Origin of the sequence: uncultured Ralstonia sp. (assembly GCA_913056305.1) — a bacterium.
In the GTDB taxonomy this organism is placed as follows: Bacteria; Pseudomonadota; Gammaproteobacteria; order Burkholderiales; family Burkholderiaceae; genus Ralstonia.
Genome location: CAJXMR010000006.1, coordinates 1 through 57671, shown reverse-complemented (window position 1 = coordinate 57671; position 57671 = coordinate 1). Strand labels below are relative to the sequence as shown.

The following is a 57671-nucleotide window of genomic DNA, read 5'->3' as shown; positions in this document are numbered from 1 at the left end:
CGCCATGTTCTCTCGGCATGGTGACGCCGAACCAACCGCCGCGGGCGATGGCTTCGCAGAATTCAGTGGGCCAGCGCCCGTCGCGGTCGCGCTCGAGCCAGTAGTCTGCGGCGAAGTCGGCGCAGATGGCCTCGATGGCGTTCCTGATTGCGAGCTGGTCGTCGGAAAATTCGAAGTTCACGAGGAGGCGTTCCTGCAGCAGGTTTTCGGGGAGCTCGGCCGGCCTGTCGGTCACCATCTGGGCCATGCCTTTGGCGGCCGGGGCACCAAGTGCCGGGCGTGGCGAACTCGCGGTTGGTCATCTCCAGCGCGCGCCGCTCGGTATGCGTCACGGTCAGGCGCAGCGCGACTTCGCGCGTCGGCAACGGCGGGCGCGCGGCCCATGCCATGACGACTTGAGCGAAGCCGACGATGCGCAGACCCGCGAGCGGTCCGCCCTGATTGGTCCTGTCCGTGCTGCGCTTTCGGGTCAGGAACCGGCTACATCGGCGCCATTGCCGCGGACGTAGGGCACCGGTCCGATCCCGCGTGCCGCCGCGAGGGCCTCGATCGCGTACCGGATCGAGACCGCGTCATTGAGCGAGTGGAACGTGCCGTCGTCGTTGAAGCTGACTTGTGCGCCTTCGATCCAGGCGATGGTGATGGTGTCCTCGGTGTTGTCCTCGGGGGTGTAGAAGGTGTGCACCGAGCCGCCGGGCTCGTACAGGTAGGAGCCCGCCGTCTGCGGCTGGTCCGGGTACTCGCGATACTTCCAGCAGCCCTGGATCGTCCACACCTGCGCCGTACCGGTGTGGTAGTGAATCGGCAGGGAGCGACCGGGTTCCACGATGGCCATGAAGACCCACTCGCCGCGCTCCAGGTCCAGGCGCAGCGGCTTGATATGGATGCCCGGAAAGACATCCTTGATCAGCGGGATCTGCTCGATGTTGACGGTCAGGAGCTTGTCCTGGGGCAGGGCGGGCAGCGGCAGCGGGGCGCCGGTGGACGTGGTGAGCAGCACGGGGGACAGCGGTGTGCTGATTTGTCTTGCGGTCATGCTTGTCTCCTTTCAGGGTGGGAAAAATCGATGTCCTACCGGTGCGGATCGTCCAGCATGGACTCGAAGGTGTGCGCCGCGAGCATCGGATGCCGAGCGGCTGCAGCCGCTCGCGTCAGGCCTGCGTGCTCTCGGTTCTCAGCTTGTCGACGAGGATCTCGCCGCATGAAACGCCAGCGGTTTGCGATACTTGATTGCGGCGGGGGTGATAGCAATGGCCATGAGGCCAAAAGCCGCGGGGACAAAGATCATGGCTCGAGGTTCGAAATGGGTCAGAAATCCCATCAGAATCGGAAGCGTTCCTCCGGCAATTGCGGTAGCGACGTTGTGCGCAACCGAGATTCCGGTAATGCGAACCTGTGCTGAAAACACACGCACAAGGTGATTGTTCAGCATGATCGTGATGGCGCAGGGCAGGCCAAGGAGCGTCAGGTTGAAACCGATGTTCTGCGGCGTTGGCGAAGCGTAGGCATTCACTAGTGCGGCGAACAAGGCCATCGCCGTGAATGTGATGCACACCGTCCAACCGATCCGATCCATCAGCCAGCCCCCCAATGCTGTCGAGACGAGGCTCGCAACGATCAGCCCAGTTTGCGCGCTGTGCGCAATCGTCGGGGGAATGTGCAATCCTGTTTGCAGAAAAGTGGCCGGGAAGAGCGCTACCGTCTGGACAATCGAATTGCTGGCGAGACTTGCTAGCAGTGCTATCAGGAGTTCGGGCCGAGCCGTGGTCAGCAGTTCCCGTATCGGCATGGATCGGTTCAGGCTTTTTCGAGCCGCCATTTCGGTAAAGACTGGCGTTTCGGCGGCGAATTTCCGAAGTCCCGAGGACAGCAAGCCAAACAGACCACCCAGCACGAACGGGATGCGCCAGGCGTATGCCAACATCTGCTCCCCGGAGAATCCGCGGCCAATCGCGGCAAGCGTTGCAAGTCCGACGAGTGTCCCGATTCCCAACCCGGTCCCCATCAGGCCGATTGCGAGCCCGGCGCGACGTTCAGGTACGTGTTCAGCGACGAAGGTCAGCGCCGTAGGGATCTCCGCTCCCATCGCCAGCCCTTGACACAGGCGGCATGCGAGCAAGAGCAGCGGGGAAAGTATGCCGACTTGTGCGTAGGTGGGTAGCACGCCAATCAGCATCGTGGGCGTCGCCATCAAGGCCACGGTAACGATGAACATGCGCTTGCGGCCCAATCTGTCGCCCATCGCTGAAAGGAATATCCCTCCGATAGGCCTGGCGATGTAGCCGGCCGCGAAAATTGCAAGCGTCTGCAGCGTGCTCAACCAGGGCTCGGCATCGGATGGAAAGAACACCCGGCTAAGCGTTGGCACCATGACCCCGAAGACGATGAACTCGTAGTACTCGAGTCCGCCGCCCAACATCGCGATGCCGAGCATCTTGACTTGCGTTCGGGTCAGCGGGGATGCGGCGGTGGACGCGTCATGCAGGCGTTCTGCCGACGCGTGCTCCGTTATCGACGCTCGCTCCATCAATGTCTCCTCGTTTCCTGTGGCTGCTTTGACAACGGGCGCTGTTGGCAGCTTTCGGAAAGCGCCGCACCATTAGTCTTGCCGAAATAGTTATATAGCTCTATTTATAGAACTACTGTATTCCACGCCGACCCTCCGCACACTCAGTGTTACTACTGAGTGCTCATGTGCACGTGCTTTCGTTCACCTTCCGCAAGCCGGCCCATGTTTTGGGAAGCTATCGAGCGATATCCGATGTGCCCATCGTGACCTCCTCCGATCAAAGGGTGCTCACTTTGACCTCGGAAGTCACAGGGCCTTCTCGGCGATGGAGCTGGTGCGGCAATGCCTAGGCCAGTCGCCGAGCGCGCGGGTCAAGGCATGGGGTGCCGGCTCAATCGAGTTTTTCGATCCGTTGATTCCGGGAGGGCGCGCTGAATCTGCGCCCTCGATTAGCCGGCCTCAGCCCTGCGCCTCATGCGCACGGATGAGGAACAGTTCGCTAGGCATATCACTGGTCTTGAATTGAAGTTCCGCTCCATCGGGAACGAAAACCCAGTCGTGTGCGTGTGCCGAGAATGGCTGCCCCTCGATCAGCCCCTCGATCGCACCGGTTCGAATGAACAGAACCTGCTCCGTTGCGCTCAGCCCATGTGCTGCAGCACCACCATCGGCTTCAAGTGCGATCGCGTAGATTCCGAGAAACCGGGCGTCGACGGTCTGAGGCGTAATGATGGGCTGGACATGCGCCCCCCAGTAGTGAGGAAAGTCGATCGCTTTCGTATGCGCGGGAACGTCACGGACATTGCCCGTATCGGAATGCAGTCGTGGATCGTCCACGCCGGCCGCAACCACCGCAGCATTTGGATTCTCGCTGTACGGCGGCGCGTAGACGACCATCACTTGCACGGGGTCGTCGCTCACCACCTCAAACCGGTGAAAGACTCCCGCCGGATTGAAGGACCACTGCCCTGCCTCAAATGTCCGACGCTGGCCCGCCATTTCGCCAACGCCGGTGCCGGAAAGCAGGTAAGAGGCTTGCTCCAGATTGGGATGGGCATGCGGCAACGCGCCGTGCCCACGCGAGATGGTGCCAAGCAGCACCTCCAGCCGCCGCGCGCCGACCGTTTCCTTGCCGATGACGCGGCGGTTCACGGTGCCTGTGTGGTTGGCAGGGGAGTAGCCGGGTACGTCAGCGACCCGTCGCACAAACGGTGAGGGTGAATTCATTTTGTCTCCTGTGTTCTTTTTTTGAGGGGGCTTGCCGAAAATTAGCGACGGCTTTCTGGCATCGCCAGGGCAGGGTACTGCTCCGTGAGCTTGGCAGGCATCTCCACGTCGAGGACGAAGCGATCGCCCCTATACCAGAACAGGCCTGCGACAAGCACATTGCCATCGATGTCGAGCGCCGTTCGAACGACCTTGGCGACAGGCGACCCAAAGGCATAGTCCAGATCGCGCGCCAAAGCGAAGTCGGCCGGTTCCACCGTCATCGTCTGATGCATCATGCCAAGGCGCTCGCCTTCGACCTGCCGCAGCAGATGGATGAGCTTGTATTTCCGCGGGCCGCCCGGCGGGAAGCGGGCGAACACCGACGCGGCCACATACGACTCGATCAGGCAGAACGGCGTGCCGTCGTGGAGATGCAGTTTCCGGATCATCACGTACTGATCCAGCGGCGTGCCTCGCTTGCTCAGTTCCGGCGGCAAGCTCACATTCTTGCGCTGCTCCAAGATGCGGATTTCCAGGTCGGTGGTGTGGACCGACTCGTCGTTGATTGCCGCGCGCAGGCGATCTCCCGGTGCGGACGGTCCGTTGATCACATATGTGCCTCGCCCGCGCTGGCTGCTCACCAGCCCTTCCTCGGTCAGCAATGCAAAAGCCTGGCGCACCGTCACCTTAGCGATCCCATAGGTCTGGGCCAGGATTTCCACCGTGGGTAGCTGTTCGCCGACCGGATACTCGCCTGAGGCGATCTTGTGGCGCAGCACGCTCGCGAGTTGCCGGTAGCGGGTCACGCCGCCGGCGGCATCCTGATACAAGGTTGAGCTGCTGTCGGCCGCTGCGTTTGTCATTGCATGTTTCATGGCAACATTTCCTTCGGTAGGCGTACCGGCATTGTCAACAGGATCTGCGCCATACCCTTGCCGAGCGGATCATTACGCAGCGAAGCCATACCACCGCCATCCAGCGCCGACTCGCAGACGAAGTTCATCGCATCAAAGCCCGGCAATTCGTAGCGCGTGACCGCCCCCTCAACCAGATGACCCAGCCAGTCTGCCACACGCGCCGCGGTGACCTCGGCACGCAGCACGGGCAAATAATCCGGACGGCGTGCGATCAGCCCGATGTTGGCCGTATCGCCTTTGTCGCCACTGCGCCCGTAGGCGAGCCGAATCAGTGGAACCACGACCGTATCGCACGCGAATTGACTGGTGCCTTCATTCTCCATCGATACCGACGGTGCTCGCACATTCGACTCTGCCGGGCCGGGCGCCGGGATCGGCGCCTCCGCTTTCGAGGCTGCCGAGGCGGCCGTAGGAATCGATACCGCGGTGCGCTTGCCGTCCATTACCACGGCAGGGGACAAAGCAGCTTTGTCGAGCAGGAATGCATATTGCCGGATCGACGGCGACGGACTGGCGCGCCCACCGCCCCCCGTTGTGCCGGGCGCCCAGCTGGTCCCCGCAGCAGCGATTTCCCGGCCGAACAACTCCAGCGCCGCTTTCTCCGGATGCATCACGGACACGCGCATCACGGCTTCCCGCGTGTGCCGCGCGGCTGCGTGCGGGCCAAAACACGATTCGGCGCCGAGCACCTCAATCCGCGTGCGGGTGTAATCGCCCCAGCCATGCTCCTCGAAGAGCTTGCGCGTTCGGGCGAGGATCGCCTCCGCCGTACGCTCCGCCTTGGCCACGGCGTCGACGCCGACAATGGTCAGCTGGGCATTGGCGCGGAATCCATCGACATACGTTGCGCAGACCTTGTAGACACTGTCGGGTGCCCGTCCTCGCGCACCGCTCACCTCCACTTGATTCGGGCCGACCTCACGCAGCCGGACCTGGGTGAAATCGCAAATCACATCGGGCAGCAAGTAGGCGGCGGGATCGCCGATCTCATAGAGAACCTGCTCCCCGACCGTGGCGGCGTTGACGAGCCCACCGGTGGCAGGCGGCTTGCTCACCAGGAAGGTCCCGTCGGCCCGGCACTCGATCACCGGATAGCCGATGCCGGGCCAGTCCGGCACACTTTCCCAATCGGTATGCAGTCCGCCCGTGGCTTGACAGCCGCACTCGATGATGTGGCCCGCGAGGCTCCCCTGTGCCAGCCGGTCATAGTCGCCTGCGTCCCATTTGAACTCGTGCATCAGCACGCCCAGCGTGACGGCGCTGTCCACACAGCGCCCCGTGATGACGACCTGCGCCCCCTGATCGAGTGCCTCCTTGATCGGCAATGCCCCAAGATAGGCGTTCGCGCTCACCACGTTGTCCGGCAGTGGACGCCCCTTCTGCATGTCACGCACGCCGGCTTCGCGCAATGAGGGAAGCAGTGGCATCACGTCATCGCCCTCGACCACCGCGATACGCAGCGTCACGCCCTGCTCGGCAGCGACTGCCGCGAGCGCCTGCGCGCAACCATGAGGGTTGATGCCGCCTGCATTGGTGACCACGCGGATGCCGCGCGCGACGATTTCCTTGAGCAGGCTTTTCATCGTCACCGCCACGAAATCCGTCGCATAGCCCAATTCGGGCTTGCGCAGGCGGGCCGAGGCCAGGATCGACATCGTCAGTTCGGCCAGATAGTCGAACACCAGGTAGTCGATCTCACCGTGGCGCACCAGTTGAGGTGCGCCAATGCTGCTGTCACCCCAGAAGCCCGAGGCGCCGCCAATGCGTACTGTCTTTGCATTCATCCTTGTCTTCCTATTTGCCGGTCCAGATGGGCTGGCGCTTTTCGCGGAAAGCCAGTTGACCTTCTCGTGCATCGTCCGTCATTGCAAGCAACCCGATCTGGCTCTCGGTGAAGGCCATGGATTGCTCAAAGGGCATGCTCTGCGCGTGCTTGAGTGTGTAGAGCCCTCGCCGAATTGCGGTGGGCGACTTGGTCAACAGGCGGCCCAGCAGCCAGTCGAGCTTCGCGTCGAGGTCGTCGCTGACGTGATTGACGAGCCCGGCCGCTTGCGCCTCCCTGGCGGAGAACGGTTCACCGCACAGGCACAGCTCGGTGAGCACGCGGCGCGGTATCAGGTCCTGCAAGACGCTCAATACCTGGGCGGGAAACACGCCCACCTTGACTTCAGGCAAACCGAAGATCGCATGCTCGCTCGCCACCGCCAGGTCGCACATCGCCATCAGCCCCAGACCGCCCGCCATGCAAGCACCGTTGACACGGGCGATCAGCGGCACCGTCGACTGGCGGGCACAGCGGAAGAGATTGGCAAGGTCTTGAACAGGCCGGGCGTAATCAAAGGCAAACGACTTGCCGCTTTGCAGATCGGCGCCGGCGCAAAAAGCCTGGTCGCCCGCACCGGTGATGACGACGGCACGAATGTCGGTGTCGCAATTGGCGCGTGTTATACCGTCAGTCAAACCGGCCAGCACCGTAGGATTCAAGGCGTTGCGACGCTCCGGCCGATTGATGGTCAGGTACAGAATCGCGTCGCGAACCTCGCTCAATAGTTCTTCGTTCATATGACTTTCCATGTCAGTGCGCGGGTGCGGGGGGCGCTTCTTCTCAGTCTAGAGTTGCTATTTGGCGTGTGTTTCCATGGATACGCCTGCCGACATCAACGCTTCGATGGCGGCATCGTCATAGCCCGCTTCGCGCAGCACTTCCCGACTGTGCTCGCCGAGACTAGGCGCGTGACTGCGATGCATCGGCGGCGTGCCGTGCCATTCGCTCGGTACCGCCATTTCACGGATACGCCCTACAGCCGGGTGTTCAGACTCGGTGAAAAAGCCGATGTCGCTCAAATGCGGATCCTCGAGCAATGACTCGAACGTATGCATCGGGAAGACTGGGATGTCGACATCCTTGAGCAACGTGCGCCATTCATCCGTGGTCCGCTTGGCCATTTCGTCGCTGACCATGGCGTAAAGCTCGGTGATATGCGCGGTACGGGTGGTTATGTTGGCAAAGCGCGGATCGGTGTCGTACAGCTCCGGCTTGCCGATCACCTTGAGGAAAGCACGCCAATGGTGATCGTGATAGATGAGGCAGCAGACGCTTCCATCCCGCGTCGTGTACGGGCGACGCTCCGGCGACAGCAGGCGCGGATACCCGAAGCCTCCCTTCGCCGGGATAAAGGTTTTGCCGTAGAGGTGGTCGCCCATCACATAGGGCACCATGGTCTCGAACATTGGGACATCGACGCGCTGCCCCTTGCCGGTGTGGGCTTGCGCGTAGAGCGCGGCGCTGATTACCCCAAATGCATAGAGGCCAACCGAGCGATCGGCAATAGTGATGGGCAGATAGCGCGGGATGTCACCGCTACCCATTGCGACGGCCTGCGGCAGGCCAGTCGCGGCCTGGATCATGTCGTCGAATGCCGGCTCTGGCGCATAGCGGCCGCGCTGCGAGAAGCCGAACATGCCGACGTAGACAAGGCGCGGATTGATCTTCGCCAGCGATTCATAATCGAGCCCGAGGCGTTGCATTGCCTGGGGGCGTACGTTGTACGCCAGCACGTCTGCGCTCTTGACCAGGCGCAGCAAAGCCTCGAGCCCCGCCGGAGATTTCAGGTCCAGGACGACGCTGCGCTTGTTGCGGTTCAGCCCCAGGAATAGCGGGCCCATCTTCTTGTCGCCGCACGGGCCGATGCCACGCGTGCTGTCTCCCGTCGGTGATTCCACTTTGACCACGTCGGCACCGAGGTCGGCAAGCATCTGCGTAGCCGATGGCCCCATGAACACCGTGGTGATGTCCACCACCTTCACGCCGGCCAGCGGGCCGGTTGTCTCCTTTGTCTTCATATTCTCAGTCATGTCAAAGTACTGCCGGCGGTCACGCCGGACGTCGGCGGGCTCGCAATCTCAGGGATCGTCGAGCAACCCTGATCGTGATGCTATAGTTCTATTTATAGATCTATTTGATTTTCCGCGCAACCCCGGATTAGTACCGATACGCCAATGCAAAGCCCGCCTGGACGTTCAAGGTGCCTTGCCGGCCGACGTCTATGGAAAGGCAGGGCAGCCCCAAGCCGGACTGGACCGCCTAGCCGAAGCGCTGGCGCTGGTCGAAGAAACGAGAGAGCTGGTAGACGAAGCGCAACTGCATCGGCTCAAGGGCGAACTGCTGCTGTGGCAGTCAAGCGAGGGGTCCGCCCTCCACACCGGTCACGAAGAGGCGGAAGCCTGTTTTCACACGGCGATCGCGGTGGCCCGCGCGCAGGGTGCGCGGTCGCTGGAACTGCAAGCCGCGTTCAGCCTGGCAAGGCGATGGCGGGCGCAAGGGAAGACGGACGCCGCCCGCCACGCGCTGGCCGAGATCCACGGCAGCTTCAGCGAGGGCTTCGACCTCCCCGACTGGAAGCAGGCCAAGGCCTTGTTGGATGATCTGAATTGACGCTGTGGAACTTGTGCTGTGGTGTCACGATGTCATTTACGTAGCCGGTGCCGATGACAATGAGTAACGCAGCGTCGAGTGGTTCTGGTATTGGTCTGGAGACCGGATTGCCGCAACGGAACGTATCGTAGGCTTGATCCTCGACCCCCCCATGCCCATGCCCATGCCCATGCCCATGCCCATGTCCATGTCCATGTCCATGTCCATGTCCATGTCCATGTCCCGGCGGATGCGCCATCAGTAGTTCAGGCGTAGCCCGACAAATTTTCTTCCTGGATCATGGATTCCAGCAGCAAATCGAATGGGGCACTAGACACTTTGAATATGCCTTGGTACGGATGGGTCAATTCCAGTATCAGAAAATTTGCGCTCGCGATGGCGATGGCGCCCAATAGAAGAAAGAATATTGCGATTATATTTCCATCGCTAAGACTGCCATAAAGAAAAAACAACAAACAAGCCCAGCCAAACACAATGACAAGAAGCAATGCTGGCACCTGGTTAGAAAGGCTCCGGACAATATTGGATTGAATGGAAATGAAGTTGCTGGAGAATTGCCGAATTGAGTTGAGATCGTCGCGAGTAATATTTCTGAAAGCCTCGGAGAGCTTGTTGATCTCCAGCACCATCTCGACATCTTCGGAAAGATGGCCGTAGCTGACCTCCCCGCCATTCTTCTTGCCCTCACTGGGCCAATATCGTCGCAGCAAGCGAACAACCATCCGCCGCAGCATAAGCCTTGGCCTATCAGACGCATCAGGAAATTGCTTCAGTAAGAGGTCGATATTGGCTACTGCGTTTATCAGTGAATTAAAGTCGGCCTGATGACTGTTGAAGGTGGTATAGGAGGAGGATACAAGGAGGCCCAAGACAATGGCAAAAAGAGTGCCAATCAAACCCGAAACCGATCTGATTACATCCACTGATAGATTGATTTCGGAGGGGAGTAGCTTGTGCACATAGACCCCGGCAATTGCACAGGCAAAAGTGGAAATGGCAATTGCAATGCAGCGACCAAGGATGCTCATTCAGTCCGTCCGCTTAGGTTCGTTTCGTTAATTTCGCGTCCGCCATCGCTGGCGGCGCGTTGTTCCTTGTCACGGCAACACGTACCGCTGCAGCTCCGCGATCTTGTGGGCATGGCAGCTTTGCAAATTGTGCATCACATTGTCATAGTTGACAAGTATATCAGATATGACTATTGTGGCGACGTTTCGCCTGGCGAATGCTGCCAACTTGGCCGCCGCTAAGCGCGTCGCAATGATTGGGGGCGAGGCCTCCTGCTTACGCATCGCTCCAGTCAAGGGCGGCGCGCCATTGATTTCCTTACACATGGAGCGCGGCCAGGTGCTGTCAGCAGTCGAAGAGGCGGCGACAAGCGCGTGCTGCAGCCACTTAGTCAAATCCGAAGCTCGCGACCCTCCCGTGCGAGCTTTGGTCGAGGTACCTATGGACCATTTCGAGAGTTTGCGGCTCTTTCGGACGATCGTCGAAGTCAAGAACTTCAAGCGGGCGGGGCTGATGCTCGGGCTATCGCCATCTGTCGTGTCCCGCGCGATGTCCTCGTTGGAGGAGCGCCTTGGTGCGCGCCTCTTTCACCGTTCCACAAGGCAGTTCTCCTTGACGGACGCCGCGCAGCGCTTCTATGACGGATGCTGCCGCGTGTTGGATGATCTCGACTGCTTGGAATCTGACGCACGCAGCCATGGTCGTTTGCCCGTTGGTGTGCTGCGCCTCGTCGCGCACACGACCGCCACTTCGTTTTGGCTAGCCCCTCTCGTATCGTCATTCAAGCGAAAGTACCCAAAGGTCATCGTGGATGTGACTCTGACTGAAGGTGCCACCGACCTAGCGACCGAGGGCTATGACATTGGTCTCGTATTGCCTTTCATGTTGGCGACGGAACTGGCTGTGACCCGCCTGCTCCATCGTCTACCGATGGTAGTTGTTGCAACGGCAGGGTATCTTCAATCGCGGCCCCGGCCACGCTATCCGGCTGACCTCGCAGACCACATTTTCGTTACCGTGCCGCCCTCCGTGCACAAGCCGACCGTGACGCTCCGAGCAGAGGAAGGCCCACTGACTGTTCCGATCAAGTACGAGATCACTTCTAACAACGTGGCATTCAACCGCGAAGTCGTGCTGGAAGGGCTGGGAGTGGGGCTCTTGCCGATGGCCCTTGTCGGGCAAGACCTCCAGGCGGGGCGGCTCGTTCGCCTGCTCGAAGAATACGAGATCGTCGATGGGGCTGCTGAGGTCCGTCTGGCTTATATGAGTCGCACGCTGGTTCCCGCAAGAGTCAGGGCGTTCATCGACCATACCGTTGAATTCATCGAGGAATGCGCAGTCAAGTGAAGGTGCCCCGAGGCGCCATTGCATTCCATGCTTCTGGGTACAGGCCGGCTGGCCGAATGTCCATCCACTTCCGTTCCATGTTCGACCCCGATCTGCACCAGTCCGCTGCGCTCCCACGTATGTTCCGCCGCCAAGCCGTGTTCTGGGGAGTGTTCGCGATTGCAATAGTCGCGCTCATGTGGGCTCTGCGCCCCGTCCTCACGCCGTTCCTACTCGGCGCGCTCATTGCCTACATGTTGCAGCCGGGCGTTGAGTGGCTTGTGAGGCATCGCGTGCCGCGCGGTCTTGCCGCACTCTCGATGATCCTCTGCTTCGCAGCGATGGCGGCGCTGTTGGTGACGCTCGTGTTCGCCGTGATTCAAACGGAAGGGCCGGAGCTTCAGACGAAGTTGCCTTTGCTGATTGCAAAGGTCAACGCGTGGCTGCAACCGAAGCTGGCAGTCCTTGGTCTGAGCGGCTCGCTGGACCTGACGCATCTCCGCGACATGCTGACGGGTCGCGTCACTGGAAACGAACAGTCTGTCGCGCTCGCTGCCTGGCGCTACTTGCGCACGAGCGGCGATGTGATGATCACCATCGTGGGCAACGTCGTGCTGGTCCCGCTGGTGCTGTTCTATCTGCTCTACGACCGGCACCAGATGTTCCTGCGCATGGAAAATCTAGTGCCGCGGCGCTGGCTGGGCAAGACACGGGAGTTCGTCATCGAAATCGACCGGATGCTGTCGCAGTACCTGCGTGGCCAGCTGCTGGTGATGGGCGTGCTCGCCGCGTTCTATCCGATCGCGCTGACTGTTGCCGGCTTCGAGATCGCATTTCCGCTTGGCCTATTCACCGGTCTGGCGGTGTTCATCCCATACGTCGGCTTCGCGGTCGGGCTTGCGCTCGCACTGCTCGCCGCGCTCCTGCAGTTTGGCAGCTGGTACGGTATCGGCGCGGTAGCGGTCGTGTACGGCGTCGGGCAGGTGTTGGAGAATGCCGTTCTCACGCCACGCTTCATCGGTGAACGTATCGGATTGCATCCGCTCGCGGTGATCTTCGCCTTGCTGGCCTTCGGCCACCTCTTTGGCTTTTTCGGCGTCTTGCTTGCCTTGCCGATCAGCGCGATTCTGGCGACGGCGCTGCGCGAACTGCGTCGCCGCTACCTGACAAGCGAGCTCTACAACGCTTGAACAGCTCCATCTCTTGGCGTCGGCGTCGCCCTATGTCGATCTAGAGTCAACGTTGCTTTCAGGCGTGACCAACGGCAACGGACGCTGCGCGATCTTCTCCGCCTCCGCGCGCTTGAGACCGAGTGCTTGCAGCACGACAACTGCTGCGCGCTCAGCCAAACCTTCTTCGCACACGCCGAGACTCATTCGCTCGCGAGAGCGGTTCTCTACCGACGTTGCGAAATGCAGCTCGGCTGTGATCCCAGCCAGGACGCTCCCAATGGCGGAAAGGACGCTCGCCAGCGGGTCCGCGACGATGAATCGCTTCGTGGCGATGCCCCTCCTACTATCCCGCAGCAGCCGCTGCCCCAGCCCGCGCGTCAGTACGCGGGCTGAGCTTCCTTCGCGTATGAGCAGGCGCGCCCACACGGGCTCGCGCCGGGCACGCAACAAGATGTGACGTACCGCTACGGCAATCACTTCCGCCGGGTCGGAGAGTCCGCATGACACGTGGTCCAGCGTATTGGCGAAATCTTCGAACGCCCAATCGATGAGTGCGGCAAAGATCTCTTCCTTCGATTCGAAGTGGTTGTAGAAGGAACCGAAGCCGACGTCGGCCGCTTCGGTGATTTCGTTGATGGCCACGCGATCGATGCTCTTCTCGGACATCAGCAGCAGTGCGGCTTCAAGCAGGCGTGCTCGCGTCTCCAGCTTGCGGCGGGCGCCACGCGGTTGCGGCAGGTGGCTCGCTTGGTTTGGGTTGGCGGTCGCCTTGACATGGCGTCGCCGGATCGCACGGCCGGTCGGAAGGTCTCGCATAGCGGTACAAGGCTGTCTGTTCATCCCAATAATAATGCTAGTCGTCATACTTGACAATTCGATCAACGATGAGTTTAATGTCACATGTTGGGGTTGCTGGGGTCAGGTGCCCTGGCGTCTGGAGTGGTGGCAGTACGGAAGAAGCCAACAGCAACGGCCTATGGAAGGGCTTCTTGTTGCTGTGGCAGTGACTACCGGGGTGGGCAGCGAGGCTGGAACGTGAAGCGCTCGGTAAGCCCGCCGGCGAGGAGAGGGTGGGGCGGGAGTCGCCGAATCCTCTTGAGTGGTCTCTGAACAGCCGTCGCTCTCGACGACTTAAGTCCCCGAGATACGAGTTTCGTTACGTGCGTCAGGAAGGCAAATCGCGCGCAGGAGCGCGACGCACCTTCCGAGGCGCCGTGCCCTTCTTCGTTGGACCATCACTTGTCTTGGAAACATCGTGAATCATCCCGGTCGTAACGCGCGAACGCCTGCGCGCCCCATTCCGTCTATCGTCGGGCGTTGGAAACCAGTTCCTTTTTTTGTCGCGGCTTGCTGCGCGACGCTGCTCGCGGGTTGCCACCATACCGAAGCGATCGCGCCGGAGCCCAAACCAGTGGTCGCGCTCGTCCTGCATCCGGACGGCAGCCCCACCGCAAACTCATTGCCAGGCCAGGTGCAGGCGCGATATTCCACGCCGCTCTCGTTCCGGGTGCCCGGCAAGCTCGTGGAACGGCGCGTGCGTTTGGGCGATACCGTCAAGGCAGGGCAGATCCTCGCCATGCTCGATCAAGCCGATCTGCGCAATGACCTGGCTACTGCGCGAGCCCAGCTCGAAGCGGCTGAACACCGGCTCGCATTTGCAAAGCAGCAGCTCGATCGCGACCGCGCACAGGCTCAGGCCAACCTGATCGCTGCGGCACAACTCGAGCAGACCCAGGACGCTTATGCATCAGCGGTCGCGCAGCGCGACTCAGCGCACGCCCAAGCTGCGCTCGTCGGCGACCGGTTGCGCTACGCGACGCTCGTGGCGGATCACGACGGCGTCATCACCCTGGAAGATGCCGATACGGGCCAGAACGTCCAGGCAGGGCAGGCCGTCTACCACCTCGACTGGACCGGCGACGTGGATATCGTTTGCGACGCGCCCGAGGCGGCGCTGGGCTCGCTGACCGTTGGCAGTACAGCGAGCGTGAGTCTGCCCGCCGTGCCTGGGCAAACGTTTGAAGCACGCGTACGCGAGGTTTCGCCCGCAGCCGACCCGCAAAGCCGTACCTGGCGAGTCAAGCTCACGCTGGCCGCACCGAGCCCTAAGGTGCGCATGGGCATGACGGCCAGCATCACGTTCGATGCGGCCGGCGATCCGCCTGCTGGACATCCTTTCAAGCTGCCTGTGACCGCGCTCTTTCATAACGGCGAGGCCCCCGCCGTCTGGGTCGTGCGCAAGGGCAGCGACACGCTGGAGTTGCGCTCCGTTACCGTCGATCGCTATGACGAGCGCACCATTTCGGTCGCCTCGGGCTTGCATGACGGCGATCGTGTAGTGGTGCAAGGGGTGCATGCGGTGAGCGCCGGCCAACACGTGCAGGTGGTTCCGCCCCTGCATCCCGAGGACTTCGCATCATGAGCACTGGCGACCGTGAAACCGCGCGCGATAGCGCGCCTGCCGCCCCATCTGAGGCCGAAGGTGGCTTCAACCTCTCCGCATGGGCGTTGCGCCATCAGCAGCTGGTCATCTTCCTGATCGGGCTCGCCACGCTCTTTGGCGTGATTGGGTACACGCATCTTGCGCAGTCCGAAGACCCGCCGTTCACGTTCCGGACGATGGTGATCCAGACGTATTGGCCGGGCGCGACCGCCCGCGAGGTCCAGGACCAGATCACCGACCGCATCGGCCGCCAGCTTCAGGCCGCACCATACGTCGACAACATCAAGAGCTACTCGCGGCCCGGCGAGTCGATGATCTTCTTCGCGATGAAGGACGCGGCACCCGTCAAGGACGTACCCGAAACCTGGTACCAGGTGCGCAAGAAGGTGGGCGACATCCGGGCGACGTTGCCGATGGGAACGGTCGGACCGTTCTTCAACGACGAGTTCGGTGATGTCTACACCAACGTATACGCACTGGAAGGCGATGGCTTTTCACCGGCGCAGCTGCACGACTACGCTGACAAGCTGCGCACGGTCCTGCTGCGCGTGCCGGGGGTCGCGAAGGTTGACTACTTTGGCGACCCGGCGCAGCACGTCTTTGTCGAAATCTCCAATACGGAGCTGACGCGGCTCTCGATCACGCCACAGCAACTGGCCCAGGCTATCAACGCGCAAAACAGCGTGGCGCCGGTCGGCACCATTACGACAACGGACGATCGCGTGTTTGTGCGCCCGAGCGGCGCGTTCAAGGACGTGCAGGCCCTTGCCGACATGCTGATCACCGTGAACAAGCGCACGTTCCGGCTGGGCGACATCGCAAAGGTCACACGCGGTTATGACGATCCGCCCGTCACCCAGATGCGCGCGAATGGCCATGACGTGCTCGGCATCGGGGTCACCATGCAGAAGGGCGGCGACGTGATCGACCTTGGCAAGGCGCTCGACGCGAAGGCCGGCGAACTGCAGGCGAACCTGCCGGCCGGGCTGAAGCTGACTGCTGTCTCGAGCATGCCGCATGCGGTCAAGCACTCGGTGGACGAGTTTGTCAGGTCGGTTGGCGAAGCGGTCGCGATCGTTCTGGTTGTGAGCCTGGTCTCGCTCGGCCTGCGGACCGGCATGGTCGTCGTGATCTCGATCCCGATCGTGCTGGCCGTGACCGCACTGTGCATGCATCTGTTCGGGATCGGGCTGGACAAGGTCTCGCTCGGCACGCTCGTGCTCGCACTCGGGCTGCTCGTTGACGATGCGATCATCGCCGTCGAAATGATGGCCGTGAAGCTCGAACAGGGCTGGAGCCGCATGCGCGCGGCGGCCTTCGCCTATACGAGCACGGCATTCCCAATGCTGACCGGTACGCTGGTCACGGTGTCGGGCTTCCTGCCGATCGCGCTGGCCAAGTCGAGCACGGGTGAATACACGCGCTCGATCTTCGAAGTGTCGGCCATCTCCCTGATCGTTTCGTGGTTTGCTGCCGTCGTGCTGGTTCCGATGCTCGGCTATCACATGCTGCCCGAGCACAAGCGCGAGGCGGGCGGCGCGCACGATCACGATCACGACATCTACAACACCGGCTTCTATCAGCGCCTGTCGGGCTGGATCGAATACTGCATCAAGGGTCGCTGGGTTGTCCTGGGTGTCACGGCGGTGCTCTTCGCGCTTGCGATGGCAGCCTTCACCCGCGTGCCGCAACAGTTCTTCCCGAACTCGGAGCGCCCGGAACTGCTTGTCGATCTTCGGCTGCCGGAAGGCGCCTCGTTCGAGGCGACGCTGCGTGAAGCGAAGCGGCTTGAAAAAACGCTGGATGGTCGTGCGGAGATCGATCACTTCGTCGACTTTGTCGGCACGGGCGCGCCGCGCTTTTATCTGCCGCTCGATCAGCAGCTTCAGCAGCCCAACTTCGCACAGTTCGTGATCACGGCCAAGGACGTGGAAACTCGCGACGAGCTTTCGCACTGGCTTGACGCCATGCTCGCGAAGAATTTCTCCGGCGTACGTACGCGTGTGGCGCGGCTTGAGAATGGTCCGCCGGTGGGCTTCCCGATCAAGTTCCGGGTGAGCGGCGACGATATCGCCACCGTGCGCAACATTGCAGACCATGTTGCTGAAAAGGTACGCGCCGATTCGCGCACGCAGGACGTGCAATTCGACTGGGACGAGCCGGCGGAACGTTCGATCTCGTTCGAGATTGACCAGATCAAGGCGCGTCAGCTTGGCGTGACGTCGGAGGACGTATCGAACTTCCTGGCCATGACGCTCTCCGGCTACACGATCACGCAGTACCGCGAGCGCGACAAGCTGATCAATGTGGATCTGCGTGCGCCGAAGCGCGAGCGTGTCGATCCGGCAAAGCTCACGGGTCTCGCAGTGCCCACGCCCAACGGGCCGGTACCCCTTGGCGCGCTCGGGCATGTCCGGAACTCGCTCGAGTACGGCGTGATCTGGGAGCGCGACCGTCAGCCGACGATCACCGTGCAAGCAGACGTTCGGGGCAACGCCCAGGGCATCGGTGTGACCCGCGACATCGACCAGGCACTCACCGCAGAACGCGCCAAGCTGCCTGTCGGCTACCGCATTGAAGTCGGCGGTGCGGTTGAAGAAAGCGTGAAGGGCCAGACCTCGATCAACGCGGAGATGCCGATCATGATCATCGCGGTGCTGACGCTGCTCATGATCCAGCTCAAGAGCTTCTCGCGGACGTTCATCGTCGTGCTGACGGCGCCCCTCGGGCTGATCGGCGTCGTGACCGCGCTGCTGCTGTTCGGCAAGCCCTTCGGCTTCGTTGCCCTGCTCGGCGTGATTGCGATGTTCGGCATCATCATGCGCAACTCCGTGATTCTGGTCGACCAGATCGACCAGGACATCGCGGCGGGCCAACGGCGCTTCGACGCAATTGTGGGCGCAACCGTGCGGCGCTTCAGGCCGATCATGCTCACGGCCGCCGCCGCCGTGCTTGCGCTGATTCCGCTGCTGCGCTCGGGCTTCTTCGGCCCGATGGCGACCGCGCTGATGGGGGGCATCACGATTGCCACGGTGCTGACCATCTTCTTCCTGCCGGCCTTGTATGCAGCGTGCTTCAGGGTACGCCTCGACGAGCGCGATCCGTCCTCGGCCGGCACCGCGCCCTCGGAGAATTGATCATGAAACTTGCCCGTATGACTTCTGCGCTCGCCGCGACGACGGCGTTCGCACTGACTGCCTGTTCGCTCGCGCCCCAGAGCACGCCGCCAGCGGTGCCGTCGCCCGAGCACTATGGCGCCGCATCCCAGCCGTTGAAGACGGCCGAGGCTGCCGGTGTCGCCCAGCAGTTTGATGTGGGAGCTGCGCCCGTGCCGCAGTGGTGGCGGCTCTATCACTCTGACGCCCTCAATGCGCTGGTTGAAGAAGGCTTGCGCAATAACCCGACGCTCGCGGGCGCGGAGAAGACGCTGGCAGCCGCGCAAGAGGATCTGCGCGCGCAGATCGGCTCCTCGACGCTGCCATCGCTAGACGCGGGGGCGCAGGCCTCGCGTCAGCGTACGCCCAACGTCACCGGCGTAGGCCCGGAGACGCTGCGCTATAACGTCTTCGTTGGACAACTGCAGGCACATTACACGTTCGATCTGTTTGGCGCGACGCGCTATGCGAACGAGGCCGGCGCCGCCCGTGTGGACGTACAGGGCTGCGAGCTGGAAGCCGCGCGCCGTGCGCTGGCCGCCAACATTGTCGGCACGGCCATCACAGCGTCGGCGCTTGATCAGCAGATCGCCTTGACCGAGCTGCTTGTGGTCGTGGCGGATGCCACCGCACGTGACAACGAGCAGCGGTATGCGCTGGGTGCGTTGTCGCATGCGCAGGCGCTTGCGTCGACGCAGAGCGCCGCGTCGCTGGCTGCCAGCCTGCCGCCGCTGCGCCAGCAGCGCGCCATCGCGGGTCACGCGCTGGCGGTCTTGATGGGCCGCACGCCGGACGCAGCGCCGCCTGTTCCCGAATTTGCCAGCCTGTCGCTGCCGGAGCAGGTGCCCGTCGCCGTACCTTCAGACCTGCTACGCGCGCGGCCGGACGTTCGCGCCGCCGCCGCCGCCGTGAAGGCTGCGTCAGCCGACGTCGGCGAGGCGACGGCACAGCTCTTCCCGAGCCTGTCGCTGACCGCCGCCCTGGGGCGCGGTGGCCTGAGTTGGCCCGCGCTGCTGTCGGGCGCCGGCGGGCTGTGGGCCGTGGGCGCGGGACTTTCGCAGCCGATCTTCCACGGTGGCGCGCTGCTGGCCCATCGACGGGCGACGATCGACCTCTACGACGCAGCGGTCCTCCAGTACAAGTCGGCTGTTCTCTCGGCATTCGAGAATGTCGCGAACACGCTCGCTGCGCTGGACAACGATGCCCAGGCGCTCGCATCGGCCGAAATCGCGTCGCAGGCTGCGCACACCGCGTTCCACGAGACCGCGTCTCGTCGCCGGCTAGGGTCGTTGCCCGCATCCGCTGAGCAGGCGAGCGAGCAGCAGTACTTGAACGCGCAACTCGACACCGTGCGCGCGATGAGCCGGCGCATGAGCGATACCGCAGCGCTGTTCCAAGCCATGGGTGAGCTGCCCGCTGACACTGCGCCGACGGTCGCCAGCAAATGATGAGCGTGTCCGCCGGGTTGGGCTGGCTCGCGTCGAGCGAGCCATTCCCGGCGGGCCAACGCGCGCGACTTCGCACCAGGCGGTGCCGAACCACCCGCAACGAATCGTCCTGCCGTTTCCCATGGAATATGAGCATCTGATCGCCTGTCACGAGTGCGACTGGGTCTTCCGTCGGCCGCCACGCCTGAACGGACTGGTCGCACGGTGTTCCCGCTGTGGCACACGCCTGACTGGCATCCATCGCGCCCGCCCGACGCTGGAGTTCACCTGCGCGCTGACCGTCGCCGCGCTGGTGACGTTCCTGATCGCCCAGGGCTTTCCTGTCATTGCGCTCAACGCAGATGGCATGACATCGCGCGCCGCACTGTTCGATGCGGTTGCCTCCCTGTGGACCGGGCACATGCGCGTTGTCGCGGTCATCGTGTTCTGTTCCACGACGTTGTTCCCTGCGATGGAACTGGTGGCCTTGCTGTACGTGCTGGTTCCGCTGCGCTTGGGGCGGGTGCCGCCGTGCTTCCGCTCTGCGTTGCGATTCGTACAGTGGCTGCGGCCGTGGGGAATGATCGAAGTGTTCATGCTCGGCGTGCTCGTCACGACCGTGAAGATGGTGAGCCTCGCACAGGTGATTCCAGGCGTGGCACTGTTTGCCTTCGGAGCATTGACCGTGATGCTGGGCGCCATCTCCCTGTTCGATCCCCATGTGCTCTGGGAAATTTGCGACGAGGTGAAGACGTGTCGCATGTCCGGTGTACCACGCGTGAAGCCGCATGCCGAGCGCGCTGCCGTTCTTCCAACACTTCGTTCGACGGAGCCCGCTGCAACGCATGGCGTTTCGGCAAGGCTCGCCGGATGGATCGCCTGCCACACATGCGGTCGTGTACAGGAGCGAAACGAACAGGCATCACACCAATGCTGTTCACGTTGCGGCGCGGCGCTGCATGACCGGCTCCCGAACAGCGTCTCGCGTACCACGGCACTCGTGCTTGCTGCCGCGCTCCTCTACATCCCGGCCAACCTGCTGCCGGTGATGCACAGCACCTCGCTGGGCCGGTCGGAGGACGACACCATCCTCAGCGGTGTCGCGTACTTCTGGACCTCCGGCGATTGGGGGCTCGCCGCTATTGTCTTTATCGCCAGCGTGATGGTGCCGATGCTCAAGCTCGCGATCCTGGTGCTGCAGACGATCGCAGCACACCGCCGCTCCGCCTGGCGCCCGCTCGAGCGGACGAGGCTCTATCGGATCGTCGAGTTTGTCGGGCGTTGGTCGATGCTCGACGTCTTCGTCGTCGCCCTGACCGTCGCCCTCGTGCACTTCGGCTCCTTTGCCGTGATTGCCGCTGGTCCGGGAGCACTCGCTTTTGGCGCCGTGGTTGTGCTCACCATGCTTGCATCGATGCAATTCGACCCTCGCCTCATTTGGGACCACGCCGACCATCAAGCTGGAGTCTCGCCAGCAGAAGGGTCTTGAGCGTACGACGGCCCGAAGACCACGCCCACCAAACTGTTTTCAAGCAATGCATCCTTTCGATCTACCCCATCCCGAGATCAAGCCGCGTCAGCGCTGGATCCCGTCCTTTGTCTGGCTCATTCCGCTGATCGCGGCACTCATTGGCATCGCGCTGGTCGCCAAGGCCATCACCGAAAAGGGGCCGACCGTCACGGTCACCTTCACCAATGCAGAAGGACTCGAAGCCGGCAAGACGAAAGTCAAGTACAAGGACGTCGAGATCGGGTCGGTGCAAGCGATTGCCCTGACGAAGGATTTCAAGCACGTGCTCGTGAGAATCCAGCTGACCAAGGAGGCCGAGAACTTCGCGGCCAAAGACACGCGATTCTGGGTCGTCCGCCCGCGCGTTGGGGCCAGCGGCATTTCGGGGCTCGGCACGCTGCTGTCTGGGGCGTACATCGGCGTGGACATCGGTCGCTCCAAGGAAAGCAGGACCGAGTTTGTCGGACTCGAGAATCCGCCTTCCGTCACGACCGATCAGCAAGGGCACCAGTACACATTGCGGGGCGACTCGCTGGGTTCGGTCGATATCGGCGCCCCGGTCTTCTATCGACATCTGCAGGTGGGTCAGGTGGTCGGCTTCGCGCTCGACAAGGACGGCACCGGTGTGCAGGTCAATGTTTTCGTGAACGCTCCCTACGACAAATATGTCGGGAGCAACACGCGGTGGTGGCATGCAAGCGGTGTCGATCTGCGGCTCGATTCCAACGGACTGAAGTTGAACACGCAGTCGCTTGCGACCGTGATCGTTGGCGGCCTGGCGTTTCAGACGCCTCCCGGCCAGGGAGATGGCCCGCAAGCGCCCGACAACGCAGTCTTCCGGCTCGCTTCAGACGAAGCCGACGCGATGCGCGAACCCGACGGCGCCGCGATGAACGTCGTGATGAGCTTCAACCAGTCACTGCGCGGGCTGTCCGTGGGGGCACCTGTTGACATGCGGGGCATCGTCCTGGGGCAAGTGACGGACATCGGGGTCGAATATGACGAGAGCGGCAAGACCTTCAGCATGAAAGTGTCGATGGCACTGTACCCGGCGCGACTCAGCCGGCGCACCAGCTCCGCGATACCTGCTCCAGATACGCCTGGGGGGCACGACATGCTCCAGCATCTCGTCATGCAGGGGCTGCGCGGGCAGTTGCGAACCGGCAATCTGCTGACCGGCCAACTCTACGTCGCGCTCGACATGTTCCCGAAGGCGCCGCGTGCAGTTGTCGACGTACGCCGCTCTCCTGTCGAGTTGCCGACGGTGCCCAACTCGCTCGACGAATTGCAGGTGCAGATCGCGGACATTGCAAAGAAGCTGAACCAGGTCCCGTTCGACCGCATTGGCGCCAACCTGAACGGTGCACTGGAGAATGCGAATCGACTGTTCGGCCATCTCGATACCGAAGTGGTACCGCAAGCGCACGACACGCTGGCATCGGCGCAGCGTACCTTTAACGCAGCGGAAGTGACGCTGCGGCAGGACTCGCCGCTGCAGTCAGACGTGCACGAAGCCATGCAGGAGTTGACGCATACGCTTCAGTCGCTCAACGCCCTTGCGGACTATCTGGAACGTCATCCGGAATCGCTTCTATTCGGCAAGAAAGGAGATCAACGTTGATATCGCTTCCGCCGCGCGCAGTGCGCACTCTCATGGGCGTGGCTGCCGGCATCGGGTTGGCCGCTCTGGCCGCTTGCAGTTCCCCGCCGACGCGCTTCTACACGCTTGGTGCTGGTGACAGCATCGAACATGCGCCCAGCGTCGCCAATGCGAACTTGCGGATCGACACCCTTGCCGTCCGCGTGCCGGCTCCGGTAGCCGGCAGCCGGTTGGTGGTGCAAGTCAGCCCGAGCCAGGTTGCCTTGCTCGAGGACGATCGCTGGGCGTCATCCTTGAGCGACGAAATTCGCGGCGCGCTGTCCGCCCAGGTGGCGGGGCAGTCGAACACAGTCGATGTGCACGGCATTCCGCACAGCGATGATGTGCCTGTCTATCGCATTGCCGTCGATGTTCAGAGGTTTGAGTCGTGGCAAGGCTCGCACGTCTTGATTGACGCGGTGTGGAGTGTGCGGCCGGCACAAAGCCAGCAAGCGTTGATCTGCCGCGCCGTGATTAGGAAAGACGTGTCCTTAGGCAACAATGCTATGGTCGATGGTCACCGTCGGGCACTGAAAGACATCGCTTCTCAGATCGTCGCCGGGATTCGCTCGGTTGCATCGGCACCGGTAGCAAGTTGTCCGGCTTCGGCTGACGCGGACCGGATCGTGCGTGGACAACCGAGCGACTCGCACAACTGAAGAGGCACGACCCGATACGTGCATGCCCCAAGCAGTGCGGCTTCCGCCTAATAGTGCTTGGGGCGAATCGGCCCCTGCGCCTGTTCGTCCCACATCGCGTCAAGCCGCTTGGTCAGCAGCTTCAACAACAGGCAGTGGGCGATTGGCGATCTTCTCCGCCTCCGCTCGCTTGAGTCCCAACGTCTGCAACAGCGTCGCGGCCGTGCGCTCGGGGAAATGTTCGCCGCTGAAACCGAGTGCCTCGAGCGCACCCGCCGCCGGCGCGTCAGGGGCGACGAAGTTGAGTTCGGCGGAAACCGTGATAAGCACCGTGCCGCCGACCGACAGGAAGCCGATGAAAGGGTCGGCAACAACAAAGCGTTTCGCGGCGATACCTCGCTGGATGTCCCGCAGCAGCCGCTGTCCCAACCCTTGCGTCATAGCGCGTGCCGAAAACCCCTCCCGGATGAGGAAGCGTCCCCACACGGGCTCGCATCGTGCGCGCATGAGGGTATGCCGCACGGAAACGGAAATGATCTCTGCTGCGTCGGTCAGGCCGCTGGTCAGCCGGTCAAGCGAATCTGCGAACTCCTCGAAGACGGAATCCACGAGCGTGGCATAGATCGCTTCCTTCGATTCGAAGTGGTTGTAGAAGGAGCCGAAGCCCACGTCGGCAGCCTCGGTGATCTCGTTGATAGCAACGCCTTCCATGCCTCGTTCCGACATCAGCCGGAGCGCGGCGTCAAGCAGGCGGCCACGGGTCTCCCGTTTGCGGCGGGCTCCGCGCGGCTCGCGCTCTTCGGCGACGGTGACTTCTGCAGCGGGAGTGGGCGTCTCCAGGGAGGAGCGCTTCGATGTCCGGCGTTTCGGCGTGTTCGGCATGAGGTTTCCAGTCTCTCTTCGTCCCCGAGTATAGATTCAAGTGTCTATGTTGACAAAATTATCATTTATGACTTTAATATTCAATAGAACGGCTGAGCAAAGCCGGCAGAACAAAGACAGATGGAGTTATGGTGGAGACAAAAGCACATACAGGCACCGGTGCGTCCGTTCGCGGCGAGTCGCCCGAGTCGTTGCAGCGCGCGGTGCCTTCTGAAGTCGACGTACTGATCGTAGGGTTCGGGCCGGTCGGGGCCATGGTGACCAATTTGCTGGCGCGTCGCGGCGTGAAAGTCTTGGTCGTCGACAAGGCTGCCGACATGTTCATGGCGCCTCGCGCCATCGCGCTCGACAACGAAGCATTGCGGATCCTGCAGTGGGCGGGTATCGGCGAGCGCGACTTCGAGACGGTTGCCATTCCCTACGTCAGCATGCGTTCGCCCATCCTCGGGGAGTTCGGCAGGGTGAATACACTTGGCAGCCTAGACGGCCATCCGAAGCTCGTCACGTTCTATCAGCCTGACCTCGAGCGTTGTCTGCGTGACCGCTTGCGGACGTACGACTGCGCGCATGTCGCTCTGGGGACCGCGCTCAATAGCTTCCATTCGGAAGCCGATTACGTGCTTGCGTCACTGGATGTCGGGCAGGGATGCATGCATACGGTTCGGGCGCGCTACCTCGTCGGCGCCGACGGAGCCGGCTCGCTCGTTCGCCAACTGATCGGACAGGCGTTCAAGGGTACGACCTTCGCAGAAGACTGGCTCATCGTGGACGCGCGCAATGTTCCGCATCCGATCGACCATATCGAATTCATTTGTGATCACCGGCGGCCCACGCCGCACATGGTTGCACCAGGTGCACGCGAACGTTGGGAGTTCATGCTCCAACCCGGCGAAAGTCGGCAGGACATGGAGTCTGATGAGCGTATTCGGGAACTGCTGGCGCCATGGGGAAACGTCGACGACATCACCATCGAGCGCAAGGCGGTCTACCGCTTCCACGCCAGAGCCGTCGACAGGTTCAGCAAAGGGCGTGTATTCCTTGCCGGCGACGCCGCGCACATTACGCCGCCGTTTGTCGGACAAGGGCTGGTGGCAGGCCTGCGGGATGCTGCCAATTTGAGTTGGAAGCTCGCCTGGGTTATCCAAGGGCGCGCGGATGCCCACATTCTCGACACCTACGACGAGGAGCGCCGGCCGCATGCGAAATCCATGATCAACCTCGCCAGGTTCATGGGCAAGCTCGTGATGCCTCGCAATGCAGCGATCGCGCTGGCGACGCACGGCTTGATGCGGCTGACGCGGCTGGTGCCGGGGCTGCGCGCGCAATTCGAGGAGCTCCGCATCAAACCAAAGAACGCCTTCAAGCATGGACTCTTCGTCAAAGGCAGGACGCGCACGAAGCTGGTCCGAGGTGCGGTCATCCCGCAGGGTTGGTTGAAGAGCGCCGATGGTGCCACGCGCCTGAGCGACGACGTGCTCGGCGATGGATACACGCTGGTCGGGTTCGGCTGCGACGTGCGTGCTTCGCTCGATCTCGCCACAGCTGCGGCATTCGCTTGGGTGGGGGGCTCCGTCATCCAGATTGCCCATCGCGGACAGAGGCTGCATCTCGCCAAGCGGGACAGTTGGGAGGACCTCGAGGGCGTGTTTCTTCCCAATGCGGTGCCTGTCGACTGGGTCGCCGTCGTGCGCCCCGACAGAACCATCGTCCACGACGGCCCTGCCGCGGAAGCCGACCGCATCGTTCGCGAGAGCTTGGCGCTGCTCGGAACGACCAGTGCGGCGACGCCTTCCGCCGCAATTGCAATCCAATCAGCCTGATTGTCCTTTGCCATGAAACTGACCACCGCACAGCCTGCGCGCCATCCCCAGCCCACGACGAAAGCGTCGGCGCTGGCCTATCTGATCTTCGATCGGCCGGACCTCGACGAGGCCGAGAAGTTTCTCAAGGATTTCGGCCTTCGGACCGTTGATCGAGATGAAGCGCGATTGATACTGCGAGGCACGGGCGCCGCACATTTCTGCTACGTCGTGCGTAAAGCGCCCAAGGCCGGGTTCGTCGGCTTCGGATTGCAGGTCGATAGCCGCGCCGATCTTGACGCGCTCGCCCAAGTCCCCGGTGCGTCGAAGGTTGAGGTATCGGATTGGCCCGGTGGCGGCTATCGCGTGCAGTTGGTAGATCCCTCAGGCTTTCGTGTCGATGCAATAGCGTGCCAAGAGCCGGCTAGCGCGTTGCCGCACCGTGCTCCGCTGCCGTTGAATTCTGTCGACGCACCCGTGCGGATCAATGCGATGCAGCGGCCGCCCGCGATCCCGTCCGAGATCATTCGGCTGGGGCACGTCGTGCTCGAGCTTGCCGACTACCAGGAGACATGCGCTTGGTACACGCAGCATTTCGGGTTCATCCCCAGCGATGTTCAGGTATTGCCGGATGGCTCGCCGGCCGTCGCGTTCATGCGGCTTGATCTTGGCGACAAGCCGGCCGATCACCACACGCTCGCCCTTGCTCAGGGGTTCGTGCCGAAGTACAGCCACAGCGCCTACGAACTGGTCGACGCCGATGCGGTTGGCATGGGGCATCGCCTGCTCCGTGAAAAGGGGTGGACTCATGCATGGGGCTTGGGGCGCCACATTCTTGGCAGCCAGATCTTCGACTACTGGCAGGACCCTTGGGGCGACAAGCACGAGCACTACTGCGACGGTGATCTGTTCACAGCGGATGTTCCCACTGGCGTGCACGCGGTCAGCCGCGAGGCGATGTCGCAGTGGGGGCAGCCGATGCCGGCCAGTTTCACCAAGCCCAAGCTGACACCGTCGGCACTTGCCGCACTGATTCGCAACCTGCGGCGCAGCCCGGACCTGACTTTCCGCAAGCTGGTGACGCTGGCGCGTTTGTTTGCGTGATGCCTCTCGCGCAATAGCGCCGCAAGTCCCACCGCCTTCATTCTTCGAACGAGCTTTTGCCATGTCCGTCAACATCGTCCGCTTCGAGCACCGAGATCGCGCCCAATGGGGTGTCATTCGGGGCGCACATATCACGCCGGTTCCCGGCACTTACGCCACCACCGGTGACTTCATTCGCAATACGTCACTGGCCGAGCTGGCGCTGCTTGACGGCGACACGCTGGAGCTGTCCGCTGTGAAACTGCTTTCGCCGGTGACGCCCAATCAGCAGTTCGTCTGTCAGGGAGCTAACTATCGCCAGCACATGATCGAGTCCGGCATGAACCCGGACATGAAGAACTACAACATGATCTTCACGAAGGCTTCGAGCTGTATCGTGCCAGCAGACACCGACGTGGTGAAACCGCGTGTGGTGCAGTTCCTGGACTACGAGATCGAGCTCGGACTGATCATGCGCAAGGCCATTCACGGCGCAGTCAAGGTCACGAACGATAACCTGCATGAATATGTGGCCGGCGCCGTGATCGTCAACGACTACTCGGCGCGCGACATTCAGATCCCGCAGATGCAGTTCTACAAGGGCAAATCCTTCCGGACCTTTGGGCCGGTCGGCCCTTGGCTGACGCTGCTCGACGTCTTGGACTTTCCGGCGCTGAAAAGCCTCGAACTCAAGCTCACCGTCAACGGCGAAATCCGGCAGAACGACACGACGGCGAATCTCGTCTACGGCCCCGCCGAAACCTTGACAGAGTTGTCCAGCGTGCATGACTTTGAGGCCGGCGACTTGCTTGCCACCGGCACGCCAGCCGGCTGCGCGTTGTCTGTTCCGTCACCCGCCAAGCAGAAGGTTGCCGCACTCCTGCCGGAAAAGAAGAAATGGGAGATCTTTCTCGCGGTTCAATCGGCGCGCCCGCAGTATTTGCAGCCGGGCGATGTGGTGGAGACGAGCATCCGCGCGGCTGACGGCCGCGTAGATCTGGGTGTACAGCGCAACCGCATCGTCGCGGAGGGGTGAAAGCCATGCCTGGAATCGCCACCCTCCTGGACGTTGAAGCTGTGGAAGCACAAGGCTTGCCCGCTGACTTGCCGGAAAGCACCTACGAAATGATCCGCAGGGGCGCAAGCCTGAACCCGCAGGCACCGGCTTTGAGCTTCTTTTTGACCGTCGACGAGCATCGCACGCCGCAGACATGGACCTACCAGGAACTGCTCGCGTGTATTACGCAGACGGCCAACTTCTTCGACAGCATCGGTGTCAAGAAGGACAGCGTGATCGCCTTTGTGCTGCCCAACCTGCCGGAAACGCATTTCGTGATCTGGGGAGGCCAGGCTGCCGGCATTGTGGCGGCCTTCAATCCGTTGCTCGAGGGGGCGGCCCTGGCCGAGTTGCTGAACGCGGTCAATGCGGCAGTGCTGGTCACCCTAGCTCCGTTCCCAGGCACCGATCTCTGGACCAAGCTCCAGCCGCACTTGCCGGCGATCAAGACACTACGGCATCTGGTGCTGGTGAATCTCGCCGATCGCGTTCGCGGTGCTGCGCAATGTGCAGCACAGATGCAGAAGAACGAGGTACTGCGCCTCCATGGCCCTCAGGGCTTGCACGCCGCGGTCCCTGCATCGATGCAGATCCACGATTTCAACAGCGCGGTCCGCGAACAACGTCCGGACGGGCTAAACAGCAGGCGTCGCATCTTGGCGCAGGACGAATCGTCGTACTTCTGCACGGGCGGCACTACGGGCCTGCCGAAGATCGCCATGCGCAGCCATGGAAACGAGGTGGCCAATGCGTGGAGCACTGCGCAGGTTCTGGGCGACGGCATCGGTCCGGGCAAGGTGGTGTTTTGCGGTTTGCCGCTGTTTCACGTCAACGGCGTGCTGGTGACCGGGCTGCTGCCGTTTTCGAGGGGTGCCCACGTCATCCTCGGTACGCCGCAGGGATATCGCGGCGATGGTGTGATCCAGCGCTTCTGGGAGATCGTTGAACACCATCGCGTGAATTTCTTCAGCGGCGTGCCCACGCTGTATGCGTCGCTCCTGCAGGTGCCTGTCGGCATGCGCGATGTGCGCTCGCTCGAGTATGGGTTGTGCGGTGCGGCGCCCATGCCAGTGGAAGTGTTCCGCAACTTCCAGGAACAGACCGGCATCAAGATTCTGGAAGGCTACGGGCTGACGGAAGCGACCTGCGTGAGCAGTGTCAATCCACCAAAGGGGGAGCGGCGGCTCGGCTCCATCGGTCTGCGTGTTCCTGGCCAGAAGATGAAGGTGGTCGTGCTCGACGACCACGGGGCGTATCAGCGCGACTGCACCATTGGCGAAGTCGGTGTGCTTGTCGTTTGGGGTCGGAACGTCTTCGCGGGTTACCGCGTCCCGGAACAGAACCGGGGGCTATGGATCGAATGCGGCGATGGCATCCGTTGGCTCAATACGGGCGACCTCGCGCGGCAGGATGAAGAAGGCTACTTCTGGCTGACTGGCCGCAAGAAGGAACTGATCATCAGGGGTGGGCACAACATCGATCCCTTGACGATCGAGGCGCCGCTGCATCGCCACCCAGCCGTGCAGATTGCCGCCGCCGTCGGCCGGCCGGACCCCCATGCCGGTGAACTTCCCGTGGCGTACGTGCAGCTGCGAGCGGGCGAGACGGCCACCGAGGCTGAGCTGCTTGCATTCCTCAAGGCGGAGATTGCTGAGCGGGCAGCGCTGCCCCGCCAGGTGCACATCATCGATGCGATGCCGTTGACTGCCGTGGGCAAGATCTTCAAGCCCGCGCTCAAACATCGGGAGACCAGGGACGCGCTCTCAGTCGCGCTACGAGATGCTGGCGTCGCCGTCAGCGACCTTCTTGTTGCCGATGAAAGGTCCAGGGGGCTGGTCGTGGCAGTGCACCTTGAGCTGCCTGCTTCTGATGCAGCCGCTCGCGAGGTGCTCGGTCGTTTTCCGTTTCCATTCACGGTCGACTAAAGGGCGATGGTCAGGCGTTTGTACCGCGGCAACGCATCGGCGTCTGAGCCATTGCGTGGGCTTTCCCTGTTCGTGCACTTCTCGCGTGAGCGCTCAGTGCCATAGGTCGAGGCCCTCCGAATTGGCCGTGTCGGGCATAGGCCGACACGGAAGTGCAGAAAGTGGATTCGTGCGAGTACCGGACGACATCCATTGAGTGCCACATCACGGCACTTCTCTCGTTAGCAGTACCCCACATTACAAGACTCGGAGGAGACATGAAGTACAAGAGCGCGGCATTTCTTTTGTCGATTGCGGCGGCTTCGACCGTCCATGCGCAATCGGCTGGGCAATGGGTTGTCAACGCCGGCTGGCTGCATCTGGCACCGCGGGATTCCAGTGAACCCTTGACTGTGAATGCAGTAGGGCAGTCGAATACGGTTGCCGGTAGTGGGTCGACCGTGGCCAACGCCAACACCTTTGCGCTCACCACGAGATACTTTGTGACAGATCACATTGCTATCGAGACGATCCTTGGCGTTCCGCCGAAGCTGCATTTGAGTGGCACGGGCACACTTGGCCAAGTCGGGGAAATGGGTACCGCCCGCGCCTGGAGCCCGGCGATACAAGCGCAGTATCACTTTGGCGAGCCGACAGCGCGCCTGCGGCCTTACGTTGGGGCCGGTGTCGCATACGTCTGGTACAGAGACATCGAGCTGAGCCGTCCGGTCGCGACAGGACAGCTCCTGTATTCGCCCGCACTCGGCACACTACTTGAAGGGCCGACCACGGTATCGCTAAGCAAGTCGATTGCGCCAATCGTCAACGCCGGGTTGACCTACAACATTGACTCGCATTGGTCGATCGGTGCTTCCCTTTCGTACATGTGGCTGTCGACCAAAGCTACGCTCACGACTCAAGCCCCCGTTGGTACTGTCACCACGACAACCAAGGTGAAGATCAATCCGCTCACCAGCTTCCTATCGGTTGGGTACCGATTCTAGTATTCGAGTACGGTCACCACACAGATGTCTCGCTAGGCCAATGTGTCAAAGGGTGACCGATGGATGCTCAACAATGAGCATTAGAGAAACCGCGGTTGGCACAGCTTAGATGGCTAAATGTTCGATTCGTGCTGAAGCCGGCAGTCGCCACGCGGGAAGCCGCTTGCCACACTCAGGTTGGTATGCATTTCATAACGAGGAACCGCCAAAGGAAAACGGATGAACACACGTAAGGCGCTGGCCTGTTTTGGTCCGCACGCGGGCACGCGCTTCGAGCTGCAGCCATTGGCGGATGGCGCCCCTAAAGCGGGCGAGATCGAGGTCGCGGTCACGACTGCCGCGGTCAACCCGATCGACGTACGCCGCGCGGAGGGCTATGGCACACGGCTTATGACATTGATGAAGGCTGGCCGATTCCCGCTGGTGCTAGGCAACGATTTTGCCGGGACGGTGAGCGCAGTTGGCCCCGGCGTTAAGACGTTCGCTGTGGGAGACCACGTCTTTGGTGTCAAACCGGCCTCCGCTGCCGGTACTCACACCAGCCACGTGGTGACCAAGGCCACCTGCGCACTTCCAGCTCCTAGCGATCACGAGTCGCAAGCGCTGGCGGCGCTTCCCTACAGTTTCATCACCATGTGGCTGGCGCTCCAAGGGGCGGGCCTAAGCGCTGACAACGCCAGCGGCAAAGAGGTGCTGGTTCATGGCGCTTCAGGCGGGCTAGGCATGCTCTCGCTGCAACTCTTGTCCGCCTGGGGCGCCCGCGTAACTGCAATCGGCTGGCCGGTCACCGAGGCTGCCTGCCGCGCTGCCGGCGCCACCGAAGTATTCGATTGCGCGCAGAAGCCGCTCAAAACACTTACGCAACGCTTCGACGCGACGCTCAATTTTGCTACCTGGGACGACGATCTTGCCCTGGTTGGCTGTCTGCGTGAAGGCGCGCTCGGCCATGCGACAACCGTCCATCCGCTCCTCAGCAACTTCGACCGGCTGGGCTGGATTCGAGGTGCTGTGGCATCCGTCGCTACCAGACGTCGCCATGCGGCAGCCTTGCCGGCCGGCTGCAAACACTACGCCTGGACCGTCTTCCGCCCCGCTGAGGGTGCCATCGCAGAACTACGCCGGCAGGTCGCGAATAGACGACTGTATCTACCCATTGGCTGTGTGGTACCAATCGACCAGGCCGAAGTCGCGTTTTCGCACGTTCTCGAAGGTAAGCCAGGGCGCGCGTTGCTTCTGCCGGCCGTGTAGCTGCCCACCAGAATCGAACGCATTCACCTCATTCAAATCATGGAGACAAGGTTGGCACAATGAATCAAATTGATTTCCTGATCATCGGCGGCGGTCGCATTGACCTGCCCGGCTAGAGAATCTGCCAAGCTTCCCTGTTATTCCCTGTTTCGAGTCGGTCGTCGTACCCAGCAACCCCGGGCAGCCCGCGCAAAATCTGGGGTGTGGCCGGATCAGAGGGAGGGAAATTGCCAAATTCCCTGCAAGTTTCCCTGTTAGCAGGGCAGAGGTGTGAGACAAACGTAAGCGCCCGGCGAACCCGTCTTGCCAGTTAGATGGCGCTGGGGGCCCAGCGATGCGGGAGCAGTTCGGCGATGTCGGCCGCTTTGTGGGTCGGCAGTCGCGTGAGGACGTCTTTCAGGTAGGCGTACGGATCGTGCCCGTTGAGCTTGGCCGATTGGATCAGGCTCATAACGGCAGCCGCGCGTTGACCGGCGCGCAATGAGCCTGCGAACAACCAATTGGAGCGACCCAGCGCAACCGGACGGATCTGCCGCTCGACGTGGTTGTTGTCGATGGGTACCGCAGGATTGTCGAGGTAACGCACAAGTGCCGGCCACCGCTTAAGGCTGTAGTCGATGGCCCGCGCGATCGCCGAGCCTTCTGGGACGCGGCGTCGTTGTTCCTCGAGCCAGGTGTGCAGCCGCTCTAGAATCGGGGCAGCCCTTTGCTGTCGCGCTGCCAGGCGCTGGTCCGGCTGGGCATCCCGCACTTCCGCCTCGATCTCGTACAAGCTCACTATGTAGCGCAGCGCCTGGCCCGCCAATTCGCTCTTGTGCTTGTCATGCAGTTCAAAGTACTTGCGACGTGCATGGGCCATGCAACCGATTTCTGTGATGCCGCCCTCAAAGCTGGCCTTGTAGCCGGAGAAGTCATCACACACCAGCTTGCCTTGCCACTGCCCCAGGAACGCGCGAGCATGCTCGCCGCTGCGGCTGGGCGCAAACTGGTAAATCACCGCGCGCATCTTCTCGAACTCGCTTGGCGCATAGGCCCACAGGTAGGCGCGATGCGTCTTGCCGTTGCCGGGAACAAGCATCTGCACTGGCGTTTCGTCGGCGTGCAGAACACCGTGGCTTAGAACCTCTTCTTGCAGGGTGTCCACCAGCGGCTGCAGACGCACGCCACAGATGCCGACCCACGCGCCCAGCGTCGACTGCGGGATGGCCAGACCGGCACGCGCATAAATGCGCTCCTGCCGATACAGGGGAAGGTGGTCGCCGAACTTGGATACCAGCGTATGCGCCAGCAGCCCGGCGGTGGGGATGCCTTTGTCGATGACGTGGGGCGGCACCGGCGCCTGCACCAGCGTCTCACACTGATCGCACACCCATTTGCCTCGGATGTGACGCTCCACGGTGAACGTGCCCGGCGTGTAATCCAGCTTCTCGCTGATGTCTTCGCCAATCCGCTTGAGCGCACAGCCGCAGGTGCAGGTCTGTGCGTCCGGCTCGTGGTGGATGTCGGTGCGCGGTAGCTGCGCCGGCAATGCCTGGCGCTTAGGCTTGTTCTTGGTGTCAGACCGGGAGGGAGGCTGGAGCGCTTCCAGTTCAGCCTCAATGGCCTCGAGGTCCGCGTCGATGGCTTCGTCCAGCAGACTCGCCTGCTCAGGCGTCAGTTGCTCGCTGCGCTTGCCGAACTTCCAGCGCTTGTGGATAGCCAACTCATGTGTGAGCTGGTCGATCTTGGCTTGCCGGTAACGCAGCTCCCGGTCCTTTTCGCCGACCTGAGCCATCAACTGCGCAGCCAGTGTGCGCAGTTCGTCCGGACTCAGGGCATCGAGGTTGGTGGGCAGGTTCATGCGGCGAGTCTGCCAGAACCCCAAGTGCGGCGGAAGCGAAGCCAGTTTACGGCTTTGGGGGTATTACACGACCGTGATCGCGTGATCGTGGGTGAGCGTCTGCCAAGGCAGCCCCATCACCAGTGCACGCAACTGCTCGGGATTGAGCGCGGTGGCGATCGTCAGGTCGCCGTTCGTCCAGATGAAGCGCCCCTTGTTGAGGCGCCGCGCAGCCAGCCAGATGCCGAACCCGTCGTAGACCAGCACCTTCATCCTCGTCGCGCTTTTATTGGCAAACAGGTACGCGTGGTGGGGGCGTGCCGCGCCGAACACTTTGACGACCCGCGCGAGAATCGTGTCGGTACCGGCGCGCATGTCCAGCGGCTCCACGGCCAACCAGATCGCCTCCACTCGAATCAACGCAACCACCCCTGCAGCCACTGGGCACACTCCGCTGCGGCCGATCCCGGCCAGCGAAGACTGATCGTCGTCGCGCCCCGTCGGACTTCGATCTGGATATCCGGCACGGCAGAGGGCGGCTCGGCGATCCGCAGCGGGATGAACTCAGCTTGCGGCACCGTCGTCAACTCACCGTCTGCTGGTGCGGCCCGCTGTTCTTCCTGCTCAGCAACCCAGCGCCGCAGCAGATTCGCATTGAGCCGATGGTGCAGGGCTATCGCCGCAATCGAAACACCCGGCTGCATGCAGTCCTGCACCGCCTTGGCCTTGAACTCGGCGCTATGCCGACGTCGGCGCTGTACCGGCGCGCTCTCTTCGATAGTGTCCACGTGTCCACCTAAAACTTAGATGGACACGATGCTCCTTACTCTCCCAGTTCCCTTCAAGACGGGTTCACCGGGTGCTTACAGACAAACCAGTCGCTGACTCACCGCTCCGCCAGCATTACTAGCGCACCGGTCAAACGGCGCCTAGTTCGAACAAAGCCCCGCCACTGGCGGGGCTTTGTCGTTTACGCGTTTTCGACTAGGTACCCAGGACTAGGGTTTTCGAGCTTTTTGGCGCCGCCATTCTCAGGGCGCTCGGACGGCGGTACCGTGCGGCAGGCTGACGGCGGCCGCGTTGGCGATGGCACTTGATCCTGGTACTCGATCTTGCCCAGGTTGACCGTCGATGCGAGCAGCTTCGCCAGTCAGCTTTGGGCGCGATACCGCATCCGAGTGGCCGCCAGGTGTGTTGGCAACCTGGCCGAGCGGCGGCCACCTTCCATTGGCTCGAATCCGAGTTCGCAGTAGAGCGAGGCAGCGCGCCTGTTTGTGTCCAATACGTCGAGCACCAGCATCTGGCCAGCTTTGGCAGGAAGCAGTAGCTGCGTCATCGCATGCGCGAAGAGGGCGCTGAAAACCCCGCGACCGCGCAGGTCGGGGTGGGTAGCACAGTGGGCCAACAGCGTTTGGCGTCGAGCGGGCGCGGGAATCTCGGTTTCGAGAATTAGCCCACGGCGGATGATGCCGGGCGTGCGGCGCGGGCCAAAATGCTGGAGAAAGTCGCGGACTGCATACAGGTCATCCAGCCTGTTCTTGCGGCCGTCCTGGATTGCGAGCGCTGCGACTGGCTGGCCGTCGAGCGTGGCGACCAAGTGGCGTTTCCACGAGAAACGCCCACTCGGGGCAGCGATGGCATGGCGCAGGAAGGCCTCACATTCGGCCGGCGGCACACCCAGAAACCAGTCAAACTCCTGGCGACCGGAGGCGAGCACCAAGGGTGCAAGCGCGGCGGCATCGCCGGCTGTAGCCCGGCGGAACGCGAGCACCGAGCCGAGTCTCGAGTCAATCGGCTGAGTTGTCGGCATCTTAACGGCGCGCCAACTGCGCGACAGACTCCACCGTATAGGCGATCTGTTCCGGCGTGTGGGTGGAGCAAATGAAGAAGCGCAGCCGTGCGGCTTTCTCCTCCACCGCGGGATAAAAGATGGGCTGCGTGTTGATGCCTTTCTCGAAGAGGGCATTGGCCCATTGCGCGGCCTTGAGCGAACTGCCGACGATCACCGGTACGACCGAGTATCCGGCGCTCAGACCCGTGTTGAGGCCCGCTTCGCGTGCGGCGGCCAGGAACTGACGTCCGCGCTCGCGCAGCGCTGCGACGCGCTGCGGCTCCTCCAGCATGCGTTGCAGCGCGGCCAGCGAGGCGGCGGCCAGCACCGGCGACAAGCCGACGCTGTACAAAAAGCCGGGCGCCAGGTGGCGCAGGATGTCGATCAGCGTCTGCTCGCCTGCGATATACCCACCGCAGCCCGCCAGCGTCTTGCTGAAGGTTCCCATCCAGATATCGACGTCACAGCCAGCCAGCCCGAAATGCTCCCGGATGCCTTTGCCAGTCGCGCCGAGCACGCCGAGCGAGTGCGCTTCATCGACCATGAGGAACGCGCAGTGGCGGCGCTTGATGTCGATGAAGCGTTCCAACTCGGGAAGATCCCCGTCCATGCTGTAGATGCCTTCCACGGCGATCAGCACACGGCGGTAGTCGCGCCGCACGCGCGTGAGCAGGGCGTCCAGGGCTGCCCAGTCGTTGTGCGGGAAGTTCAGCCGCTTGGCGCCGCTGAGCTGCGCGCCTTGCACGATGCTGTTGTGCGCCAGCGCATCGTGCACGATCAGGTCGCCGGGGCCAAACAGGCAGCCGATCACGGTGACGTTGGTGGCATGCCCGCTGACAAGGGCGACGCAGTCGTCTACCTCGTAGAGGCTTGCCAGCGCGCGTTCCAGCTCACGGTGGACCGGCCGCTCGCCGGCCACCATGCGACTCGCCGAAGCCGAGGTGCCGTACTGGTCGAGCGCGGCCTTGGCGCTGGCCGACACCGCCGCATCCCCGGACAGGCCGAGGTAGTTATAGTTGGCGAAGTTGATAAAGGACTGACCGTTGATCTTCGTAGTGGCTCCGGCCACGCCTTCGTGGACACGAAAGAATGGCGACGCAACACCCAAGCGCTCGCTGACCTCGCGGATGATCGAGATCTGTCGGTAAGCGGGCAGCGTGTCGAAGCGGCACAGTGCCGCATAGTCCGCCGGATTGGCCGGCTGTGCCGCCGACGCTTCGCCGGGGTGCGCCGTTGTGGCAGTCTGTTCGGCTCCCGTTTCCATTTCCCGTGTGACCCGATCAAGCTGGCGCTTCAGGGCCTTTGCGGCGAGTTGCTGTCGCAACTGGTCTCCCAATCCCATACCGCGTGTTCCTTCGTCAGTGTGTGGTGGTCGCCCATTCCCAGGCATCGGGCTGGGCGAGCAGGGCGGCACAGAGCCGGTAGTTCATTTCATGACTGGGGCGCAGGGCCGTGACCTTGCCCAGCAGCGGCGCGCCCAACAGGGCAAGGTCGCCGACCAGGTCGAGTACCCTGTGCCGCACGAATTCCATGGGCAGGCGCATGCCACCGATCACGTCGGCGCCGACAATGGTGGCGGTGCATGACGGTCTGGCCCCGCGCAGGATCGGCTGGCCGCGCAGGTAGCCGAACAGGATGGCTGGCAGCGCCCAGCGCAGGCGCCCGTAGGAGCGCGATGGTGCGATGTCGGTAGCGAACGACGCGGGATCAATGATGCCCTGCCAGTTCATCTCGCCGAATCCCTTGAGGTCATTGGTGACCGACATCGCATAGTGGTCGGCCGGTTCCATGGTGGTGCGATGCATGTGGCCGTTTTCCACCATGATCGTCTTGAGAACGCGCAGGAAGCGCTTGGGCGCGTCCAGCGGGAGACGTCCGCATGCCTCGATCGCCTGCAGCCAAGGCAGCGCGCTGCCGTCCAGGATCGGCACCTCTTCGGCATCGATCTCGACGGTGGCGTGGTCTATCTGGCAGGCCAGCAAAGCTGCCAGCAGGTGTTCGACAGTGCGAACGCGCCAGCCATCGGCGTCCTGCAGAGCCGTGCACAGCGGCTGCGCCAGGCGCAGCGCCGCAGAAGCGGGCAGCAGTGCGAGCTGCTTAGCGCCACGCATGCGCCGAAATACGATGCCGTGCCCGACGTCTTCCGGATGCACGCGCACATTGACGCGCTTGCCGGTATGCAGCCCGTGGCCGGACAGCCGCAGCTCACGCGCTAGCGTTCCCTGATTGACGGCCCAGCCCGGCGCGGCGATCACGGCATCGTCTCGGTGACAACATCGGCGCCCGGACGGGTGGCGCCCATTTCGTGAGCCATCCGCTGCAGTTCGTCGCTGCTGATTTCCGTGCCATGGATGGCCGACAGGGTGACCAGTTGCTGCGCGACATCGTCTGCAGCGCCTGCGTCCTGGCCGTCGGTCGTGCCGGCGCGCACCGATTCGGCGATCTTCTGCGCGAGCGAGCGCACGGTCGCGCCTTCGGCCAGCATCATCACCGGCAGCTTGACCTCGAAGCACTCCTCGATCGCCATGCCGAGTTCCATGCCCATCAACGAGTCCATGCCCAGGTCGGTGACCGAACGGTCCGGGTCGATCTTGGCGGCGGACAGGTGAAGGATCCGGGCGATCCGCGCCTGCAGGGTCTCGATCACCAGTTGCACGGCTTCGGCGGTGCCAAGCGCGCGGATGTCGGCCTGCACGCTGGCGCCATCGGCGCGCTGCGTTTCCTGTCCGATGCCGCTGCGCATGTCCAGATACCGCAGCGAGCGCGCGGCCGGCATGACGCGCGAGATGGACTTCCAGTCGAGCCACAGCAGCGCTTCGCCGGCATGGCCGCGCAGCAGCACCTGTTCGAGCGCGGCCATTGCCTGTGCCGAGGTGATCGCGCGCCCGCCAATGCGCGTCTGCAACGCCTCCAGCGTTTGCGCGTTGCGGGCGAGGAAGCCCACGTCCTCAAGCGGGCCCCAGGCCATATAGGTGCCCGGCAGACCCTGTGCTCGGCGCTGGTGGATCAGCGCCTCGAGGAAGGTGTTGGCGGCCACGTAGTTGGATTGCCCGGGGTTGCCCAGGAAGGTGGTGGCCGACGAATACACCACGAAGAAGTCCAGGGCGAGTGCGCGCGTGGCCCGATGCAGGTTCCAGGCTCCCGCAACCTTGGGTGCCAGCACGTCGCGCATCTTGGCGTCGTCCAGGTTGGCGATCAGGCCATCGGCGATGGTCATCGCCGAATGCACGAGCCCCTTGAGCGGTGTGCCGCGGCGGGCCAGTCCGTCGACCAGCGTCTGCACTGCCGCGCCATCGTTGAGATCGCAGGCCACCACCGCCGTCTCCACCTGCAGCGTGTCGCGCCAACGCGCAGCTTCCTCGGCCAGTTCGGGCGCCAGCGCGCCGCGCCGGCTGGCCAGCACCAGATGGCGCGCGCCGCACTCGACCAGCCAGCGGGCCGTGGCGAAACCCAGGCCGCCGGTGCCGCCTGCAACCAGATAGGCGGCCGAGGGGTCCAGTGCCAGGCGAGGTGCATGCAGCGCGTCGGCGGCCTGCGGCGCGGGCACGCCGCCGGCGAAGGTGACCACGATCTTGCCGATCTGGCGCGCCTGCTGCATGTAGCGGAAGGCTTCCTCGATGCGGGCGGCCGGGAAGGCGCGGTACGGCAGCGGATCGAGCACGCCCTGTTCGAGCAGCGCCATCACCTGGGCGAACAGGGACGCGGTGAGTTGCGGCGACGCATCCATCAGCTGGTCGGCGTCGATGCCGAAATAGCTGATGTTGTTGCGGAAGGGGCGCAGGCCGATCCGGCTGTTCTCGTAGAAATCGCGCTTGCCCAGCTCGAGGAAGCGGCCAAACGGACGCAGCGCGTCGATGCTGCGCACCATCGCCTCGCCGGCCAGCGAGTTGAGCACGACGTCGACGCCTTCACCGCCGGTCGCGCAGCGGATCTCGTCGGCAAATGCCAGGCTGCGCGAGTCGTACACGTGGCTCGCGCCGAGCAGGCGCACGAACTCGCGCTTTTCATTGCTGCTCGCGGTGGCGAAGACCTCTACGCCGAGGTGGCGCGCCAACTGCACGGCGGCAATGCCGACGCCGCCGGCCGCACCGTGCACCAGCAAGCGCTCGCCCTTGCGGATGCGCGCCAGTTCGTTCAGCGCGTAGTAGGCAGTGAAGAACGTGGTCGGGATCGTGGCGGCTTCTTCAAAGCTCAGCCGTGCGGGCTTGTGCGCCAGCGCCGTCGCGCGGGTGCGCAGCCGGCTCGCATAGCAGGCCGGGGCAAAACCGAGCACCAGATCGCCACTGGTGAAATTCGTGACCGCGCTACCCACACGCGTGACGCGGCCGGAGAACTCCATGCCAATGGTCGGACCGGCAAAGCCGTTTTCGACGGCTTCGTCAGACAACAGGCCCATCGCGTACATGACGTCGCGGAAATTCAGGCCCGCGGCCATCGGTTCCACTTCGACTTCGTCGGGTTCCAGCGCGAACTCGGGCAGTGGGAACCACCGCAGGTGGCTCAGCGAGCCCGCCGATTCAAAGCCAAGCACTGCGGGTACGGCCGATGTGCCAGCCGCAGCTCGTGTGGCCTGTTCGCGCAGCTCGCTGACTTCGGCGCTCAACATGCGCGGCACGTAGCGTTCTTCGAGGCCGAGCACGACTTCGTCTTCCGCATCGGCGCAGAGCAGCTCACGACTGAGTGCTGGCACCGGCTGCGTTGCGCGCGGATCGATATCGATGAGCCTGCATTGCAGTTCGGCATGCTCGTTCATCAGCACGCGACCCAGCCCCCACAGGGTGGCCTGCGACGGCTGCAGCGCCGTTGCCGGCGTGCCCGGCACGGCCAGCGGCGCGCCGCCGCAGGTGACGATCGACAGCCGCACGCTGGCGCGCTTACCGCTCAAGCCGCGCACCAGCCGTGTCAGCGCGACCGAAGTCGGCTCCTGCGCCTGCATCAGCGCGGCCGCGTCAGCGTTCTGGTCAAGCCGTGGTGCGTCTGCAGCAAGGAAGACAATCTGGCACGGTGCTCCGGTGTCGTCCAGCGCGGCATGCGCCAGTGCCGCTTCGGCAGAGCCCACCACGGCAACGCGCGTGCTATGGCTCGCCGGGCTTGCACCGGCGATGGCCTCGTCGAGCGCAGTTGCCAGCGTGGTGGCGAGCCCGGCCGGTGTGCCGGGGCATACCACAAGCCAGTTCGCCGCCAGGTGCTCGGCGTTGCCGTCGATTTCGTCTGAGACCGTCTCGCCGATATCGCGCGAATCGGCTTGGCGTCCAAGCTGGCGGCGTGCCAGCAGCAACGCTGGCGCGCCCTCAATCTGGAGATCGGCCTCGATGTGGCGGGCCGGTGTCTGGAAGCCCTCGGCCAGCAGCATGGCTTCGATGGACTCCGCAGGGAGCAAGTCGCCCCGGCTTGCGGACCACCATTCGGGCGACAAACCGAACACGATGTCGGAGAAGCGGCTCGCCTGAGCTTCGCTGAGCACCAACAGCGCGCCAGGCGCCATCCACGTGCGCACGGCCGCCAGCAAGCGGTGCGGCTTGCCAGAGGTGCGCAGCAGGTTGTTGATCACCACCACATCGAATGTGCAGCTGCGTCCTGCCTCGACGGTCAGCTCGGGCTGGTCGCCCAACTGGAGTGTCGCGGTGCGGATCAGCGGATGGCGGCCCGTATCAAAGGCGCCGAGTTGCTCGGCGCTGCCGGCGATGGTGTAGTCGCAGCGGCCCTGCAGATGTGTGCCGATCGGCTCGAACAGATCGGCTTGCGGCGTGACGATTTCCAGCACCCGCATCGGGCGGCGCCGGGCCCAGCCCTCGATGTACGCATCCAGGCTGGCGCTGGCCATCGCGTTGACATGCGACCACGTCGGGGAGGCCTCGAACAGATGGTCCAGCAGGCTGTTGCGCGCCGGCGGTAGCACGGCAGCCGCTTCCAGCTCGCCGGTCAGAATGGCGGGCAGCGAGGCACCGCAATGGGCCAGCAGTGTCAGCTCGGCAACATGGCTGGGCGACAGCGACAGCAGGCTGCGCCAGAGTTCCTCGATGGCCGGCAGCGTTTCGTCGCCCCGTACCAACACGCCGTCGCGGCGCATCAGGACGCCGTCTTCCAGCAGCATGTCGACCAGTCGCGCGAGCAGCGCCGGATTCGCACAAGCCGGCAGCTCCGCCTTGCCCGGTACGTCCAGTGCTTCAACGGCGCACAACGCGTAGGCCGCAGCCAGCACGTCGATCAGCGGCATGACCTCGGCGAGGTGCCGGTTGCGGTGCGCGGCGTCGTCCGAGCTGGCCACAACCTTGGCTGCGGTGGCCAGCAGGCTAGCCGGCGACGGCGCAGCCGCAGCAATCGCTTCGGTTGCCGGCTTGGCTTCCAGCGCAAAGACATAGCGCCCGGGTTTGCCGTGGCGGCGGCCGATCAGATCGACCCGGCGGAAGCGGCATGCGGAAAGCTTCAGCACCGTATTGCCGGCCGTATCCAGGTATTGGAAGTTGGCGACCAGCGAATGCGGGCTGCGGCGCTCTATCCGTGCCACTACGCGGGCCGGCAGGCCGCCGAAGTAGTCCATGCGGCCGAACTGCACCGGTACGTAGGCGGCTTGAGCGCTGGATCTGTCGGCGGCCATCAGGGCCAGTAGCGGATGCAGGCCGCTATCGAGCGCGCCAGGATGCATCGCGTAGCGTCCCAGCTGATCTTGCTGCGACGCAGGCACCGCAAGCTCGGCAAGTGCAACGTCACCGTCGACGCGGACCGTCTGCACCCAGCGGAAGGCCTCGCCAAATTCCAGGCCGAGCGCGAATGCCGCTTCATACAGCGTACTGCCGGCCACGGGCGCTTGGGTTTCGAGCGCCGCCAAGCATTGCGGCTCAACAGCCGGCACGGTCTGCGGCGGGCCGCCGACCAGCAGGCGGCCGACCACGTTGATGGTCCAGGGATCGTCGCTCACACGCGGACGCGTCTCGATCACGAAACCCGCGGTGCGCGGGTCGAGCGTCAAGCGGAACAGGCGGCTCTGCTGCGGCTGGAATACCACCGGCGTGCGAATCTCCAGATTCTCCACCGCGCAGTTCACCGTACCGAAGTAGCTGCGCGCCGCAGCCAGCGCCATTTCGGCGTAACCCGCGCCAGGGAAGGTGACGGCACCGTCCACCACGTGGCTGGCGAGCATCGGGAGCTTGACCGGGTCGATCTGGTTTTCCCAGGCCGCCGTGCAGTCCTTCAGTCGGTAGCCAAGCAGCGGGTGCTCGCGGCTGCGGTGCACCAGGTCGTAGCCTTCAGCGGTGATGGGTACCCAGTAGGGCGTGCGCTGCCACGGATAGGTCGGCAGCACGACGTTGCGGTGCGCATCGGGGTAGGCGGTATCGCGGTCCAGCCGCGCGCCGTGTGCGAGCGCAGCGCAGAATGCTTGGCGCAACTGGCTGCCCTGGTCGAGGTTGCGCTTGAGCGTCGGAATGGCGATGCCGTTCGCACGTGCCATCTCCAGCGACTGGGACACGTAGGTGCGCAGGATCGAGTGGGGCCCGACTTCCAGGAACAGCCGCATGCCGCCCTCGATCAGGTGGCGCGTGGCCGGCTCGAATTGGACCGGCTCGCGGATATTGCGCCACCAGTAGCTGGCGTCCAGCTCGGTGCCCGACAACGGCGTGCCAGTCACCGTTGAGACAAAGGTGCGGTGCGTTGCCTGCGGTTGCAGGCCGCGCAGGCCGTCGACCACAACGTCATGGATGGCATCCATTTGCCGGCTGTGGAAGGCGTAGTCCAGATCGAGCACCTGGAAGAACTGCTCTGCCTGAGCCAGGCGCGCCTGGACCGCTTCCAGTGCGGCAACCGGGCCGGCCAGCGTGACGGCACCTGGGCTGTTGATGCCGGCGACTTCCAGCGCATCGACCAGGCCCAAATCGGCGATCAGTTCGCGCATCGCCTGCTCGCTCACGCCCGCGGCGGCCATCTTGCCCCTGCCGGCGGTCAGCGCCTGGGCACGGCTACGCACCTTGATGACGCGCACGGCCTGCTCCAAAGACAGGGCGCCTGCAGCATATGCCGCCGCCACTTCCCCCACGCTATGGCCGTAGCATGCGTCGAAGCGCAGGCCCTGCGCCAGCAGCGATTGCACGATACCCGCCTGCATGGCAAACAGCAGCGGCTGCGCGTTTTCCGTGCGCTGCAGCCACTCGGCGGTGGCGCCGGCGCGCATCTCGTCAAGCAGCGATGCGCTGCCGTCGGCACGCCAGAAGGCATCGATCTGTTCAACGGTGGTGCGGAAGACGCTGTCCTCCTGCAGCAGGCGCCGTCCCATGCCGGCCCACTGAGAGCCATTGCCGGAAAACACCAGCGCCAGCTTGCCATCGTCGGCAACGGCCTCGCCGGTCACCACAGCGGGAGCGGTTTCGCCTTGCGCCAGCGCAGCCAGTGCCGAGGTGCCTTCTGCTGCAATCTCTGCAGCGTTGGATGGGTCGACGACGGCGCGGTAGCGCAAAGGCTGCCGACGATGGGCCGTCGCGCCTGCCAGCGCCTGCCATGACGTCCCCGCGCCGAGGTGATCGCAGTAGGCGGCGGCCAGCGCCTCCAACGCCTCTTTCGAGCGTGCGCTGAGCATCAGCGGGGCGGGGCGGTCCTGCGCAATGTTGGTCGCCTTGCCGGCTTGCGCCGCTATGGGCGCCCGCGCGGCTTCGCGCAGCAGCACGTGAGCATTGGTGCCGCCGAAACCAAACGAATTCACGCCGACCATCAGAGGCCTGCCCTTAGACGGCAATGGCGTGTAGTGATCGACCACGCGCAGGTTGCCCCCGGTGAAGTCGATATTGGGATTGGGCGTACGGAAGTGGATCGACGCCGGTACCGCGCGATGCTTCAGGCACAGGATCGCCTTGATCAGGCCAGCCATGCCGGACGCCGTCTCCAGATGGCCCACATTGGTCTTGGCCGAGCCGATCAGCAACGGCGCATCGGGGCTGCGCAGCTTTCCAATCACGTCGATCAGCGCGCGCGTCTCGATGGGGTCCCCGACCGCGGTGCCGGTGCCGTGCGCCTCCAGATAGTCCACCTCGCGCGGATCGACGCCGGCGCGAGCGTAAACGCTTTCCAGCAGCGCGGCTTGCGTTGCCGACGCGGGCACGTTGATGCCGCCTTGCGAGTGGCCATCGGAGTTGACCCCCGACGACGCGATCACGGCATGGATGGTGTCGCCGTCGGCCAGCGCCTTGGACAGCGACTTGAGCAGCACCAGCGCACCGCCTTCGGCCCGCACGTAGCCGTCGCCGGAGGCATCGAAAGCGCGGCAGCGGCCGGTGGGCGACAGCATCGATGCTTTGGCGAAGCTGACAAACGGGAACGGGTGCAGCAGCAGATTGACGCCGCCTGCCAACGCCGTTTCCACGTCTCCGGCGCGGATCGCGTTGCACGCCTGGTGCAGCGCCACCAGCGACGACGAGCACGCGGTGTCGATCGACATGCTGGGCCCGCGCAGGTCGAACAGATAGGAGATGCGGTTGGAAGCGATACTCAGCGTATTGCCAGTGGCCGAGTAGGCGTCCACCACGCTGAGGTCGTCGACGCCACGGTCGCCATAGTCCTGCGCAGCCACGCCGATGAATACCGCGCAGTCCTTGCCAGCCATCTGTTGGGGAGCGTGTCCCGCGTGCTCGAAGGCTTCCCAGGCCAGTTCGAGGAGCAGGCGCTGCTGCGGATCCATCTGCTGCGCTTCGCGCGGCGAGATGCCAAAGAAATCCGCGTCGAAGCCGGCAACGTCGCCGATGACGCCGGCCGCAAAGGTATAGCTCTTGCCAGGCTCGCGCTTGGAAGGGTGTTGATAGAACTCGGTACTAAAGCGGTCGGCCGGCACTTCGGTCACGGCATCGGTTTCGGCGATCAGTAGCCTCCAGTAGTCCTCCGGGCTGCGAACACCCCCCGGAAACCGGCACGACATTCCGACAACGGCAATTGCGTCTTTCATCTTCTTACACCTGCTAGATTTCTGCTCTGCTTGCGGCTGCACATAGGGGCTACTGCCACTGGTTTTCAGTGTCAGCCGCGTTTGTTCTTGTTGCCCCGGCGTCTCGCGATGCCGGCTGTGGTGCGCTGATGCAATCGATCAGCAACTGGCCCAGCGATTCGGCCCGTACCTGCATGTGCTTTGGCTGGCATGGCGGCCCCGAGGCAGCATCGCTGTGCCAAAGCAGGTAGTCGCTATGCGTGGGTAGATGGCCGGCCTGGTGATAGACGGCCGGCACCGCCGGCACGTGGTCGCCATAGAAGCACAGGATCGCGGGGCGTTTGCGGGTCGCCAGATAGCGCGTCAGCTGTCCGATCATGGCGTCTGCATTGGTCAGGTGGCGCAGGTAGGCGGTCAGGTCATCCCAAGGCTTGCCTTCGCCAAAAGCATGGTAGGAGGCAGCTTCCCCAGGCGCCACATGTTCCAGGTGCAGCGGCCCATGGTTCTCGATGGTCAGCGCCATGACGAAGGCCGGCGAATCGCCGGCGGCTTCCAGTTCGGCCTGAATGGCATCGGCCACTGCGGCGTCGGCCACGTACGGACCGGCACGCTGCGCCTGCTCGAAATGGCGGATATCGAGAAAGCGATCGAAATGCATCAGCGGCAGAACGCGGTGCCTGCCGAAAAAGTCTCCATGGTATGGATGCATGGCCACCGTACGGTAGCCCGCACGGCTGAACCACCCGGCCAACGAAGTACATGGCCGGTGTATGTAGGCATACGGGTAGAACCTGGCATAGCCTTGCGCGCAGGAGTCCAGCCCCGACAGCACCGCAAATTCCGTGCGCATCGTGTTGGCGCCCCAGGCGGGCACTTCCAGTTCGCCGTACTGCATCGCCTGGGTACAGGCCGCGTCGAAATTTGCGAGTAGATCGGCACGCACAGCAGGGCCGAGTCGGCGCGCATCGAAGAACGACTCGCTTTGGATGACGATGACGTCGGGCCGCACTACCGGTTCTGCCGCACGCGAGAACGGCCCATGGCTCATTGCCGTGCGCAGCGCTGCCGCGGTTGCGGGGCGCAGGCCGTTCAGCAGACAGGCCACGAACACCGTGTAGAAGCCATGCTGGCGCTGGTCTGCGTCGGGCTGCATCGCCAGTGGCAGGGCGCGCGCCGCCAATGCATGCACAAGGAAGCTGGCCACCGCGCCGGCCAGCAGCAGCCCCTGCGGCGCATCCGGCAGCGGCGTGCTCAGCACCAGCACCCCCACGAAGACCGCCACACCGGAGCCAAGCACCAGCAGGTTGGCGATGCTGAGGAACGGCAGATACATGCGTGGATGCCGGAACAGCTGGCTGAACAGGCTCAGGTCTGTGAAGACCAGCGGTTCGCGTAGCGACGCATGTTTGGCATTGCTGACCACGGCCAGTAATGCCGTCAGCGATACAGCCACGAACCCCGCGAACAGCGGGCGCGCCGACACCGCCAGCGTCAGCAGGAAGACCGTCGCCACCGAAAAGACATGCGTGGCTAGCGCCGCTGCACTGCGCCGCCAAGGCGGAGCAGAACGCGGCAAGGCGATGGCGTCCGGCAGGAACGACATCGCCAGGGCAAGCAGGAAAATGGCTGCGCCTGGCATGCTGCGCTACCGCTCTGCCCGGGGCAGGTAGGACAGCCGGTCCAGGATGCGGTCGCCCAGCAGCGGCGGCAGCAGCGGCAGCAGGCGCATGCCCAGTGCCAGCAGCGCCGGAAATGCAATCTCCGCGCGCCCGGATTCCAGCTTTGCGCGGATATAGCGAGCCGCCTTCTCGGCCGACCACAGGAAGGGCTTGTCGCCGGGGAACACGTCGCTCATCGCAGTCTTGACGAACCCGGGAAAGACCAAGGACAAGCGCACCCCGTCCGCCGCCAGCAGCGGCCGCACCGATTCGCCATAAGCCTTGATCGCCGACTTGCTCGCGCAGTAGGCCGGCGAGATGGCCATGCCGCGGATGGCCGCCAGCGAGCTGATCACCGCCACATGGCCATGCTTGCGCGCGCGCAGGCGATCCAGCACGGGTCGCAGCGTGTGGAATGCGCCGTAGAAGTTGGTGTCGAAGACCTCGCGCGTGCGCGCAAGGTCTTCCCAGTCGCTGGTCGAGGACAGCGTGCTTGCCACGCCAGCGTTTGCGATCAACAGCTCAATCGGGTGCGCATCGTCGAATGCGGTGAGCCAGGCGGCCACGGCGTCGGCATCGCGGACGTCCAATTGCCCGGATACCACGGTCGCCCCGGCCTGCCGACACTGCTCTGCGCAGGTCTGCAGCCGTGCCGCATCGCGCGCCACCAGCCCGAGCGTGACACCAGGCGCTGCATAGGCGCGGGCCAGCGCTTGGCCGATACCCGCGCTGGCGCCGGTGATGACGATGCTACGTGGGCGGCGATCAGGCATGGGTTCCAGCCTCCAGTCGCGTCACCGCACCCGCCGTGGCCATCGCGATGCCGGTACGTGTATAGAAATCGCCGTTGATCTGCGTGTGGTGCACCAGGTAGTCCAGGAACGCCTGGTACAAGTCCATGTCCGGCCCTTCCGCTTCTCGCCAGAAGGTATCCAGGCCGCCTTGCCAGGTCATGCCTTCCATGTCGTAGATCGCCGTCCCCAATGCCTTCAGTGGCCGACGGTGGTGCAGGGCGGACAGCCCGACCGTGCTGTTGACCACCACCACGCCACGCGCATGGTCGAGCAAGGTCGGCAGATGGCCGGCATCGATGAACTCAAGACGGTCTGCCATGCCCAGCGTCTTTGCCGCCTTCTTTGCGTACTGGCGATACTCGATCAGCCCGGTGTCAAGCGGATGATTCTTGATGACCAGCAGCGCACCAGTGGGCGCATGCGCCGCGAACGAGGCGAGCACATGGTCAATCGCCTGCCGGATGCCATCGAACGGTGAATGGACCTGGATCTGGGAGTCCGAATTCAGCTGCAGCGGAAACAGGTAGTAGGGCAGCTTCTTTGCCAGCAGGCGCTCAGTGACTCGTTCCGCTTCGGTCCGGTACTGGCGCTCCAGGAGCAGGCGCCGGGCCAGCCCTGCGTATTCGCGGTAGCCGTTGTTGGGGCGATGGCTCTCATAGTGCGGGAAGCGGCTGGCGTACAGGGCATTTGCCATGCGGTAGCGGATGTCGTGGTAAGCGCGTTCGTAGAGGTTGTAGCCGGTGGTTTGGCCGGGAGGGTGGGGCGGCGTCTCGGCGCGGTGCGCGCGATACCACGCGGGGTCGCGCGGCAGCCGCGAGCGGCCATTTACGCCGTGCACTTCCATCGTAAACCAGTGCGGCCGGACATAACCCTCTTCAAACACATTCACACGAACATTATTTTGTTGGGCGTTCGGATATATCGGCTCGTGAATCTTTCTGCAATCCCCAAAGAGTAGGGTGTCAGTGAAATTACCTGATTTAAGTGTGTCGGAATACCAGCCAGATAGGGCCTGCAGTTCGTCCGCGTAATTGCACCCAGCCTCGGGGCCCGCGTACGCGAGATCGCCTCCGCAGAAGTTCACCCGTTGCACATGGTGTCCGCGCGCGCTCAGGGCGGATAACAGCTGGCGGAAGAAAGGGGAGGCCGTGCCTTGCAGGGCGAGAAACGATCGGCGCATCAGTTGGGGCGGGCGGCAGGCTGAGTATTAGAGAAAAAGGCGGAGCAGTCAGATCCGCACGGCATGGCAAGGCCTGCGACGGTGACCCTTCGGGCAGGGTGGGAGGATACCGTAGGCGGCGATGCCTCGTAAGGGGAAGGCCCAGAGCCGTTGTTAAACCGATGCGTTTGGCGGCGGCGCGCAATAGCGGTGCCATGAAGCGCTGGCTATAATCGGTGCCCCCATTCGCTGGTTTGCGGCTGCCGACATGCGGTCGCGTCATGCGGTCGTCATATTGGGGTGGTATGGCGCAGGTGAATCTGCGTTCCTTGATCGATCGCCCGGCGTTGAGCGCTTGCCCAGGAGCTGGGCACCAGTCCCCTGCGCGGCACCGGGCCGCACTGCTTTGGAAAATACGTTGGATACGGTACTGAGGGAAGACACGGCCGCCGAGGCGACCAGAAGCAGGAATGGGCTTTGGCAGCGTTTGAAGCGCGTCAACCGGCTCTTTCTTGGCGCCGTCGTGGTGCCAACTGTCCTCGCGACGCTCTATTTTGGCGTTGTTGCTTCGGACGTCTATGTCTCCGAAGCGCGCTTTGTGGTGCGCAGCCCCGATCGGCAATCGGCTTCAGCATTTGGATTGTTCCTCAAAGGGGCCGGCTTCTCGCGCTCTCAAGACGACGCCTATACGGTGCAGGATTTCATGCGCTCCCGAGATGCGCTGCGGGAACTAGACAAGAAAATGAGCATCGGCAAGGCTTTTGCAAGCGACAAGGTTGATCGCTTCAGCCGTTTCGCTGGTATGGACTGGGATGATAGTTTTGAAGCCCTACACCGCTATTACCAGAAGATGGTTGGAATCCAATTGGATTCGTCTTCGTCTATTGCCGTGCTCACCACGCGAGCGTTTACCGCAGAAGATGCTTTTCGTGCCAATCAGTACTTGCTTGAAATGGGGGAGGCCCTTGTTAACCGACTCAATGAGCGGGGGCGCCAGGATCTAATTAACTTTGCGGCAAGCGAAGTTTCCAAGGCCGAAACGAAGGCGAAGGCCGCGGCGCTTGCGCTATCATCCTACCGCAATCAGAAGGGCGTTATCGATCCGGAGCGGCAATCAACCATTCAACTCCAGCAAATTGCCAAGCTCCAAGATGAATTGATAGCTACCAAGACGCAGTTGGTGCAACTGAAAGGTTTCACGAAAGATAATCCGCAGATTCCGGCGCTGGAGAAGCACAGGGATGCTCTTCAAGCGGAAATTGATGCAGAGAGCAGTAAGGTAGCGGGTAGCCCCCTCTCGCTGGCGAACAAGGCCGCAGAGTATCAACGTCTGCAGTTGGAGCGCGAATTTGCGGACAAGCAGCTTGCCACTGCGCTTGCTTCGCTGGAGCAGGCAAGGAACGATGCACTTCGCAAGCAGCTTTACCTAGAGCGTATCGCCCAACCCAGCAAGCCAGATATAGCGATGGAGCCGCGGCGTGTGCGCGGAATCATTGCGACATTCATCTTGAGCCTAATCGTCTACGGCGTTCTAACCATCCTTATCGCTGGGATTCGTGAGCATAAGGATTAGGCGATGAAATTCGATGGTGCAACGTCCTTTCGGGGCTCTTTGCGCATACAGCAGCGCGTAATTTGGGCGCTACTGATGCGTGAGATCATCACGCGCTACGGCCGGCACAACATCGGCTTTATGTGGATGTTCGTCGAGCCAATGCTTTTTACGCTCGGCATCGCGGCATTGTGGTCGTTCTCTGGTTTGCATGGTGATGCGCAAATGCCAATTGTTGCCTTTGCCGTGACAGGTTATTCATCGGTTCTTCTTTGGAGAAACATGCCTGGTCGCTGTGCGAAGGCGGTGGAGCCGAACTTGGCTCTCATGTATCACCGTAACGTGAGGGTTATCGATATCTTTGTTTCGCGCATCATTCTCGAGGCAGCCGGCGCCACCATTTCATTTGTAATTCTTAGTACTGTTTTCGTCGCGGTAGGCTGGATGTCGGTTCCAGAGGACATTCTGAAGGTCTTGACCGGGTGGTTCATGCTGGCCTGGTTCGGGGCGGCCTTGGCGATGACGGTCGGTGCGATGAGTGAAATTTCGGAGGTGGTAGAGAAGGTTTGGCATCCTGTTACCTATCTGACATTTCCATTGTCCGGCGCTATGTTTATGGTTGGCTGGCTCCCTGAGGAGGCTAGGCGTCTTGTTCTTTATCTACCCATGGTTCATGGGGTTGAAATTTTGCGCGAAGGATACTTCGGTTCATCGGTGCAGGCGCATTACGACATTCCCTACATGGCCATGATCTGTCTGTTTCTCACGTTGTTGGGCCTGTCCTTGTCCAGAGAGGTCGGCCGAAGGGTAACACCAGAGTGATTATTCTAGAGGACGTAACCAAGCGTTACAGCACGCGGCGCGGTTCAAGGGTGGTATTGAATAAGCTGAATTTCACCATTAACCCTGGTGAAAAGATAGGTATTCTGGGCCGGAATGGTGCCGGGAAATCGACGCTAATTCGTCTAATCAGCGGCGCCGAACTACCTTCGTCCGGTCGTATCAGCCGGAGAATGAGTATTTCATGGCCGCTGGCTTTTGCTGGGGGTTTTCAAGGTTCATTGACGGGCCTCGATAACATTCGGTTCATCTGCCGAATTTACGGCGTGGATGCTGCTCCAGTGATTCCTCAAGTGGAAGATTTTTCCGAACTGGGCGTATATTTGGGTGAGCCTGTAAAGAAATATTCGTCAGGAATGCGGGCACGCCTTGCATTTGCACTCTCTCTGGCAATCGATTTCGATTGTTTTTTGATTGATGAGGTCGTGGCGGTTGGTGATAGCAGATTTCACGCTAAATGCAATACCGAGCTGTTCGAGAAGCGCAAAGATCGCGCCATGATTATTGTGTCCCATCAGCATGAGCAAATTGTAGCTCATTGCGATAAAGCGGCGGTTCTCCATAAAGGAGAGTTGGCTTGTTTTGATAATGTTGCTGACGCATACGAGTATTATCAGGCCGCCGCATGAAAGCGACCGTGAGCAGCCCGGATGGGGAAGAAATCAAGTCGCGGCTTTTGCCGCTTTCAGCATTCGAGAATCTTCTGGAGAGATTCGTCGAGCTTCTTCCTCGATGGAACACCCGCACTGCGATTGCACCTGCAAAAGACGTAGTGGTCTTGTCTCAAGAAAAGGGCGAGTACCGGGCAGCAAGCAATGCGCCCAGGTTCACCATGACGATGCCCTCGGTACCGGCATCTGGCTGGTACTATCTCGAAGCAGCGTTAACGCGCAATACTGGCAGCCGGGACGCCTACATTGAGTTTGTGGCTTCCGGAGCAAGCTACAAGATACCCATCCCAACCAACCTGCGCGGAAGCGCTCGGGAAGTCTTCTTCTTGCCCGAGGGTGTGACTCACCTATCTTGGACTCCCACAGCTGCGCCGGGCTTCTTTTCGCAGAGCCCTCTGCATATCCACAAGATAAGCGGGACCGAAAGCTTTCTCCGCCGTGCGCATCGGGTGATCTTTGATCTATGGCGTTTCAGGCATCGGGCACCTGCAGCCCGGGCTGGTTTAACTTGGGCAAGCGCCGTCCGCGATCTGAGCGACGCCTATGAGCGCACGGTGAAGCTGCGCGCGCAGCGCCTTGCCGGTAACGACTATCCGACGTTCATCGAGGTTCACGACACGCTTCGGAAGTCGGACCTTAGAGCGTTGCGGCAACAGCTATCCCAATTGCCGTCGCGACCGGTTTTCTCTTTGGTGATGCCTTTGTACGCAGCAGACCCGAACCTGCTGTGCGCCTCGCTGCAGGCTCTGAGAGATCAAATCTACGCTGATTGGGAACTCCTGGTGGTGAGTGCACGGCCAGCGTCCGGCACCAAGCTGGAGCCGGTACGAGCACTGGCTCTCAAAGACCAGCGCATCAAGATTATCGAAACGGAGCTTGCTAACGGTTCCGATGTCGATATTGCACGTCTGCTGAATGCTGGATTGTCCGCCGCGAGTGGTCAGTTTGTTGGGCGGCTCAATCCGTATGATCGTCTCTCATTGCATGCTTTATATCATTGCGCCAAGGAGGTTTGCGATCGTCCGAACGTGGAGTTCATTTATTCGGATGATGATGAAATAGATTCGGAGGATCGGAGGTTGAACCCTCGCTTCAAGCCGGACTGGAATCCAGATCTACTTACGTCGCACAACTATATCGGAAATCTAGGTATCTTTCGGCGTGATCGGATGGAACGAATTGGGGGATACAGAGAAGGCTTCGAGGGTGCCGAGGATTACGATTTGTTGTTGCGATACCTAAAGAATATATCGTCAAAAAGTATTATTCATATTCCAAAGGTTCTTTATCATCGACACGCCGATGGCTCAAATGAGCGGGACGGTGTTAAGCGCGGGGGTATGCGGGCGTTGCAAAACTATTTCCACGCATCCGGTGTGGTTGTTGAGGAGGGGTGCGAGGTATGCCTGTATAGAGTCAAGTATCCCGTTCCGGCGGAACCCCCGCTGGTAAGTGTAATTATACCCACGCGCGATAAAATTGAATTGCTTCGGCCGTGTGTCGAAAGCATTGTTGGGAAGACAACTTATAAGAATTGGGAGTTGTTGGTTGTTGATAATGGCTCAACGGATCAAGAGGCGCTTGAATATCTGTCGCTCATACAGCAAGACAGTCGTATTAAAGTAATTTGCTACGCGAAGCCCTTCAATTATTCGGCCATCAATAACTTTGCTGTGAGGGCTTCGAAGGGGGAGATTCTTGCACTTGTTAACAATGATGTTGAAGTGATTGCTCCTGATTGGCTGGATGAGATGGTTGGTCACGTGCTGCGCACGGAGGTTGGGGCAGTTGGTGCAAAGTTGCTATATTCGAACGGCACTGTACAGCATGCGGGTGTGATTGTCGGCCTCGGAGGTGTGGCTGGGCACGGCCATCGATTCATCGGAGACGATGATGCGGGCTATTGCTATCGCGCGGTTCTCACGCAGAACGTAACAGCAGTCACGGGCGCATGTCTCGTCGTAAAACGCGACGACTACCTGGGCGTCGGCGGGTTGGATGAAGAGAATCTAGCGGTTGCATTCAATGACGTCGACTTTTGCTTGGAGCTGGTCCGAAAGGGCAGGAGGAACGTCTACACGCCCTATGCAAAACTATTCCATCATGAGTCGGTCAGTCGTGGACGTGACGATACCCCAGCCAAGCAAGAGGTGTTCGCGCGGGAATTCGAATACATGAAGCAGAAGTGGGGTGATCGCTTGAAGAGTGACGAAGCATACAACGCAAATCTGTCGTACGAGAATGAGGGGTTCCATCTCATCTGATTCGGGTGGCAACTAACTCGATGTTGTGCCGAGGATAGTGTGGTAGAGCCAGGCTGCAATTACAGCTATTCGCTGCGATTTTAATAAAGCGGAATGTAAATATGGGTGAATTGATTGGTGGGTCCGGGGAACAGATGACGGCTGAGGCTGAACGCTTCTTGCCGGGCGAGATGGAAGGCGTTATCGAGTTGGAGCACTACCATAGATATATCTTTGCTGGTCAGCTCGCCTCAAAGAAGACCGTGCTGGATATAGCCAGTGGGGAAGGGTATGGCAGTGCCTACTTGGCGGGAATCGCTGCTAAGGTCATTGGCGTGGATATTTCTCAAGCGGCCGTCCGGCACGCCAGCATGAAATATCCACGAGAGAATCTAGAGTACCGCTTGGGTTCGTGCGCCAATATGCCGGTTGACGACGGGTCTGTCGATCTCGTTGTGAGCTTTGAGACGATCGAACATCATGACGAGCATGAAGCCATGATGTCGGAGATCAGACGAGTGCTTCGGCCAGGTGGGGTTCTGGTTATCTCAAGCCCGGATAAGTTTGAGTATTCTGAGAAACCTGGGTATGCTAATCCGTTCCATGTGAAGGAACTATATCGGGAAGAGTTTCAGGAGTTGTTGGTTTCAAATTTTGCGAACGTCAGGTTATACGGACAGAGAGTGCTTCTCGGCTCCGCACTTTTTGCTCAGGATAGTGCGGAAGCTCTTGCGTTTCAAGAAATGGGAGATGACACCAAAAGTTCCGATAATCTGCCTTCAGCGCTGTACTGGGTCGCGGTTGCCTCCAATGCGGATCTGCCGAGTACGCGAGGTGGCATATTTGAGCAGCCTATGTCAGATATTTGGCGAGATATCGATGCTCAGAGAAATCCATTGATTTCAACGATTGTTAATATCGTCGCCAAGCCCGATTCAAGGGTGCTTGAAGATAAGGTTAGAGGTAAGTGGTATTTTGAAAACAATCAAGATTTAATTGGCGCAGGGGTAGATCCGCTCATTCACTGGAAGACTTGCGGAGTGGATGAGGGGCGTCTGCCAGCTTCAGACTTGACGGCGTTGATAAGCGAGTTGCTAGCGGAGCGCGAAGCTTCGCTCCACTTGAGTCTAGAGTTCATGGACGCCCAGTTAAGTCGAGAGAGAGAGGATGGCCGAGTGCGTCAAGGCGCGTTTGAGGCAGAAGTCTCCGAATTGCGGTTGAATGTTCGAGATGCAGTGGAGAAGGGGTTGCACGCTCTTGCAGAAAGGGAGCGTGATTTTTCGAAGCAGCTCGCTGCATTGCACGAAAACCTCGACGGCGAGCGAGTGAATCGATTTGAAGTGCTCAGGCAGCACAAGCAGCGCGAAGAGGAGTTGCTCGCCGAGATTAAGGCAGTTCAGGCCGAATTCCGCCAAGCTGAGCGTCAATTTCACGACAGCCGTTCGAAAGTGGAAGCCGAGCTGGAGCGCGTAAACCTGCAGGCGCAACGGGATGTTCAGGAGCATCTCCGGGTACTGGCAGATAGGGAGCGCTCAATTGGCGAGCAGTTGGTTCAACGGCAGAAAGAGTTCGGACAATTGTTGGAGAAGCAGATCGAATCCGCTCGCTGTCAGTTGGACGCCCTTGGCGCACAGCACTCTGGTCGCGAGGATTCGTTGCGGCAGGAGATTGGTGCTGCGCAAGTCAGGCTGCTTCAGGCCGAGCAAGCATTCGAGAAGCATCGGGAAATTCTTGAGGCAGAAGTTGCACGGGTCAAGCTTCAAACGCGTGGCGAAATGGAAGCAATGGCGCGGCTTCATGAAGAGAATCTAAAAAATCTCGATACGCAGCGAGAAGCGGAGGCCCAGATGATTTTGACACTGGAAAGCGAATTGAATAGAGTGCAGCGTGACTGGACTTGGCGTCTGACTGCGCCATTACGTACATGCGCGAAGTTCTTTCGTTCTCGATGAAATGGGGCCGACACGATCCTTGGGTTTGTGTCGTGAGGTCCAAAATTATAAGATTGTGATGGGGTCTAGATAAATGAATTTCTCCAATAGTATCGCCAAGGCTAGCTCATTCCGTGTAATCAATTCGGTTGAGGAGTTGCTGGATTTGCATGATGAGGAATTCATTCATGCGGCATTTCTTTGTGTTTTGGGGAGAAATCCGGATCCCGAAGGTCTTACATACTATTTGAAGCGTATAAGAAGTGGCGTTGGTAAGCAAGAGATTCTGGGGCAGATTGCACTGTCGAGTGAGGGTCTGCAAAATCGACCCACTCTGCCCGGCTTGCCGAAGGTGATGCGTACGGAACGATGGAAGAAATTTCCCTTTGTTGGGCGTTTTTTTCACCAGCGCGGGGCCGCTGACATGTCCTTGCGATCGATTGAGAATCGAATTTGTGTTGAAGGCGAAAAGCATTCTCGTCGATTGCTGCAATTGGAGAACGCTGTCACGGGTCTCCGGGAGCTGATGATTGAGTGCGCTAATCAAGCGTCAATCGTAGATGATGGTGCGGGGAAGATATCCATTGAACCGCAGGTTGACTTGCAGAATGGCATCTTCTCAAGGGGGCATTTTGACGGGAAGTGGTATCTCGAGCGGAATCCCGACGTGCTGCAGGGGAACGTAGATCCGTTTGCGCATTATGTGACGTATGGAAAGCACGAAGGGCGCGCGGCTAGGTATTTCAATGCGCGCTGGTACACCGAGAACAATCCCGATGTTGAAGGCAGCAAGATCGATGGCTATGTGCACTATCTGAAGCACGGGCAATCCGAGGGGCGTTCAGCTAGGGATGGTGTTCAGAACTCATTCCGCAGCACCGAGACATCGACGCAGCGTCAATGC

42 protein-coding genes (1 of these 42 running past the window's edge) are annotated in these 57671 nt (G+C 61.9%); 21 read left to right on the top strand and 21 right to left on the bottom strand.

Features of this window, described 5'->3' with window-relative positions; translation table 11 throughout:
• The 8 genes from QZ609_RS02195 to QZ609_RS02160 form a co-directional block, all read right to left on the bottom strand.
• A protein-coding gene (locus QZ609_RS02195; RefSeq protein ID WP_295490452.1) for an acyl-CoA dehydrogenase family protein crosses the window boundary here: on the bottom strand, positions 1-181 show its 5' end (the start). The gene continues 980 nt to the left of window position 1, outside the view; the window shows 181 of its 1161 coding nt (coding positions 1-181); its start codon is at positions 179-181; its stop codon lies off the left edge, out of view.
• 288 nt (positions 182-469) lie between these two features.
• Positions 470-1036: a 2,4'-dihydroxyacetophenone dioxygenase family protein gene (locus QZ609_RS02190; protein ID WP_295490450.1), complete on the bottom strand. Its 567-nt coding sequence runs from the start codon at positions 1034-1036 to the stop codon at positions 470-472.
• Between the two features lie 138 nt (positions 1037-1174).
• Positions 1175-2527 carry an MFS transporter gene (locus QZ609_RS02185; RefSeq protein ID WP_295490448.1) on the bottom strand — a complete coding sequence of 451 codons (1353 nt, stop codon included), beginning with the start codon at positions 2525-2527 and terminating at the stop codon, positions 1175-1177.
• A 441-nt stretch (positions 2528-2968) separates the two neighbouring features.
• Positions 2969-3661, bottom strand: a complete 693-nt coding sequence (locus QZ609_RS02180; RefSeq protein ID WP_295490446.1) for a cupin domain-containing protein — start codon at positions 3659-3661, stop codon at positions 2969-2971.
• Positions 3662-3777: 116 nt separating this feature from the next.
• Positions 3778-4593, bottom strand: coding sequence for a GntR family transcriptional regulator (locus tag QZ609_RS02175; RefSeq protein ID WP_295490407.1), 816 nt, complete (start codon positions 4591-4593; stop codon positions 3778-3780).
• Positions 4590-6419 (bottom strand): acyclic terpene utilization AtuA family protein, encoded by a 1830-nt coding sequence (locus tag QZ609_RS02170; RefSeq protein ID WP_295490404.1) that lies wholly within the window; start codon positions 6417-6419, stop codon positions 4590-4592. Before QZ609_RS02170 ends, QZ609_RS02175 begins: the two co-directional genes overlap by 4 nt.
• 10 nt (positions 6420-6429) lie before the next feature.
• Entirely contained in the window at positions 6430-7197 is a 768-nt protein-coding gene (locus tag QZ609_RS02165) for an enoyl-CoA hydratase/isomerase family protein (RefSeq protein WP_295490402.1), read from the bottom strand.
• A gap of 57 nt (positions 7198-7254) precedes the next feature.
• Positions 7255-8478, bottom strand: coding sequence for a CoA transferase (locus QZ609_RS02160; RefSeq protein ID WP_295490491.1), 1224 nt, complete (start codon positions 8476-8478; stop codon positions 7255-7257).
• A 187-nt stretch (positions 8479-8665) separates the two neighbouring features.
• Here QZ609_RS02160 and QZ609_RS02155 point away from each other — a divergent pair, with 187 nt between their 5' ends.
• Entirely contained in the window at positions 8666-9070 is a 405-nt protein-coding gene (locus QZ609_RS02155; protein WP_295490401.1) for a hypothetical protein, read from the top strand.
• Positions 9071-9315: 245 nt separating this feature from the next.
• On the opposite strand, the gene QZ609_RS02150 is transcribed toward QZ609_RS02155, so the two are convergent.
• A complete protein-coding gene (locus tag QZ609_RS02150; RefSeq protein ID WP_295490395.1) occupies positions 9316-10098 on the bottom strand; it encodes a hypothetical protein in 783 nt (260 codons plus the stop codon).
• A 421-nt stretch (positions 10099-10519) separates the two neighbouring features.
• Between QZ609_RS02150 and QZ609_RS02145 the strand changes: the two genes are divergently transcribed.
• Positions 10520-11425, top strand: a complete 906-nt coding sequence (locus QZ609_RS02145; protein WP_295490393.1) for a LysR family transcriptional regulator — start codon at positions 10520-10522, stop codon at positions 11423-11425.
• A gap of 92 nt (positions 11426-11517) precedes the next feature.
• Entirely contained in the window at positions 11518-12594 is a 1077-nt protein-coding gene (locus QZ609_RS02140) for an AI-2E family transporter (RefSeq protein ID WP_365900761.1), read from the top strand.
• Positions 12595-12624: 30 nt separating this feature from the next.
• Here QZ609_RS02140 and QZ609_RS02135 read toward each other — a convergent pair whose 3' ends face one another.
• On the bottom strand, positions 12625-13392 hold the full coding sequence (locus QZ609_RS02135) for a TetR/AcrR family transcriptional regulator (protein WP_295490391.1): 768 nt from the start codon (positions 13390-13392) through the stop codon (positions 12625-12627).
• A gap of 490 nt (positions 13393-13882) precedes the next feature.
• Between QZ609_RS02135 and QZ609_RS02130 the strand changes: the two genes are divergently transcribed.
• From QZ609_RS02130 to QZ609_RS02105, 6 genes are all read left to right on the top strand, one after another.
• The gene (locus QZ609_RS02130; protein WP_295490485.1) at positions 13883-14998 is read left to right on the top strand and encodes an efflux RND transporter periplasmic adaptor subunit; all 1116 of its coding nucleotides are present in this window, start codon (positions 13883-13885) and stop codon (positions 14996-14998) included.
• Complete coding sequence (locus QZ609_RS02125; protein ID WP_295490389.1) at positions 14995-18156, top strand: efflux RND transporter permease subunit; 3162 nt, start codon at positions 14995-14997, stop codon at positions 18154-18156. The genes QZ609_RS02130 and QZ609_RS02125 overlap by 4 nt, the downstream gene beginning before the upstream one ends.
• Positions 18157-18158: 2 nt before the next feature.
• Positions 18159-19622, top strand: coding sequence for an efflux transporter outer membrane subunit (locus tag QZ609_RS02120; RefSeq protein WP_295490386.1), 1464 nt, complete (start codon positions 18159-18161; stop codon positions 19620-19622).
• 121 nt (positions 19623-19743) lie between these two features.
• Positions 19744-21090, top strand: a complete 1347-nt coding sequence (locus tag QZ609_RS02115; RefSeq protein ID WP_295490383.1) for a paraquat-inducible protein A — start codon at positions 19744-19746, stop codon at positions 21088-21090.
• A gap of 46 nt (positions 21091-21136) precedes the next feature.
• Entirely contained in the window at positions 21137-22732 is a 1596-nt protein-coding gene (locus tag QZ609_RS02110) for an MlaD family protein (protein WP_295490380.1), read from the top strand.
• Between the two features lie 32 nt (positions 22733-22764).
• Positions 22765-23409 (top strand): membrane integrity-associated transporter subunit PqiC, encoded by a 645-nt coding sequence (locus QZ609_RS02105; protein WP_295490378.1) that lies wholly within the window; start codon positions 22765-22767, stop codon positions 23407-23409.
• A 99-nt stretch (positions 23410-23508) separates the two neighbouring features.
• Here QZ609_RS02105 and QZ609_RS02100 read toward each other — a convergent pair whose 3' ends face one another.
• On the bottom strand, positions 23509-24270 hold the full coding sequence (locus QZ609_RS02100) for a TetR/AcrR family transcriptional regulator (RefSeq protein ID WP_295490375.1): 762 nt from the start codon (positions 24268-24270) through the stop codon (positions 23509-23511).
• 254 nt (positions 24271-24524) lie between these two features.
• On the opposite strand from QZ609_RS02100, the gene QZ609_RS02095 reads away from it, so the two are divergent.
• The 6 genes from QZ609_RS02095 to QZ609_RS02070 all read left to right on the top strand — a co-directional run bounded on the left by QZ609_RS02095 (position 24525) and on the right by QZ609_RS02070 (position 32365).
• The gene (locus QZ609_RS02095) at positions 24525-26090 is read left to right on the top strand and encodes a bifunctional 3-(3-hydroxy-phenyl)propionate/3-hydroxycinnamic acid hydroxylase (protein WP_295490482.1); all 1566 of its coding nucleotides are present in this window, start codon (positions 24525-24527) and stop codon (positions 26088-26090) included.
• Positions 26091-26102: 12 nt separating this feature from the next.
• Positions 26103-27173: a VOC family protein gene (locus QZ609_RS02090; protein ID WP_295490372.1), complete on the top strand. Its 1071-nt coding sequence runs from the start codon at positions 26103-26105 to the stop codon at positions 27171-27173.
• Positions 27174-27234: 61 nt separating this feature from the next.
• On the top strand, positions 27235-28188 hold the full coding sequence (locus QZ609_RS02085; RefSeq protein WP_295490371.1) for a fumarylacetoacetate hydrolase family protein: 954 nt from the start codon (positions 27235-27237) through the stop codon (positions 28186-28188).
• A gap of 5 nt (positions 28189-28193) precedes the next feature.
• Complete coding sequence (locus tag QZ609_RS02080; protein WP_295490369.1) at positions 28194-30134, top strand: acyl-CoA synthetase; 1941 nt, start codon at positions 28194-28196, stop codon at positions 30132-30134.
• Positions 30135-30391: 257 nt separating this feature from the next.
• A complete protein-coding gene (locus QZ609_RS02075; RefSeq protein WP_295490365.1) occupies positions 30392-31117 on the top strand; it encodes an OmpW family outer membrane protein in 726 nt (241 codons plus the stop codon).
• Between the two features lie 219 nt (positions 31118-31336).
• Positions 31337-32365: an alcohol dehydrogenase catalytic domain-containing protein gene (locus tag QZ609_RS02070; RefSeq protein ID WP_295490362.1), complete on the top strand. Its 1029-nt coding sequence runs from the start codon at positions 31337-31339 to the stop codon at positions 32363-32365.
• A gap of 310 nt (positions 32366-32675) precedes the next feature.
• Here QZ609_RS02070 and QZ609_RS02065 read toward each other — a convergent pair whose 3' ends face one another.
• From QZ609_RS02065 to QZ609_RS02020, 10 genes are all read right to left on the bottom strand, one after another.
• Positions 32676-34205, bottom strand: a complete 1530-nt coding sequence (locus tag QZ609_RS02065; RefSeq protein WP_295490359.1) for an IS66 family transposase — start codon at positions 34203-34205, stop codon at positions 32676-32678.
• 63 nt (positions 34206-34268) lie between these two features.
• Complete coding sequence (gene tnpB / locus QZ609_RS02060; RefSeq protein ID WP_295490479.1) at positions 34269-34595, bottom strand: IS66 family insertion sequence element accessory protein TnpB; 327 nt, start codon at positions 34593-34595, stop codon at positions 34269-34271.
• A gap of 5 nt (positions 34596-34600) precedes the next feature.
• Entirely contained in the window at positions 34601-34972 is a 372-nt protein-coding gene (locus tag QZ609_RS02055; protein ID WP_295490357.1) for a transposase, read from the bottom strand.
• Positions 34973-35334: 362 nt separating this feature from the next.
• The gene (locus tag QZ609_RS02050; RefSeq protein WP_295490354.1) at positions 35335-35994 is read right to left on the bottom strand and encodes a GNAT family N-acetyltransferase; all 660 of its coding nucleotides are present in this window, start codon (positions 35992-35994) and stop codon (positions 35335-35337) included.
• Between the two features lies 1 nt (position 35995).
• The gene (locus QZ609_RS02045; protein ID WP_295490351.1) at positions 35996-37357 is read right to left on the bottom strand and encodes an aminotransferase class I/II-fold pyridoxal phosphate-dependent enzyme; all 1362 of its coding nucleotides are present in this window, start codon (positions 37355-37357) and stop codon (positions 35996-35998) included.
• A 16-nt stretch (positions 37358-37373) separates the two neighbouring features.
• Positions 37374-38267, bottom strand: a complete 894-nt coding sequence (locus QZ609_RS02040) for a UDP-3-O-acyl N-acetylglycosamine deacetylase (RefSeq protein WP_295490477.1) — start codon at positions 38265-38267, stop codon at positions 37374-37376.
• The gene (locus QZ609_RS02035) at positions 38267-45940 is read right to left on the bottom strand and encodes a type I polyketide synthase (RefSeq protein WP_295490349.1); all 7674 of its coding nucleotides are present in this window, start codon (positions 45938-45940) and stop codon (positions 38267-38269) included. Before QZ609_RS02035 ends, QZ609_RS02040 begins: the two co-directional genes overlap by 1 nt.
• 49 nt (positions 45941-45989) lie before the next feature.
• A complete protein-coding gene (locus QZ609_RS02030) occupies positions 45990-47558 on the bottom strand; it encodes an LTA synthase family protein (RefSeq protein ID WP_295490347.1) in 1569 nt (522 codons plus the stop codon).
• 6 nt (positions 47559-47564) lie between these two features.
• On the bottom strand, positions 47565-48350 hold the full coding sequence (locus tag QZ609_RS02025) for an SDR family NAD(P)-dependent oxidoreductase (protein ID WP_295490346.1): 786 nt from the start codon (positions 48348-48350) through the stop codon (positions 47565-47567).
• A complete protein-coding gene (locus QZ609_RS02020) occupies positions 48343-49551 on the bottom strand; it encodes a capsular biosynthesis protein (protein ID WP_295490343.1) in 1209 nt (402 codons plus the stop codon). The genes QZ609_RS02025 and QZ609_RS02020 overlap by 8 nt, the downstream gene beginning before the upstream one ends.
• A 397-nt stretch (positions 49552-49948) precedes the next feature.
• Here QZ609_RS02020 and QZ609_RS02015 point away from each other — a divergent pair, with 397 nt between their 5' ends.
• The 6 genes from QZ609_RS02015 to QZ609_RS01990 form a co-directional block, all read left to right on the top strand.
• Positions 49949-51103: a hypothetical protein gene (locus tag QZ609_RS02015; protein ID WP_295490341.1), complete on the top strand. Its 1155-nt coding sequence runs from the start codon at positions 49949-49951 to the stop codon at positions 51101-51103.
• Between the two features lie 3 nt (positions 51104-51106).
• Positions 51107-51904, top strand: a complete 798-nt coding sequence (locus QZ609_RS02010) for an ABC transporter permease (protein ID WP_295490338.1) — start codon at positions 51107-51109, stop codon at positions 51902-51904.
• The gene (locus tag QZ609_RS02005) at positions 51901-52551 is read left to right on the top strand and encodes an ABC transporter ATP-binding protein (RefSeq protein WP_295490335.1); all 651 of its coding nucleotides are present in this window, start codon (positions 51901-51903) and stop codon (positions 52549-52551) included. The genes QZ609_RS02010 and QZ609_RS02005 overlap by 4 nt, the downstream gene beginning before the upstream one ends.
• Entirely contained in the window at positions 52548-54857 is a 2310-nt protein-coding gene (locus QZ609_RS02000; RefSeq protein WP_295490333.1) for a glycosyltransferase family 2 protein, read from the top strand. The genes QZ609_RS02005 and QZ609_RS02000 overlap by 4 nt, the downstream gene beginning before the upstream one ends.
• Before the next feature lie 101 nt (positions 54858-54958).
• Entirely contained in the window at positions 54959-56788 is a 1830-nt protein-coding gene (locus QZ609_RS01995; protein ID WP_295490330.1) for a methyltransferase domain-containing protein, read from the top strand.
• Positions 56789-56861: 73 nt separating this feature from the next.
• Positions 56862-57671 (top strand): DUF4214 domain-containing protein (locus QZ609_RS01990; protein WP_295490328.1); only part of this gene is annotated, 810 nt, incomplete at its 3' end.

Coding starts and splice junctions, on each gene's coding strand:
- QZ609_RS02190 (WP_295490450.1), bottom strand. CDS start 1,036: ATGACCGCAAGACAAATCAGCACACCGCTGTCCCCCGTGCTGCTCACC.
- QZ609_RS02185 (WP_295490448.1), bottom strand. CDS start 2,527: ATGGAGCGAGCGTCGATAACGGAGCACGCGTCGGCAGAACGCCTGCAT.
- QZ609_RS02175 (WP_295490407.1), bottom strand. CDS start 4,593: ATGAAACATGCAATGACAAACGCAGCGGCCGACAGCAGCTCAACCTTG.
- QZ609_RS02170 (WP_295490404.1), bottom strand. CDS start 6,419: ATGAATGCAAAGACAGTACGCATTGGCGGCGCCTCGGGCTTCTGGGGT.
- QZ609_RS02165 (WP_295490402.1), bottom strand. CDS start 7,197: ATGAACGAAGAACTATTGAGCGAGGTTCGCGACGCGATTCTGTACCTG.
- QZ609_RS02160 (WP_295490491.1), bottom strand. CDS start 8,478: ATGAAGACAAAGGAGACAACCGGCCCGCTGGCCGGCGTGAAGGTGGTG.
- QZ609_RS02150 (WP_295490395.1), bottom strand. CDS start 10,098: ATGAGCATCCTTGGTCGCTGCATTGCAATTGCCATTTCCACTTTTGCC.
- QZ609_RS02145 (WP_295490393.1), top strand. CDS start 10,520: ATGGACCATTTCGAGAGTTTGCGGCTCTTTCGGACGATCGTCGAAGTC.
- QZ609_RS02135 (WP_295490391.1), bottom strand. CDS start 13,392: ATGCGAGACCTTCCGACCGGCCGTGCGATCCGGCGACGCCATGTCAAG.
- QZ609_RS02125 (WP_295490389.1), top strand. CDS start 14,995: ATGAGCACTGGCGACCGTGAAACCGCGCGCGATAGCGCGCCTGCCGCC.
- QZ609_RS02120 (WP_295490386.1), top strand. CDS start 18,159: ATGAAACTTGCCCGTATGACTTCTGCGCTCGCCGCGACGACGGCGTTC.
- QZ609_RS02115 (WP_295490383.1), top strand. CDS start 19,744: ATGGAATATGAGCATCTGATCGCCTGTCACGAGTGCGACTGGGTCTTC.
- QZ609_RS02110 (WP_295490380.1), top strand. CDS start 21,137: ATGCATCCTTTCGATCTACCCCATCCCGAGATCAAGCCGCGTCAGCGC.
- QZ609_RS02105 (WP_295490378.1), top strand. CDS start 22,765: ATGGGCGTGGCTGCCGGCATCGGGTTGGCCGCTCTGGCCGCTTGCAGT.
- QZ609_RS02100 (WP_295490375.1), bottom strand. CDS start 24,270: ATGCCGAACACGCCGAAACGCCGGACATCGAAGCGCTCCTCCCTGGAG.
- QZ609_RS02095 (WP_295490482.1), top strand. CDS start 24,525: ATGGTGACCAATTTGCTGGCGCGTCGCGGCGTGAAAGTCTTGGTCGTC.
- QZ609_RS02090 (WP_295490372.1), top strand. CDS start 26,103: ATGAAACTGACCACCGCACAGCCTGCGCGCCATCCCCAGCCCACGACG.
- QZ609_RS02085 (WP_295490371.1), top strand. CDS start 27,235: ATGTCCGTCAACATCGTCCGCTTCGAGCACCGAGATCGCGCCCAATGG.
- QZ609_RS02080 (WP_295490369.1), top strand. CDS start 28,194: ATGCCTGGAATCGCCACCCTCCTGGACGTTGAAGCTGTGGAAGCACAA.
- QZ609_RS02075 (WP_295490365.1), top strand. CDS start 30,392: ATGAAGTACAAGAGCGCGGCATTTCTTTTGTCGATTGCGGCGGCTTCG.
- QZ609_RS02070 (WP_295490362.1), top strand. CDS start 31,337: ATGAACACACGTAAGGCGCTGGCCTGTTTTGGTCCGCACGCGGGCACG.
- QZ609_RS02065 (WP_295490359.1), bottom strand. CDS start 34,205: ATGAACCTGCCCACCAACCTCGATGCCCTGAGTCCGGACGAACTGCGC.
- QZ609_RS02050 (WP_295490354.1), bottom strand. CDS start 35,994: ATGCCGACAACTCAGCCGATTGACTCGAGACTCGGCTCGGTGCTCGCG.
- QZ609_RS02045 (WP_295490351.1), bottom strand. CDS start 37,357: ATGGGATTGGGAGACCAGTTGCGACAGCAACTCGCCGCAAAGGCCCTG.
- QZ609_RS02035 (WP_295490349.1), bottom strand. CDS start 45,940: ATGAAAGACGCAATTGCCGTTGTCGGAATGTCGTGCCGGTTTCCGGGG.
- QZ609_RS02030 (WP_295490347.1), bottom strand. CDS start 47,558: ATGCCAGGCGCAGCCATTTTCCTGCTTGCCCTGGCGATGTCGTTCCTG.
- QZ609_RS02025 (WP_295490346.1), bottom strand. CDS start 48,350: ATGCCTGATCGCCGCCCACGTAGCATCGTCATCACCGGCGCCAGCGCG.
- QZ609_RS02020 (WP_295490343.1), bottom strand. CDS start 49,551: ATGCGCCGATCGTTTCTCGCCCTGCAAGGCACGGCCTCCCCTTTCTTC.
- QZ609_RS02010 (WP_295490338.1), top strand. CDS start 51,107: ATGAAATTCGATGGTGCAACGTCCTTTCGGGGCTCTTTGCGCATACAG.
- QZ609_RS02000 (WP_295490333.1), top strand. CDS start 52,548: ATGAAAGCGACCGTGAGCAGCCCGGATGGGGAAGAAATCAAGTCGCGG.
- QZ609_RS01995 (WP_295490330.1), top strand. CDS start 54,959: ATGGGTGAATTGATTGGTGGGTCCGGGGAACAGATGACGGCTGAGGCT.